This is a genomic window from Kitasatospora sp. NPDC054768, assembly GCF_053612025.1.
On sequence record NZ_JBSHBN010000071.1, the window covers coordinates 1 to 42,687 of the forward strand.

Genomic DNA, 42,687 nt, shown 5'->3' on the forward strand with positions numbered 1-42,687 from the left:
GAAGCTAAGCCTTACAGCGCCGATGGTACTGCAGGGGGGACCCTGTGGGAGAGTAGGACGCCGCCGAACAATTCTTCAGAAAAGCCCCTGATCCACTCGGATCAGGGGCTTTTCGCATTTCCGGTGACGTATCGTCTGGGCATGGACGATCAGACAGCGGTCATTGCGGACGATGTGCTCCGGCCCGAGCAGCGCGACGGTTCCCTGCGTGTTCTGGCGGCGGCCCAGGTGGTGGACGGCCGGGCCGCCGTGTCCGAGCAGGGCCGGCTTCGGTTGCGGAACGCGGAGATCCCGCGGCCGGGTGTGATCCACCTCGTCGAGACCGGGACCGGGACCGGGACCGACACCAAGACCGAATCCGGGACCGGGAGCGGCGCCGTCCTCGGCTACGGCCAGCTCGAGGTGCCGGAGAACCCGGCGGCCAACCCCGCCGCCGAGCTGGTGGTCGACCCGGCCGCCCGCGGCCGCGGCCTGGCCCGTCCGCTGGTGGACGCGGTCCTGGAGCAGGCCCACCGGGCGGGGCGCGACGCGGTGGACTTCTGGGTGCACGGCGGCCACCCGGCGGCCCGGCACCTGGCCGGGGTGTACGGCGCCGAGCTGGTCCGCGAGCTGCGGCAGATGCGCCGCACCGGCCGGCAGACCGAGGAGGTGGCCGTTCCCGAGGGCATCGAGCTCCGGACCTTCCGCCCGGGGGAGGACGACGCCGAGTGGCTGCGGCTGAATGCCCTGGCCTTCGCCCACCACCCCGAGCAGGGCGCCTGGACCGGGCAGGACCTGGCCGAGCGGATCGCCGAGCCGTGGTTCGACCCGGCCGGCTTCTTCCTCGCGACCCGCGACGGCAGGGTGGTCGGCTTCCACTGGACCAAGGTGCACCCGGCCACCGCCACCGAGCCCGAGCTCGGCGAGGTGTACGTGGTCGGGGTGGACCCGGCCGAGCAGGGCAGCGGTCTCGGCCGTGCGCTGACCGCGGCGGGCCTGCGCCACCTGACCGGCACCGGCACCGGGGAGCGCGGACTGGACACCGTGCTTCTCTACGTCGACGCCGACAATCCGGCCGCCGTGCGGGTATATGAACGATTGGGATTCGCCGTTCACGAGGTGGACCTCATGTACCGAGCCCAGTACCGGACGAACCGGTCGGCCTAGCCGGTCCGGGGCATCCGCGCACCGGACTCCCCGGTCCTCCGGCGGCGTCTAACGCGGCCGGGACGGCCCCGCGAGCGGTCGCGGGCGAGGGACGGGACGGCGACGCCCCTTGCTCCGACCGACTCAGCTTTCCTCCTGGCCATGCGGTGTTTACCGTGGATTCAATTGCTGCCGCGAAGATCACAGGATGAAGTCCGTAGTGTCTCGCTCGTGCAGAGTCGACCGCCACGCACCGGCCGGTCCTGTACGGACCGCACCGGGAGGGTGGGTGCTGTCCCCGGGTCCGGCCCGGGGCGAGGGCGACGGCCCGCAGAGCCATTCGCGTCCGGACGCCGTCCTGCTGCTGGAGGAGCTGGAGCCCATGAGCATCCCCCGCCCCGTCTCTGCCCCGCTGTCACCTACGGCCCGGATGTCCGGCGCGCTGGGTATTCCGCCGGAGCTGCCGGCCACGGACGAGGAGGAGTTCGAAGCACTGCCGCAGGGCCGCTTCCTGGACCGCGAGCGCAGTTGGCTGGCGTTCAACGAACGGGTCCTGGAACTGGCCGAAGACCCGGGCATCCCGTTGCTGGAGCGGGCGAAGTTCCTGGCGATCTTCGCGAGCAACCTGGACGAGTTCTTCATGGTCCGGGTGGCCGGGCTCAAGCGCCGGATCGCCACCGGAGTCGCCCAGCGCAGTGCGTCCGGCCTCCAGCCGCGCGAGGTGCTGGACCTGATCTGGACCCGCTCGCGCGAGCTGATGGCGCGCCACGCCGCCGCCTTCCAGCAGGAGGTGCTGCCGGACCTCGCCGGCGAGGGCATCGAGGTGGTCCGCTGGTCGGAGCTGGCGGAGAAGGAGCAGGCCCGGCTGCACACGCTGTTCCGGCAGAAGATCTTTCCCGTCCTGACCCCGCTGGCCGTCGACCCGGCGCACCCCTTCCCGTACATATCGGGACTCTCGCTCAACCTGGCCGTCGTGGTGCGCAACCCGGTCTCCGGCCACAAGCACTTCGCGCGCGTCAAGGTGCCGCAGTCGTTGGCCCGCTTCCTGGAGGCCTCGCCCCAGCGGTACGTCCCGCTGGAGGACGTCATGGGCGCCCACCTGGAGGAGCTCTTCCCGGGGATGGAGGTGCTGGCCCACCACGCCTTCCGCGTCACCCGCAACGAGGACCTGGAGGTGGAGGAGGACGACACCGAGAACATCCTCAAGGCCCTGGAGAAGGAGCTGATGCGGCGGCGCTTCGGCCCGCCGGTCCGGCTGGAGGTCGAGGAGTCGATCGACCCGTACATCCTGGACCTGCTGGTGCGGGAGCTGAACATCACCGAGGCGGAGGTCTTCCCGCTGCCCGGGCCGCTGGACCTGACCGGGCTGTTCGGGATCGCCGAGCTGGACCGCCCGGAGCTCAAGTACCCGAAGTTCGTGGCCGGCACGGCCCGGGGGCTGACCGACGTCGAGTCGGCCTCCCAGCCGGACATCTTCGCCGCGATGCGCGAGCGCGACGTCCTGCTGCACCACCCCTACGACAGCTTCTCCACCTCGGTGCAGGCCTTCCTGGAGCAGGCCGCCGGGGACCCGGACGTGCTGGCGATCAAGCAGACCCTGTACCGCACCTCCGGCGACTCGCCGATCGTCGACGCGCTGATCGACGCGGCCGAGTCCGGCAAGCAGGTGCTGGTGCTGGTGGAGATCAAGGCGCGCTTCGACGAGCAGGCCAACATCAAGTGGGCCCGCAAGCTGGAGGAGGCCGGCTGTCACGTGGTGTACGGCCTGGTCGGGCTGAAGACGCACTGCAAGCTCTCGCTGGTGGTCCGGCAGGAGGGCGACACCCTGCGCCGCTACTCGCACGTCGGCACCGGCAACTACCACCCGAAGACGGCCCGGCTGTACGAGGACCTCGGCCTGCTCACCTCCGACCCGCAGGTCGGCGCGGACCTCTCGGACCTGTTCAACCGGCTCTCCGGCTACTCGCGCCGCGAGTCCTACCGCCGCCTGCTGACCGCCCCGCGCGGGCTGCGCGACGGGCTGGTCTCACGGATCCACAACGAGATCGCCCACCACCGGGCGGGCCGCCCGGCCTACGTGAAGCTCAAGGTCAACTCGATCGTCGACGAGGCCGTGATCGACGCGCTGTACCGGGCCTCCCAGGCCGGTGTGCCGGTGGACGTCTGGGTGCGCGGGATCTGTGCGATCCGCCCGGGCGTGCCGGGGCTGAGCGAGGACATCCGGGTCCGCAGCATCCTGGGCCGCTTCCTGGAGCACTCCCGGGTCTTCGTGTTCGGCAACAACGGCGATCCGGAGGTCTGGATCGGCAGCGCCGACATGATGCACCGCAACCTGGACCGCCGGATCGAGGCGCTGATGCGGATCACCGATCCGGCACACCGCGCCGAGCTGTCCGGGCTGATCGACCTCGGGGTGTCGGACGAGACCGAGTCCTGGCACTTGGGGCCGGACGGCGCGTGGACCCGCCACTCGCAGGACGTCGAGGGCCGTCCGCTGCGACACGTCCAGGACCTGCTGATCGACTCGCGCCAGCGCCGCCGGGCCGCGACCTCGCGCTGACGCGTCCACTGATGCGAAGCCGCCGGGACGGCAAGGGGACCTGTCCCGGCGGTCGGCCACCAGCTCCGGGGGAGCACCTCGGAGGAACGGGGATCTACCACGCCATGACCGAAGCGCCGATGACGGCCCAGGCGGCCTCCACAGCGACCGCCGGGGACATCCTTTCCCACCACCTCACCGCCCAGGCCGGCGCCTTCCTGCGCGCGCTGCCGCTGGCGGTGGGCGAGGTCGGCGCCAGACCCGGGACGGCCTCGGTCGTCCCGTCGGCCGGCACCTCGGACCTGCTGCGGGCCGTCCGGCGGGTCGGCGGGCTGCTGCACACCTTCGGCTCGGTCTTCGAGCAGACCTGGGCGCAGGAGTCGCGCACCGAGCTGCGCTGGCTGCTCAACCTGCTGGCGCTGGAGCCCGGCTACGTCCGCCGCTCGGCCCGGCTGCTGGGCGCGCTGGACTCGCTGAGCGGCACCGACCCGGACGGGACGGGCATGCTGGCCGGCCACGTGGGCGCCCCCAAGGCGCGGGCGCTGCTGGACCGGCAGCTGACCCTGGCCCGGACCAGGGCGCACTCCACGGTGCTCCAGGAGCTCCGCTCCGCCCGGCTGCACGCGCTGGCGGACCGGATGACCCTGCTGGTCGGCGACGCCCCGCTGCTGGAGTCGGCGGGCGGCCGGGCCCCCGCGGTGCTGCTGCCGCAGGCCGCCGCCGCCTTCGCCGCGCTGACCGCGGGCGCCCAGCAGCTGCCGCTGCGGCGGGCCGCGACGCCGTACGGCGGGGACGGGCTGCGCCGGCTGGCCACGGTGCCGGCGTCCCGCGGGGCGACCGACGCGGACACCGCGCTGGCGGCCGACGACGCGCCCTGGGCCCGGATGCGGATCCTGGTGAAGCGGGCCCGGTACGCACTGGAGGTGTGCGGCCGCGCCTCCTCCGAGCTGGACGGGCTGGACCTGGTGCTGGCCCGGCAGCAGGAGGCGGCGGACGCCGCCGTCACCGCCGCCACCGCGGCGCGCACCCCGCGGATCACCCCGGCCACCGCGTACGTGCTGGGGGTGGTGCACGCCGACCAGCGGCTGGAGGTGGAGTCCGCGCGGTACGCCGTCGGCCTCCGCTGGCCCGACCTGCCGCCGGGCCCGGACGGCTGGCTGGAGCTCGTCCCGACCGACGCCTGGGGGCACTCCGCCGCGGCCGGGACGGTCTGAGGTGGGCGAGCGCCCGCCCGCCGGCCGGGCGGCGACGGGGGCCGTGACCGGGGCGGGGGCCGTGGCGGGGCACGCCCCGGTGGTGCTGGCGGCGGGCGCGGTGCTGTGGCTGCCGGGCCGGCCGAAGAAGAGCGGCCGGCTGGGGCGGCCGCGGATCGCGGTGATCCACCGGCCCAAGTACGACGACTGGAGCCTGCCGAAGGGCAAGCTCGAAGCCGGTGAGGGCGTGGTCGACGCGGCGCTGCGCGAGGTCCGGGAGGAGACCGGGTTCCGCTGCCTGCTGGGCCCGGAGCTGCCCACCCAGCACTACCGGGTGCAGGGCCGTCCCAAGGAGGTCCGCTACTGGGCGGCGGTGCCCTCCAGCGGGTCCTTCCGGCCCAACCGGGAGGTGGACCGGCTGGAGTGGCTGCCGGCCGGGAAGGCGCGGGCCCGGCTCACCCACGATCACGACCGGTCGCTGATCGACGCGCTGCTGGCGCTCCTGGGGGCGAAGCCGGTGCGGGCGGCCGGGGCGGCACCGGTGAAGGAACGGTGGAAGTGATCTTCCCGCGCCCTTGCCGTGACGCAACCGTTACTACCTGACGTAGTTTCCTGTCATCCGTTCGAGGTTCACTCCCCGTTCACTTGCGACCGGCTGTCGTGTCACTTACCCGGCCTAACTTCGGGACCACCGGAGGGCCGAACGGGCCCCGGACCACAGCAAAACCCGTGCTGGGCCGCCGTAGCCGTACGGCCCGCGCAAGGGCAATGCCACAGAAAGGGACACCCCTGTGAAGCTCCAGCGGAACGGCCGCTCCAAGGCCCTCGCGATCGGTGCCATGGCGCTCGTCAGCTCGCTGTCGCTCGCCGCCTGCGGGTCGGACAACAACAACAACACGACCGCGTCCGGCGGCTCCGGCGGTTCCGCCGCGCCCGCCGCCGCGATCAACTGTGGCAAGGCCGGTTCGCTGATCGCCGCCGGTTCGACCGCGCAGGGCGCGGCGATGGACGTCTGGAAGACCAGCTTCGCCGCCGCCTGCTCCGGCAGCACCATCAACTACCAGGGTGGCGGCTCCGGTGCCGGCATCCAGCAGTTCAACCAGGGCAAGATCCAGTTCGCCGGCTCCGACTCGGCCCTGAAGCCGGCCGAGGTCGACGCCTCCAAGGCGGTCTGCACCGGCGGCCAGGGCATCGACCTGCCGATGGTCGGCGGTCTGATCTCGCTGGTCTACAACGTCGACGGTGTCGACAACCTGGTCCTGGACGGCCCGACCTCCGCCAAGATCTTCGACTCGCAGATCACCAAGTGGAACGACCCGGCGATCGCGGCCCTGAACCCGGGCGCCAAGCTGCCGGACACCGAGATCCAGACCTTCCACCGCTCGGACGACGCCGGCACCACCGAGAACCTGACCAAGTACTTCGCCGCCGCCGGCGGCGGCGCCTGGTCCTACCCGGCCGGCAAGGCCTGGGCGGGCAAGGGCGGCCAGTCGGCCAACGGCAGCGCCGGTGTCTCGGCCCAGGTGAAGCAGGTCAAGAACTCGATCAGCTACGTCGAGCTGGCCTACGCCCAGACCAACAGCCTGAAGAGCGCCGCGATCAACACGGGCGCCGCCAAGCCGGTCGAGGCCACCGCCGAGAACGCCGCCTCCACGATCGCCAAGGCGCAGGCCGCCGGCACCGGCAGCGACCTCGCGCTGAAGCTCGACTACGCGACCAAGGAAGAGGGTTCCTACCCGCTGGTCCTGGTCACCTACGAGATCGTCTGCGACAAGGGCAACAAGGCCGAGACCCTCGACACCCTGAAGTCCTTCCTGACCTACACCGCCAGCGACGCGGGTCAGAAGGCCATCGGCGAGAAGGGCTACGTCCCGCTGCCGAAGGCCGTGACCGACAAGGTCAACGGCGTCATCGCCACCCTGGCCTGACCCGACAGGACCCCCGGTGGAGCGGCCCCGTGAGCGAGGGGGGCCGGGGCCGCCCCACCGGAACGGACCACACCCAGCACCACGTCCGGGGCACCGCCGCCATGGTGCCGTCCCCCTTCCGGGGCGGCACCACCAGACCGGAGTAGACCAATGACTTCATCCTCCCCTGCCGCCCCGCGAGGCAGGGAACGCCGGCCGCGCGACAGCCGGGTCGGCGACAAGATCTTCATGAACCTCGCCCGGGGCTCGGGCATCCTCCTGCTGGTCGTCATGGCCGCCATCGCCGCGTTCCTGACCTGGCGGTCGGTCCTGGCCCTGACCACCAACGAGGGCAACTTCCTCACCAGCTTCGAGTGGACGCCGGACGCCCCGAAGCCCGTCTTCGGCATCGCCGTCCTGGCCATCGGCACCATCGTCAGTGCCGTCATCGCGATGGCGATCGCCGTCCCGGTGGCCATCGGGATCGCGCTGTTCATCTCGCACTACGCGCCGCGCAGGATCGCCCAGCCGTTCGCCTACCTGGTCGACCTGCTCGCCGCCGTCCCCAGCATCGTCTACGGCCTCTGGGGCGCGCTCTTCCTGGTCCCGCACATGGACGGCCTGACCAGCTGGCTCAACGACTACCTGGGCTGGACGTACATCTTCGACCAGACCAGGACCGGCACCCCGCGCAACCTGTTCACCGTCGGCATCCTGCTGGCGATCATGGTCCTGCCGATCATCACCGCGGTCTCCCGCGAGGTGTTCCGCCAGGTGCCGCGGATGCACGAGGAGGCGGCGCTCGCGCTCGGCGCGACCCGCTGGGAGATGATCCGCACCGCGGTGCTGCCGTTCGGCCGCCCCGGCATCATCTCGGCCTCGATGCTCGGCCTCGGCCGCGCGCTCGGCGAGACCATCGCGGTCGCGGTGGTGCTCTCCGCCAGCAACGTCCTGTCGCTGCACATCCTCGACGCGGGCGGCGGCACCTTCGCGCAGAACATCGCGCTGAAGTTCGCCGAGGCCGGTGACAACGGCCGCAACGCGCTGATGGCCTCCGGCCTCGTCCTGTTCGTCATCACCCTGCTGGTGAACGGTGCCGCGCGACTGATCATCGCCCGCCGCAAGGAGTACTCGGGGGCCAACGCATGACCGTCACCGCCGTCATCGAGGACGCCCGGCCGGTCGGCCGTCCGCTGACCGCCAACCGACTGCCCAAGTGGGCCCCGGCCGCCGTGGCCGTCGGCTCGATCGCCCTCGGCTGCGGGATCGGCGTGGCCGGCGGGCTGGCCAGCCACCTCCAGTGGGGCCTGATCTCGGCCCTGCTCTTCGTCCTGATCAGCTACGTCCTCTCGGCCCGGGTCGAGGGCCGCCGGCAGGCCAAGGACCGCTTCGCCACCTCGGTGGTCTGGGTCGCCTTCATCCTGGCCGTCGTCCCCCTGGTCGCCCTGACCTTCTACACCGTCCAGCAGGGCATCGGAGTGGTCGACGGGAACTTCCTGAGCCACTCCATGAAGGGCGTGATCCAGTCCGGGCCCGGCGGTGGCATCTACCACGCGCTGATCGGCACCCTGGAGCAGGTCGCCCTGGCCACCGCGATCGCGGCCCCGATCGGGCTGCTGACCGCCGTCTACCTGGTCGAGTACGGCCGCGGCACGCTCGCCAAGGCGGTCACCTTCTTCGTCGACGTCATGACGGGCATCCCGTCGATCGTCGCCGGTCTGTTCATCCTCTCGCTCTGGAACCTCGCCCTGGGCTTCAGCTACTCCGGCTTCTCGGGCAGCCTCGCGCTGGCGATCCTGATGATGCCGGTCGTGGTCCGGTCCACCGAGGAGATGCTGAAGCTCGTCCCGAACGAGCTGCGCGAAGCCTCGTACGCGCTCGGCGTGCCGAAGTGGAAGACCATCCTGCGGATCGTCCTCCCCACCGCGATCGGCGGCATCACCACCGGTGTGATGCTCGCGGTCGCCCGCATCACGGGCGAGACCGCCCCGGTGATGATGCTGGTGTTCGGCGCCGACTACATCAACAACAACCCGTTCGACGGACCGCAGCAGTCCCTGCCGATGTACATCTGGACCCAGTACTCGCAGGTCAACAACGACTTCGGCTACGCCCGTGCCTGGGGCGCGGCGCTGGTGCTGATCGCCTTCGTGATGGGGCTCAACCTCGTCGCCCGGGGCATCGCACGCTGGCGCTCGCCCAAGGGCGGGCACTGAGCGACCGACTGACGTACGAGACAGACGAGAGAAGCAACGATCATGGCCAAGCGCATCGACGTCAGCGGACTGTCGGCCTACTACGGCACCACCAAGGCCATCGAGGACATCTCGATGAGCATCGAGCCCCGCTCGGTGACCGCCTTCATCGGCCCGTCCGGCTGCGGCAAGTCCACCTTCCTCCGGACCCTGAACCGGATGCACGAGGTGATCCCGGGCGCCCGGGTCGAGGGCAAGGTCCTCCTGGACGACGAGAACCTCTACGCCTCCAACGTCGACCCGGTCGCCGTGCGCCGCTCGGTCGGCATGGTCTTCCAGCGCCCGAACCCCTTCCCGACCATGTCGATCTACGACAACGTGATCGCGGGTCTGCGGCTCTCCGGCGTGAAGAAGAAGTCCGTGCTGGACGAGGTGGTGGAGCGTTCGCTGAAGGGCGCCAACCTCTGGAAGGAGGTCCACAACCGGCTGAACAAGCCGGGGGCCGGCCTCTCCGGCGGTCAGCAGCAGCGCCTCTGCATCGCCCGCGCCATCGCGGTCGAGCCCCAGGTCCTGCTGATGGACGAGCCCTGCTCCGCGCTCGACCCGATCTCCACCCTCGCCATCGAGGACCTGATCGGCGAGCTCAAGGAGCAGTTCACCATCGTCATCGTGACCCACAACATGCAGCAGGCGGCCCGCGTCAGCGACCGCACCGCCTTCTTCAACCTGGCCGGCGTCGGCCAGCCGGGCAAGCTGGTCGAGCTGGACGACACCCAGCGGATCTTCTCCAACCCGCAGGTCCAGGCCACCGAGGACTACATCTCCGGCCGCTTCGGCTAGACCGGAGCCCGTCACGGGCGGCGCCGAGGCGCCGGGACGCGTGACGGATCGCGAGCTGTCCCGCGGTGCTGCATGGCGGTGCCGCCGCGGGACATGGAAAAGGGCCCGCCCCCGAGATGTGGGGGCGGGCCCTGTCCGTCCGTGCGTCCTGCGGGGCCGTCAGCCCCAGAACAGGTGGACGAACCAGTACATCAGCGCTGCGACGACGGCGGCCGCCGGCATCGTGATGAACCAGCCGAGCACGATGTTCTTCGCGACGCCCCAGCGCACCGCGCGGATCCGCTTGGTGGCCCCCACGCCCATGATCGCCGCGGTGATCACGTGGGTGGTGGAGATCGGCGCCTTGAAGACGAACGACGAGATGTACATGACCGTCGCGGAGGTGGCCTCGGCGGCGAAGCCCTGCGGCGGGTCCAGCTCGATGATCTTTCGGCCGAGCGTCCGCATGATCCGCCAGCCGCCCGCGTAGGTGCCCAGCGAGAGCATCGTCGCGCAGGAGATCTTCACCCAGACCGGAATGCCGTTGCCGGACTGGTGGCCGGAGATGGTCAGTGCCATGACCACGATGCCCATGGTCTTCTGAGCGTCCTGGAGGCCGTGCGCCAGGGCCATCGCGGCGGCCGAGGCGGTCTGGGCGACCCGGAAGTTGCGCTTGGCCCGGTGCGGGTTGGCCCGGCGGAAGATCCACAGGATCGCCAGCATCACCAGGAAGCCGCCGACCAGGCCGACCACGGGCGAGACGAACATCGGGATGACGATCTTGTCGAGGACCCCGCTCCAGATCACCTCGGTGCCGCCGGCCAGGGCCGCGCCCACCATGCCGCCGAACAGCGCGTGCGAGGAGGAGGACGGAAGGCCGAAGTACCAGGTGACCAGGTTCCAGGCGATCGCCCCGACCAGGGCCGCGAACAGGATCGCCATCCCCTGGTTGCCGGTGGGGGTCTCGATGATCCCCTGGGAGACGGTGTGCGCCACGCCGCTGCCGAGGAACGCGCCCGCCAGGTTCATCACCGCGGCCATCGCCAGCGCCGCCCGGGGGGTGAGCGCCCGGGTGGAGACCGACGTGGCGATCGCGTTCGCCGAGTCGTGGAAGCCATTGGTGTACGTGAAGAAGAACGCAACGCCGATGACGGCGATGAGTGCTGCCATGTCCACGGGAGTCAGGACTCCTTGACGGCGATGGTCTCCACCGTGTTGGCGACGTGCTCGAACGCGTCCGCCGCCTCCTCAAGGACGTCCACGACCTGCTTGAGCTTGAGGACCTCGATGGCGTCGTACTGACCGGAGAACAGGTGGGCGAGCAGCTTGCGGTGGATCTGGTCGGCCTGGTTCTCCAGACGGTTGACCTCGATCCAGTACTCGGTGAGGTTGGACATGCTGCGCAGGTTCGGCATCGCCTCGGCGGTGAGCTCCGCGGCGCGCGCCAGTACCTCGATCTGCTGCTCGACGCCCTTCGGCAGGGTCTGGATGTCGTAGAGGACGACCAGGTCGACGGCTTCCTCCATGAAGTCCATGATGTCGTCCAGCGACGAGGCGAGGCTGTAGATGTCCTCGCGGTCGAAGGGCGTGATGAAGGACGAGTTCAGCTGGTGGAAGACGGCATGGGTGGTGTCGTCCCCGGCGTGCTCGGCGGCGCGCATGCGCTCGACGATCTCCGCACGGGCCGACACGTCTGATCCCAGCAGCTCCAAAAGGAGCTTCGATCCGACGACGAGGTTCTCCGCCGCGGCGGCGAACATGTCGTAGAAGCTCGTCTCCTTCGGGGTCAGGCTAAAACGCACGGAAATCTCCGATGTGCGGGGTAGGGACTGAACGATGCTAGGTGCAACCGAACGCAATCACGCAAACGGGGTGTCGGGGAAGGAGCCGGAACCTCCCCTTCCGTTCGGCCGCCGCACCGGCTGATCCGGGCGCACCACCACACGTGGGCGCGAGCCCCAGTCTGACGGAACCTCGCCCGGATTGTCCCCGTCGTGCGCACCGGAGAACGGGGCGCCGCTCAGACGGGTGAACCGCCGGGAGCCCCCTCCAGGGCCCCCGCGGCACATGCCGGGACGGCCGTCGGAACACCACGGAGGGCCCCGGTGTTGGACACTTGTGGCCGACGCAGCCACCAGGCATTGAGACGAAGGCGGGGCCGATGACCACGACGCAAGCGCGCAGCGAGCCGGAGCACGCGCAGGGGACCGAGCCGCCCGCCGGCCCGGCCCCGGCCGGGCACCACGGCCCGCACGGCTACAGCGCGCAGAAGGACGCCCACCTCAAGCGGCTGCGCCGGATCGAGGGCCAGATCCGCGGCCTCCAGCGCATGGTCGACGAGGACGTCTACTGCATCGACGTGCTCACCCAGGTCTCGGCCGGCACCAAGGCGCTGCAGTCCTTCGCGCTCTCCCTGCTGGAGGAGCACCTGCGGCACTGCGTCGCCGCGGCCGCCGAGGAGGGCGGCGCCGAACTGGACGCCAAGGTGGCGGAGGCCACCGCCGCGATCAGCCGCCTGCTGCGCAGCTGAGCCGCTGGGCCGACCGCTTCGCTCCGGGGGCGCGTCGCTCCCGGAGCGGACCTTGCCCGCGTCGCACCCGGGCCGCGTCGCGTCCGGAGCCCGCTAGCCGTCGGCCTCCCGGTCGCACTGCCCGGGTTCGGACCGGTCCAGCAGCACCTCGTCGATCCGCTCGGTCGGCAGCCGGTCGCCGGAGCTGGCCGTCGCGGCGATCATCAGCTCGCCGGCCAGATCGATCTCGTCGAGGGCCGCGTCGTCGTGGCCGCCGCTGCGGCCGCCCGTGGACGACACCACCTGCACCACCCCTTCAGTGCCTCGCCAGCCCGGGCGGCAGCCACCCGGAGTCCAGCCTAGGCACTTCGGGGCCCGTCCACATGGCACGGACGGGCCATCTCGGCGCCGCCGAAACGGGTGGCAGTCGCTCCCCGGACGGCCACCCGCCCCGGCGGCACCCCGTCTCGCCCCGGCGCCGGAGCGCTGCCCCGGCGGCCCGGGGCGTGTCGGACCAGCCCTACTTCGGGCTCTCCGTGGGCTTCATCCGGTAGATGTCCGAGGCCGAGGGCTCGGCCGCCTCCACCGGCTTGCCGAAGTCCGACAGCGAGGTCGTCGACGTCACCTTCACCTGGTCCCTGGGCTCCTTCGACCCGGCCACCCCGGCGAAGGTGAACACCTCGACCACCTTGCGCAGTCGGCCCTGGTCGTCCAGCCAGGCGTCGTACGGGACCTCCTTGACGGTGAAGGTCTGCGCGCCCGTCCGCAGGCCGTCCCCGCCCCTGCCGCCCGTCGCGTCGGCCGCCTTCACCAGGTCCAGGGTGCCCCGGAAGTGGTGCAGCGCCACCCCGTCGACGGTCTCGGTGCCCACCGCCTCCGCCTTCTGCGCCCCGCGCAGCGCCCCCGCCGCCGAGGCCGGGTCGGTGGCCCCGCTGCTGACCAGGTTGCCGTCCGGCAGCTGGCGCACGTCCAGCTTGACCCACTTGCCCGCGGGGACCTTGGCACCGCTGTTCTGGAGGTAGACGGTGCCCGGCAGGACCACCTCGACGATCTTCCCGGTGGTCGCCGCACCCGGCGGCACCTGGACCTCCAGCCGGCCGATCCGCTTGACGTAGTCGTAGCCGCCGGTGCCGCTGAACGAGGCCTTCTTCTCGGTCGACTCGGTGACCAGCTCGGTCGCGGCGTGCGCGGAGCCGGTACGGCCGGTGATGTCGGGGGCGTTGCGCACCGCCGTCAGCGCGTCCGCGGCGAGCTGGTCGGGGGCGCCCGACTGCTGGTCGGAGGAGCCGTTGACGGGGCCGCCGGAGCAGCCGGCGGCCCCCGCCGCCAGGACGGCGGCGAGCAGGGCGGCCCCGGCCGCCGAGCGCAGGTGCGGACCCGGACGGCGTGCCGACCGTCCGGTGCGCTGCTGGTCGGTCATCTTCATCCTCGCGACAACCCCCTCGGGCCCGACTGCCCCGCCGGCCACCACCGGGCGGGCAGAGCTCTTTCCGGGCAAACGAGTTGGGACGCCAAGAGTTACGGGGGCCGGTGCGGGCGCTACCGTGAACCACGTGCACAGTGAGCTGCCGACGGCACCCGGCACCGCCCGGATGCCCGAACACCGCCTCGCGGTCGGCGAGCGCGGATCCTTCGCCTTCGCGACCTGCAGCTGCGGCTGGTACTCCCCGGCCCGCCGCTCGCGCGAACTGGCCCGCCGCGAGGGGGCCGACCACCTCGCCGAGAACGGCGCCGGACCGGACTGATCCCACCGGGCCCAGGACACCTGCGCGGCGCCGGGCCCGGGAGACGGCGTCAGGCCGCGAGGTCGGACTCCGGCGGCTGCTCCCCGGCCCGCACCGCCCCGCGCCCGCGGCGACGGCCGCGCGGACCGGCCCCGACGCGGGCCGCACCGCCGCGCTCGGGCGCCCGGATCAGCGGGGCGACCGCCGTGCGGCTCAGCGCGTGGCAGAACGGCACCAGCACCGCCATCGCGATCGGCGCCAGCAGCAGCACCACGGCGACGGCGAGCGCGAAGCCGCCGATCACGTCGGTCGGGTAGTGGACGCCCATGAACATCCGGCAGAAGCCCTGGAGGAGGGCCAGCCCGCCGGCGATCCAGCCCAGCCTGCGGTTCACCAGGAACAGCGCCACCGCGACACCCATGGTCATGGTCGAGTGGTCGCTGACGAAGGAGTGGGTGCCGGCCTTGCCGTCCACCAGCACCAGCAGCCCGGGATGGTCGACGAAGGGACGCGGGCGGTTCACGATCGCGGCGATCGGCAGGTTGGCCAACTCGGCGACGGCCACCGAGAGCGGCACCCAGAGCAGCCCGGCCACCGCCACCGGCGCGTCCGGCCGGCGTCTGGCCTGGAGCCAGGCCACCAGGCCGAGCATCGCCAGGCCGATCAGGATGCCGTACTCGCCGATCCACGAGACCAGGTGGTCCAGCCACTGCGGGGAGCGCTTGGCCAGACCGTTGACGGCGTAGAGCAGGTCGAGGTCGGGGTTGGTCGTGTCGGCAAGCGGCGTCGACACGCCGCACCTCCTTCTGGTCCGCTGCACCTGTACGTTCCCGCCGGGGCCCGCCCGGCGCCGAAAGCTGACGAGGGACCACCGGACCCAACGTCATCACCGGGACACAGCGTTCCACGGAAACGCGCGGTTATGGAAACTTGACTCAGCGTCCACAGCGCGCACACAGCTCCCCGCCGCCCCGGCCCCACCGCACCTACCGACCCACCCCGGCGGGAGCCGGCCCGGCCGGTGCGGGCGGGGCGGCGACGGCCGACCGGGCGGGGGTCGCCGGGGCGCTTCCCGGCGCGCCGCCCTGGGGGAGGCCCTGGGTGCCGCCCTGGTTCCCCGCGGGGGCGGTGGGCTCCGTCCCGCCCGGGCGGGACGGAGCGTTGACCGCGCCGTCGTTGTTGCGGGTCGGCAGAGCCTGGGCCCCGTCCGAGGTGACCCGGGTCGCGCCGATGTACTCCCGGGTGTCGATCTTGTCGTAGCGGATCACCGCGCCGGTGTGCGGGGCGTTGATCATGTACCCGCCGCCCACGTAGATCCCGACGTGGTGGATGCTCCGCGGATCGCTCAGGTCCGTCGCCCAGAACACCAGGTCGCCCGGCCGCAGCTGATCGCGCGACGGGTGCGGCCCGGCGTACCACTGGTCGTTGGCCACCCGGGGCAGGGTGATGCCCACACTGGCGAACGCGGCCTGGGTCAGGCCCGAACAGTCGAACCGCCCGCTCTGCGAGGGCAGGCCCTCACCGCCCCACAGGTACGGGGTGCCGAGCTTGGTCTGCGCGAAGTAGATCGCGGCCGACGACTGCGGGGACACCTCCAGCGGCGCGGTCGGCGAGGCGGGCGCCGTGAAGCTGCGGGCCATCGCCTGGATGTTCCGCACGTAGCCCTGGGTCTCCCTGTACGGCGGCACCCCGTTGTACTTCTCCACCGCGCCCTCGCCGGCGTTGTAGGCCGCCAGCAGGTTGGCCTGGGGGTCGCCCGGGACCTTCGCGACCCGCTTGGCGATCGCGCAGTCGTAGGTCGCCGCCGAGGCGATCGCGTCCAGCGGGTCCCAGACGTCCGCCCTGCCGTCCCCGCTGCCGTCGGTGGCGTACTCGGACCAGGTGCCCGGCATGAACTGCGCCATGCCCTGCGCCCCGACCCCGGAGCGCGCCCTGGGGTCGAAACCGCTCTCCTGGTACAGCTGCGCCGCGAGCATCGGCGGGGAGATCTCCGCGCAGAGCGCGCCCCACTTCTGGATCGGATCCTGGTAGGCCGCGGGGACCGTTCCGGGGGAGAGGGCGGAACGATTCGCCGCCTGTTGCGGCGTCCCACTTGCCGCATAAGTCCCCATCGTCACCAGCCCGATGAACCCGAACGCAACAACTCCCGCAGCGGCGGCGGCCGTACCGGCCTTCCGGAGTACCATCAGCACCATCCCGACGAATCGTCAGTCGAAGTGTCCCGGAAGGCGTTGCTCACCGCAATCATCAGAGATACGAACAGTGAGCGCTATCCTTCGTACGGTGTACATCCTCGCGTACGTGTCCGATGCCTCACGACCGATTCGCGAGAAGTAGCCAAGTCGACATCAGATCTGGCCAAGAATAGGTACCGACCCTTCGCGCGGGCCGGGTCCGGGCCCTTGAATTTGCCTGATCGGGCGGTGAGATGGAAATGAACCTGAGCAGCGTGCACACCAATGCGGTCGGCCACCTGGCCGAGGACCCCCCCAAGAAGCCGAACATCGACACCATCATCGGCGGAATCGCCCCGGACTGGGGGCCGTTCGCGACCCTCGGGTCGGAGGCACGGGTGATGGTCGAGGTCATCATGGCCGTCGCCATCCTCCTCTGCCTCGGCATCGCGGTCTGGGGCGCGGCCAAGCAGCGGATCGGTGCGACCGCGATGCGCGACAGCTTCGGCGCCGAACAGGGCAAGGGACTGATCGTCGCCGGACTGACCGGCGTGTTCATCATCGGATCACTGGGCACCCTGTTCACCATTGTCTACGGCATGGCGATCTGACGATCGGACAGCAGTAGTCCGACCTGCCTGAGACCGGGTCCCCGCCCGGACCCCCTCCGACAGCCGACCCGCCAGGAATCCACCCCCGTTCCCACCCCCGTTCCCACCCCCCGTCCGCGCCCGCCCCCGGACGGAGGGCCCCCGGAGCCGCCCCGGCTCCCCGCACCAGGAGGGCCGCCGTGCCGTTGTCCGACGACCAGCCGCGCACCCGTACGCGCCTGCCGGTCGGCGAACAGTCCTCCCCCCCGTCGAACCACCGTCAGACCCGCCCGCTGCGCGCCCTGCTGGCCGTCCTGGCCGTCGTCACCCTGCTCGTGGTGGCCATCGCCGTCGCCAACCGCGTCGCACCCGGCACCAGTACCGGCAGCGACGGCTCCTCCGCCGACCGCGCCGGATCCGGCACCGGCGCCGGCCCCGCCCCCAGCGGCGACCAGCCCGTCGGCACCACCGTCAACGGCATCCCGACCGGCTACCCGCACACCGAACCGGGCGCCCAGTCGGCCGCCACCAACTACGCGGTGGCGATCGGCTCCGCGGACATGTTCCGCACTGACAGCCGGCACGGCATCGTCGCCACCATCGCCGACCCGGGCGCCCTGGCCGGGCTCCAGAGCCGGCTGGACCAGGGCTTCTCGCCAGAGACCGCAGCCAGGTTCGGGGTCGATACTCAAGGGCGTCCGCCGAAGGGTCTGACCTTCGTCAGCCGGACGATCCCGGTGGGGGCCAAGAGCAGTGGCTATACCGCTGACAGTGTCAAGGTCGACGTCTGGTGCACGGGCCTGTTCGGACTGGCTGGTGAGCGCTCCACGAAACCGGTCTCCGAGGAGTGGTTCACGCTCACTCTCAGTCTGAGGTGGACCGGGTCGGACTGGAAGCTCAGCGACTACAGCCGTGTGGCTGGACCGGCCCCGATCCCGCCGGACCAGCAAGCCGCGACCGCCGAGGAGATCACTGGTGCCGTCGAGCAGTTCGGAGGCTTCCACTATGCCCGTTGATGGTAGCCCGGGTGTCGTCCGGCGGACCATGGGCCGGGTGACGGGGGTCGCGCTGTTCGGCGTACTCTCGGTTGTGGCAACTGCCCATCGTGCGTTGGCGGACCCTTCGCCCACACCGAGCTCCGGTGCGACCAATACGAGTTGCCCCGGTGTCCCGCTTCCCGGCAATGACGTCTACTGTGCTCCGCCCGGCAATGGCTCCCTCCCCGGGAGCGGCACCGTCGGGGCCGTGACCGACCCCCTCGGGTCGTTGGCCAAGAGCTGTGCGCAGGCCGCGGCGTGGGTGGTGCGGAAGTTGTCGGGGGCGATCGACGGGACGACGCAGGTGGACTTCACCAATGTGTCGTTCCTGCAGCAGTACGCCGTGGTGTTCGCCGTGTCGACGGTGATCACGCTGGTGCTGTGGCTGCTGGCGGTGGCGAAGCGGGCGGTGCGGGGGGCGCCGTTGACGACGGCGTTCTCGGAGGCGATCGGCTTCCTGTGGCTGACGGTGGTGGCGTCCGCGTTCACGCCGTTGATCCTGTTCACCGTGGTGAGCGTGACGGACGGGCTGACCAAGGCGATAGCGGTCGGGACGAAGACGGACACCGGGTCGTACCTGGGTGGGTTCGCCGACACGCTGGAGAAGGGTGACGTGGGCGGCGGTCCGCTGATCCTGGTGATCGTGTCGCTGGTCGCGGTGCTGGCGGCGGCGGTGCTCTGGATCGAGCTGCTGATCCGGGCGGCGATGCTGTACGTCGGCGCGCTGCTGGGGACGGCGGTGTACGCGGGGCTGGTGGACCGGCAGCTGTGGAAGCACGTGCGGCGCTGGGCGGGCGTGATGCTGGCGGTGGATCTGGCGAAGCCGATCATCGTGGTCATCCTGGGCCTGGCGGGGGCGGTGGCGACGGGGTCCGGGGCCGACGACGATTTCGCCCGGGTGCTGTCCGGGTTGGCGATCCTGTTCCTGTCGATCTTCGCGAGTGCCGCGGTGTACCGCTTCGTGCCGGGTTTCGGCGACGAGCTGCTGAACATGCGCGGGGCCCGGGCCAACGCCGTGCAGGCCGGTTCGGCGATGATCAACGGCACCGCGAACCTGATGAAGCAGGGCATCACCACCCACGGCGACCGCGGTCCGCAGGGGGCCGGCACGGGTGGCGGGGGTGCGGGCGGCGGTTCGGTCGCGCCGGGCATCGCCGCCCACGCGGGCCGGACACCGTCCCCGCCGCCGCAGGGCGGGCCGCCGCAGGCCCCGGTTCCGATCCGCGACAGCAATCCAGCGAAGGGAGGGTGACGGGTAAGTGAGCAGTGAACCGCTCGGCCAGTACGGTGCCCAGTACGCCCAGCCGTACGTGCACCAGCGCCGCACCTACCTGATCGGCAAGGCCCGCCCGAACGCGCCGATCGGCCGGAACCGGGAGTCCGGCGAGATCGTGCTGATCATCTTCGGGGCCTTCCTCGGCATGCTCTGGGGCCTGCTGATGCCGGTCCTGCCGCTGCGGATCGGTGGTCTGGTCGGTCTGCCGGCGCTCGCCATCGCGGCGGTGTACGTGCCGTACCGCAAGCGGACGTTCTACAAGTGGGTGGAGATCAACCGCACCTACCGTCGGACGGTCCGCAGCGGTCGGGCGGTGTGGCGTTCGGACGTGATGGACGCCGGCACCCGGCTGGACGGCCGGGAGGTGGAGGTGGGCCCGCCGCCCGGGGTGGGGCGGCTGCGCTGGCTGGCGGCGCCGTTCGGGCCGGACGAGGTCGGGGTGCTGATGCACCTGGAGCGGCGTACGGTGACGGCCGCGATCGAGATCGAGGGTCCGGGCGTCGGTCTGCGCGACTCGGAGGACCAGGAGGCCCTGGTCGACCGGTTCGGGACGCTGCTGAAGCACGTCGCCAACGGGGATGGTTTCGTGACCCGGTTGCAGATCCTGGCCCGTACCCTGCCGGCGGACCCGGACGCGCACGCCAAGGACGTCGAGCGGCGCGGTGACTCGTCCTCGCCGCGCTGGCTGCAGGACTCGTACGACCAGCTCCAGTCGATGGTGTCGACCTCTTCGGAGCAGCACCGGGCGTACCTGGTGGCCTGCATGCACTACACCCGTGACCTGGCGGCCGAGGCGCACGCGATGGGCCGGACGGCCACCGGGCGGCGGGCGCGGGACGACGAGGGGCTGGCGGCCGTGATGGCGCGCGAGCTGACGGACATCTGCGCCCGGCTGGCCGAGGCGGACATCCGGGTGCGCCAGCCGCTGGGCCAGGCCCGGCTGTCCTCGCTGCTGCACTCGATGTACGACCCGGACCACCCGATCGACCACATCCAGGCGATGTCCCGGCGCAACGCCTGGCCGGCCGAGCTGGACGCGACCCAGCCGCAGTACCTGCAGGCGAAGACCCGGGAGTCGGCGACCCGGGAGCCGTGGTGCCACGCCACCGCGTGGATCAAGGAGTGGCCGCTCACCCCGGTGGGCGTCAACTTCCTGGCGCCGCTGCTGGTGCACACCCCGGACGTGATCCGGACGGTGGCGGTGACGATGGACCTGGAGCCCACCGATGTCGCGATCGAGCGGATGCTGACCGAGAAGACCAACGACGAGGCCGAGGCCAGCCGTGCGGCCAAGATGAACCGCACGGTGGACCCGCGCGACCTGGCCCACACCGGCCGGGTGGACCAGCGCGGTGACGACCTGGCCTCCGGCGCGGCCGGGGTGAACCTGGTCGGCTACATCACGGTCTCCTCGCGCAACCCCGACGCGCTGGCCCGCGACAAGCGGACCATCCGGGCCTCGGCCGGCAAGAGCTACCTCAAGCTGGAGTGGTGCGACCGCGAGCACCACCGGGCCTTCGTCAACACCCTTCCGTTCGCCACCGGCATCCGCCGCTGAGCGCCCCGGCCGACCCGCGCACCCGCGCACCCGCGCACCCGCGCACCCGCGCACCCGCACGTCCGTCCACCGCTGACCCGTCAGGAGACCGCCCATGGCGCTCGGCAACCTCACCGATGCGTTCACCAGCCTGATGTTCGGCAAGGTGGAGACCACCCGCCTGCCGGTGCGCACCTCCACCGGCCAGGCGCAGGCCGTCTACCTGCCCACCGCCGCCCCGGGGCTGGGGGACTCGGGTGTGATCATCGGCCGCGAGGTGTACAGCGGCAAGGGGTACGTGTACGACCCCTTCCAGCTGTACGGGCAGCAGCTTCCCGCCCCGCACTGGCTGGTGCTCGGGGAGTCCGGCAACGGCAAGTCGGCGCTGGAGAAGACGTACGTGCTGCGGCAGCTGAGGTTCCGTGACCGCCAGGTCGTGGTGCTGGACGCGCAGGGCGAGGACGGCGTGGGCGAGTGGAACCTGATCGCCAACGCGCTGGGCATAAAGCCGGTCCGGCTGGACCCGATGGCGGCCCGGGACGGCGGGGTGAAGCTCAACCCGCTGGACCCGGCGATCACCCAGACCGGCCAGCTGTCGCTGCTGCGCACCATCGTCGAGGTGGCGATGGGGCGCGGGCTGGAGGAGCGGGCCGGCTTCGCGCTGAAGGCCGCGCACGCCCATGTGGTGGCCTCGGTGCAGGACCGCCAGCCGGTGCTGAACGACATCATCGACACCCTGCGCAGCCCCGAGCTGTCCTCGGTGGAGTCGCTGGGCGTGGCGGTGGACGAGGTGCAGTCCTGGGGCCTGGACGTGGCGCTGGTGCTGGACCGGCTGGTCGACGGTGACCTGCGCGGCATGTTCGACGGGTCGACCACCGACGGCATCGACCTGGATGCGCCGCTGATCGTCTTCGACCTCTCGCACATCGACCGCAACTCGATCGCGATGCCGATCCTGATGGCGATCGTCGGGGTGTGGCTGGAGCACACCTGGATCCGGCCGGACCGGAAGAAGCGCATCTTCCTGGTCGAGGAGGCCTGGCACATCATCAACAGCCCGTTCGTGGCCCAGCTGTTCCAGCGGCTGCTGAAGTTCGGCCGCCGGCTCGGCCTGTCCTTCGTGGCGGTGGTGCACCACCTGTCCGACGTGGTGGACGGCGCGGCCGCGAAGGAGGCCTCGGCGATCCTGAAGATGGCCTCCACCCGGACGATCTACATGCAGAAGGCCGAGGAGGCGCGGGCCACCGGCCGGGTGCTGGGCCTGCCGCGCTGGGCGGTGGAGATCATCCCCACCCTGTCGCCGGGCATCGCGGTCTGGGACGTCAACGGCAACGTCCAGGTGGTCAAGCACATCATCACCGAGGCCGAGCGCCCGCTGGTCTACACCGACCGCGCGATGACCGAGGACGCGGTGGCCGAACGGGTGCGTGCGGAAAGGCAGTTGGCTTCCGAACCGGGCGTCTGAACGGGGTCGTCGGGGCTCTTCCGCACGCTCTCCGCATCCGGCGGACGGCGACGGTTCGTCAGTAGGTAATCCTCTCGTTACGTTCGACGTCCTGACAGCTACGCGCGTTGACCCTAGGCTTCGCAGTCGCAACACATGTTCGAACGCCGATGCTGTCCACAGCCGGTGCTCCTTCCAAGGTGCAGGGGAACCCTTCATGCTCACCGTCAGATCCCGACGGACGGCGCTCGCCGTCGTCGCCGCCGCAGGTCTGTTCGGCACGGTGGTCGTGCCGACGGCCGCCCAGGCCGCCGACGCCAACGCCAAGCGCCACAAGACCGTCAACCTCCAGCTGCTGGCGATCAACGACTTCCACGGCAACCTGGAGCCCCCGGCCGGTTCGTCCGGCACGATCAAGGAGATCGACCCGGCCACCGGCAAGGAGGTCGCCACCCCGGCCGGCGGCATCGAGTACCTGGCCACCGAGCTGCGCAAGGCGCGCATCCCGGCCGACGACTCGATCACCGTCGCGGCCGGCGACATCATCGGCGCCAGCCCGCTCACCTCGGCGCTCTTCCACGACGAGCCGACCATCGAGGCGATGGACAAGCTCGGCCTGGACGTCACCTCCGTGGGCAACCACGAGTTCGACGAGGGCGCGCAGGAGCTGCGCCGCATGCAGGACGGCGGCTGCCACCCGACCGACGGCTGCTACGAGCCCGGCCGCACCTTCAAGGGCGCCAACTTCAACTACCTGTCGGCCAACGTCACCGACGAGAAGACCGGCAAGCCGCTGCTGGCCCCGTACTGGATCACCAAGTCCCAGGGCGTGAAGGTCGGCTTCATCGGCGTCACCCTGGAGGGCACGCCGAACATCGTGACCGCCGAGGGCGTCAAGGGCCTGAAGTTCGCCAACGAGGTCACCACGATCAACAAGTACGCCGCCGAGCTCAAGGCCAAGGGCGTCAACTCGATCGTCGCGCTGATCCACGAGGGCGGGTACCCGGCCAGCAGCGTCTACAACTACGACTGCGGCGCGGCCGGCCAGGGCATCTCCGGCCCGATCGTCGACATCGCCAAGAAGATCGACCCGGCGGTCGGCGCCATCGTCACCGGCCACACCCACAACGCGTACGCCTGCAGCATCCCCGACCCCAACGGCGTCCCGCGTTCGGTGACCAGTGCCGCCTCCTTCGGCCGGCTCTTCACCGAGATCGACATGAAGCTGGACAAGACCACCGGCGAGATCGTGCGCCCCTCGGTCAAGGCCGAGAACCACGTGGTGCGCCGTACGGTCGAGAAGGCGCCCGACATGACGGCGCTGGTCGACCGCTACTCCAAGCTGGCCGCCCCGATCGCCAACCGTCCGATCGGCTACATCGCCTCGGACATCAACGGCCGCGGCAACAGCGACCTGGAGAAGCCGCTCGGTGACGTGATCGCCGACGCGCAGCTCGCCGGGCTCGCCCCGGCCGACAAGGGCGGCGCGCAGGTCGCCTTCATGAACCCCGGCGGCATCCGCTCCGACCTGGTCCACAAGGCCTCCGGCGGCGAGGGCGACGGCGTGGTGACCTACGGCGAGGCGTTCACCGTCCAGCCGTTCACCAACATGATGCAGGTCAAGACGCTGACCGGCGCCCAGCTGATCCAGCTGCTCCAGCAGCAGGTGAGCGGCTCCAACGCCGCCGCGCCGAAGGTCCTCCAGGTGTCCTCGAACCTGCACTACACCCTGGACATGCGCAAGACCGGCGCGGACCGGGTGGTCCTGGACTCGGTCCGGCTGAACGGCGCCCCGGTCGACCCGGCCGCCACCTACCGGGTCGCGGCCAACGAGTTCCTGGCCGGCGGCGGCGACGGCTTCCCGGCCTTCGCGGCCGGCACCGACAAGCTGGTCGGCGCCTCGGACCTGGACGTCTTCGCGACCTACCTGAGCGCCCACAGCTCGGCGGCCTCGCCGCTCCAGGCCCCGGCGCAGGACCGGATCAAGATCATCGGCCCGGGCAGCGACATCGACTGACCGTGAGCCGGCCCGGGAGGGGCGGGTCCGCCGGGCAGCCGGACGGTGGCCAGCGCGCCCGGGCCGCCGTCGGCCGCCGGACCGAGGCTGACCTCGCCGCCCGCCTCCCGGACGCTCTGCGCGACGATCGACAGCCCGAGGCCGGAGCCGGGCAGCTGGCGCGAGGAGGGCGAGCGCCAGAACCGGTCGAAGACGTACTGGAGCTCGTCCGGAGGGATCCCGGGGCCGTGGTCGCGGACGGTCAGCACGCCCTGGTGCAGCCGGACCTCGATGGTGCCGCCGGGCGGGCTGTACTTGACCGCGTTGTCCAGCAGGTTGATCACCGCGCGTTCCAGCCCGGCCGCGTCGCCGTGCACGTACCAGGGCTCGGTGTCGGTCTCGAACACCAGCCCCGGGCCGCGCAGCTCGGCCCGCTCGACGGCCCGTCCGGCGATCTCGTGCAGGGCGACCACGGTGAGGGCCGGGCCGCTCTTCGGGGTGTCCGGGCGGGAGAGCTGGAGCAGGTCGCCGATCAGCAGGGTGAGCTCCTGCATCTGCGACTTCATGTTGCCGAGCAGCTTGGTCTTGGTCGCGGCGGGCAGCGGGCGGCCGGTGTCGTTGCTGCGGATCAGCAGGTCGACGTTGGTGCGCAGGGAGGTCAGCGGGGTGCGGAGCTCGTGCCCGGCGTCGGCTATCAGCCGGGTCTGCCGCTCGCGGGAGTTGGCGAGGGCGGTGCTCATCGAGTTGAAGGAGGTGGAGAGCCGGGCGATCTCGTCGTCCCCGTGGACCGGGATGGTGGTGCCGACCTCCTCGGTCCGGGCGATGTGCTCGACGGCGTCGGTGAGCTGGTCGACGGGCTTCAGGGCGGAGCGGGCGACCAGGCGGCCGGCGACCGCGGCGAGCAGGATGCCGCCGACGGAGACCGAGGCGAGGAGGATGGCGAGGCCCTGGAGGGAGTCCTCGACGGGTTGGGTGGAGGTGGCCACCATCAGCAGGACCGGCCCCGCTGTCGCGGAGCGGGTCAGCGAGATCCGGACGACTGCCGGAGTCCCGTCGGTGAAACGGCCGTCTCGGATGATCGACTGGCCGTTCTTGAGCCTGTACCCGGCTGCGTCACCGGGCTGGACCACGATCGCCTTGGTCGCGTTCGGTGGCAGGCAGACGGCCGTCAGGTTGGCCGTCACGAACTGGGTGTCCCGGGCCACCGCGCTGCCGTTCTCCGAGGTGAGGCCCGTCGGCTGGTTCGCCAGGGCCTGTTCCGGGGTCGGGTAGCAGATCAGGGGCACTCGGGGCCCCGGCGGCAGCGTCGCGCTCGCCAGGTCGGCCCGCACCTGCCCGTACAGCTGCTTCTCCACGATGAACCAGCACGCCAGTGCCGACAGCGCGATCGCCACCGCCACCGCCGCCGCGCTCAGGAAGATGAGGCGGCTGCGCAGGGAGCGGGAGCGGAACCAGTGGAGGAGGCGCTGTCGGCGGTCGGGCGTGCGGGGCCGGGCCTGCGGAGGGGTCAGCGGAGGGGGCGGAACGTTGTTCACGCGCTCGTGCCGGCGGCCTGGCGCAGGGCGTAGCCGACGCCGCGTACGGTCTGGATCAGGCGGGGCATGCCGCCCTGCTCGGTCTTGCGGCGCAGGTACATCACGTACACGTCCAGGGAGTTGGAGGAGGGCTCGAAGTCGAAGCCCCAGACCGCCTTGAGGATCTGTTCGCGGGTGAGGACCTGGCGGGGGTGGGCGAGGAACATCTCCAGCAGCATGAACTCGGTGCGGGTGAGCTCGATCGGCTTGCCGGCCCGGGTGACCTCGCGGGTGGCGGTGTTCATCCGCAGGTCGGCGAAGGAGAGCACCTCGCTCTCGTCCTCGACGGCGGCGCGGGCGGCGGCCTCGGCGGCGAGGGCGTTGCGGCGCAGCAGGGCGCGGACGCGGGCGAGCAGTTCGTCGAGTTCGAAGGGCTTGGCGAGGTAGTCGTCGGCGCCGACGTCGAGGCCGGTGACACGGTCGCCGACGGCGTCGCGGGCGGTCAGCATCAGGACCGGGACGGTGTCGCCGCGCGAACGCATCCGGCGGACGGCGGTGAGGCCGTCCATCCGGGGCATCATGATGTCCAGCAGGACGAGGTCGGGCCGGTCGCGTTCGACGGATTCCAGGGCCTCGTAGCCGTCGGTGGCGGTGGCGACCTCGTACCCCTCGAAGGCGAGGCTGCTCTCCAGGGCGTCCCGGAGGGCGGGTTCGTCGTCGACCACGAGGAGCCGGGCGGAGGGGTGGCCGGCCTCGGCGGTGGTGCGGTCGTCGGCGGACGGGGTCATGGGCGGGTGCCCTTTCTCGTCGGGTGGAGGGCCTGCTGGGAGCAATTGTCCGTCTCAGCGAGTGTGGCTCACAGGTTCTGGCCGGCTTCGAGTTTCGGCAGGACCTGCTTGATGTCGTTGATCGGGATGGCGAAGCCGAGGCCGACGCTGCCGGCCGAGCCGCCGCCGGAGGAGCCGGAGCCGCCGGGCGCGTACATCGCCGAGTTGACGGCGATGACCTGGCCGCTGGCGTTGATCAGCGGGCCGCCGGAGTTTCCGGGGTTGAGCGCGGCGTCGGTCTGGAAGGCCTTGTAGGTGGTGCTGCTGCCGCCGGTGGGCTGCGGGGTGGTGCCGCGCAGGCCGGGGACGCCGGGGAGGAAGGGGAGGCCGAAGCCGCCGTTGTTGCTGGTGCTGCCCTCGTCGAGCTGGACGGTGACGTCGCGGTTCTCGGCGCTGATGATGCCGGAGGTGACGGTGCCGGTGAGTCCGTCGGGGTTGCCGATGGCGACGACCGGGTCGCCGACGGCCACGGCGGAGGAGTCGCCGAGGACGGCGGGGGTGAGGTTCTTGGCGCCGGTCGCGGTGATCACGGCGACGTCGAGGGCCTTGTCGGTGCCGGTGACGCTGGCCTGGGCGGTGGAGCCGTCCTTGAAGGTGACGGTGATCCGGCCGCCGGCGGTCGCGGTGTCGATCACGTGGTAGTTGGTGAGGATCCGGCCGTCGGTGTTGAGGACGACGCCGGTGCCGGTGGCGGTGCCGTTGCCGTTCTTGACGGTGATCTGGACGGTGCTGGGCGAGACGGCGGCGGCGATGGCGGCCACGTCGGCGCTGCCGTCGGAGCGGGCGGAGACCGGGCTGGCGATGGTGCCGACGCGGTTGTCGGCGCCCTGCCGGTCGGCGGCGACCAGGCCGCCGGTGACCCCGCCGAGGACGGCGGCGATCGCGGCGACGGCGGTGACCAGGGCGAGCCGCCCGCGCAGCAGTCCGCGCCGGGCCCGGTTGCCGTGGTCGCCGGGGCCCTCGGGGGAGCCCGGCCCGAGGATCGTGGGCGGCTCGGGCGGGGTCGGCGGGGGCGGCGGCGGGCCGTCGAAGACGCCGCCGGAGTGGTCCTCGCGGTAGCCGTACCCGGCCGGGCCGGTGGTGCCGTGGGCGTCGGCGGTCCGGCCGGCGCCGAGCACGGTGCCCTCGATCACCCGGGGCTCCGGGGCCCGGTCCGGGCCCTGCTGCTCGTACTGGCCGTACGGGCCGTACTGCTCGTACTGGTCGTACTGCTCGTGCTGCGGGTGGGACGCGTGGGGCTCGTACGGGCCGTACTGCTCGCCGGGGTACCGCTGCTGTTCGCTCATGCCGACCAAGCTCGTCCCGCTGCATGAGGAGTGCATGAGAACCGGCTCAGAACGGGGAGAGAAGCCCGTTGGGTTCTCATAAAGCCTGGTCAGGCGGCCTGCCGAGCGGAACCGGCTACTCCGGTACGGATCGGTCCGGGGCGGAGTCGCCGCAGCCGCAGGAGCGGCGGATGACCAGCCGGGACGGGAAGGTGCGGACCCGCTCGGTGTCCGAGCCGGGCACCATCAGCGAGTCGTCCAGCACCAGGTCCACGGCGGCCCGGGCCATCGCGTCGCGGTCGGAGGCGACGGTGGTCAGCGGCGGGTCGGCGAGCGCGGCCTCCGGCACGTCGTCGAAGCCGGCCACCGCGAGGTCCTCCGGGACCCGCAGGCCGACCTCGCGGGCGGCCCGCAGCACGCCGATCGCCTGGTCGTCGGTGGAGCAGAAGATCGCTCGCGGCCGGTCCGGCGAGCGGAGCAGGCCGAGCGCGACGTCGTAGGCGCCGTAGCGGTGGAAGGGCGCGTCGATCAGGTGGGGCTCGGTGGGGATGCCGTGCGCGTCCATGGCGCGCTGCCAGCCCTCGACGTGGTCGATGACCGGGTCGCCGGGGGCGGGGGACTCGACCGGGCCGCCGAAGCAGGCCACGTACGGGTGCCCGTGCACCTCCAGCAGGTGGCGCACCACGGCCTCGGCGCCCGCCACGTCGTCGGTGACCACCGCGACGTCGTCGATCGCCTCGGGCCGGCGGTGCAGCAGCACCACCTTGGCGCCCTCCATCGCGGCGAACTCCTCGGCGGCGCGCTGCGAGGGGCCCTGGCTGACCAGGATCAGGCCGGAGACGCGCATCCCGAGGAACGCGCGGACGTAGTGCACCTCGCGGTCGTCCACGTAGTCGGAGTTGCCGATCAGCACGAGCTTGCCGCGGTCGGAGGCGGCCCGTTCCACGGCGTGCGCCATCTCGGCGAAGAAGGGCTGGCGGGCGTCCGGGACGACCATGCCGATCAGGTTGGTGCGGCGGGAGGCCATCGCCTGGGCGACGCTGTTCGGCCGGTAGCCGAGCTGCTCGATCGCCGCGAGGACCTTCTCCCGGGTCGCGGGCGCGACCGGGCGCGGCCCGTTGTTGATGACGTAGCTGACGACCGCGGTCGAGGTACCAGCCAGCCGGGCTACATCGTCGCGCGTCACTTTGGCCACGGGGGGAGTCTACGCGTGTGGCCTCCGGGGCGGCAGTGGGGTCCGGGGCCTTGTTCGGCAGGCCGACGGGCCCCTCCGGGAGGAACCGGGCAAGCCGGGCGGGGCGCGGCCCGCCCGGCTCCGGAGCGGTGTCCGGGCGGGCCCCGGCTCAGGCGTCCAGGGGGGTGGCGGGGCGCTGGGCGAGCTCAGGCCGCTCGCCCTTCTCGGGTTTCTCCGGGACGACGAAGCGGTAGCCGACGTTGCGCACGGTGCCGATCAGCTGCTCGTGCTCCACGCCGAGCTTGGCGCGCAGCCGCCGGACGTGCACGTCCACGGTCCGGGTGCCGCCGAAGTAGTCGTAGCCCCAGACCTCCTGGAGCAGCTGCGCCCGGGTGAAGACCCGGCCGGGGTGCTGCGCGAGGTACTTGATCAGCTCGAACTCCTTGAAGGTGAGGTCGAGCGCCCGGCCCTTGAGCTTGGCGGAGTAGGTGGCCTCGTCGACCGAGAGGTCGCCGTTGCGGATCTCCATCGGGCTGTCGTCGGTGACGACCTGGAGGCGGCCGAGGGCGAGCCGCAGCCGGGCCTCGACCTCGGCCGGGCCGGCGGTGTCCAGCAGGACGTCGTCGATGCCCCACTCGGCGGTGACGGCGGCCAGGCCGCCCTCGGTCACCACCAGGATCAGCGGGCAGCCGATGCCGGTGGAGCGCAGCAGCTGGCAGAGGCTGCGGATCTGCGGGAGGTCACGCCGGCCGTCGACCAGGATGACGTCCGCGCTGGGGGTGTCCACCAGGGCCGCGCCCTCGGCGGGCGCCACCCGGACGTTGTGGAGCAGCAGGCCGAGGGCGGGCAGCACCTCGGCGGAGGGTTGCAGCGCATTGGTGAGGAGGAGGAGAGAACTCATGCCCGGTGGTCCCCTTTCCGGGTCGTCGCGGTCGCGTTACGGCTGCCGCCACAGCCGGATGGCGCACGTGCTGAGGGGGAGGGCAGGACGACGGTCGGCCGCGGCGAACCGGGGGAGCGGACGGCGAGCAGGGCGCGACGGCGGGTCGGCCGGGGGTCCCGCAATCCCTGGCGCACCGTTTCTGCCCTGTTCATCACCGCGAACCCTCCGGTCTGGTCCGGTGCCGGGTGGCGGCCCGGTGCCGGTGGCGGTGCCCCGGCCGGCCGGGGCACGTCGTTGTGCCGCGTCAGGCGGGGCGGTTCCTGCTGCGCGCCGGGGGTGGGCCGACGAATCGCAAGAACGTCCGTACTGGCGTCCTGAAAGCACAAAAGGACCCGGGGGCGACTCTGCCCGGATCCCTCTTGGTGGTCGAGGATAGCCGACCGCCCCCTCCACCGGGAGTGCGGGAATCCGGCGGTTCGCCCAATTCGGGCGTGCGCCGGGTGAGGCTGGACACAGCTTCGAGCGCCGGTCCGGTGCGCCTCGGTGGCGCTCCGGTGCGTTTCTCCGTGTCGGCCCGGCCAGGGCGATTGCCGCTCGTGGCGGCGGACACGCCATCATGGGACGCACATCGAAGGCGCTGTTCGGGTCCATCGTTCGGGTGGTCGGGCGGTCGTTGAGGTGTCGAGCCGGACCGGGACACCGGCACCGGGCGAGGACGACGAGAAGGGGTGGCCCGATGGGCGTGACCACCGAGCCCGCGAGCGGCGCCCGGGTGCGCGGGACGATCCGCTACTGGGCGGCGGCGAAGTCCGAGGCCGGGCTGGCCGAGGAGCCGTACGAGGCGGTGACCCTGGCGGAGGCGCTGGCGGCGGCCAGGGAACGGCACGCCGACCGGCCGAAGCTCGTCCGGCTGCTCGGGCACTGCTCGTACCTGGTCGACGGGGCCCAGGTGGGCGGCCGCGACCACGCGACCGTCGCCCTGACCGAGGGCGGGACGGTGGAGGTCCTCCCCCCGTTCGCGGGAGGCTGAGCGGCGTGACGGACATGAACAACCCGAACGACCCGAACCGCGGCGGCTACGGCGGATGGCCGCAGCAGCCCCACCGGCCGCAGCAGCCGTACCCGCCCCGGGCGCAGCAGCAGCACCCACAGCAGCACCCGCACCCGCAGCAGTCGCACGTCCCGCCGCAGCAGCCGGGCCACCCGTCGCCGTACGGTTTCCCGGTGGACGACGCGGCGGCGACCACGGTGATGCCGCCGGTGCCCGCGTTCGACGACGCGGCCGCGACCACCCTGATGCCGCCGGTGCCGGCCGTGGACGACGCCGAGGTGACGGCGCTGCTTCCGCCGGTGGTGGTGTCCGGTTCGCTGCCGGTCGCGCCGCCCCGGTCGCACCAGCCCCACCAGCCGCAGTTCCAGCCGCAGCCCCGGCCCCACCAGCCGCAGCCTTACCAGCAGCCGCAGCCCCACCAGTTCCAGCAGCCGCAGCCGCAGCCCCACCAGCCCCACCAGTTCCAGCAGCCGCAGCCCCACCAGCCCCACCAGTTCCAGCAGCCGCAGCCGCAGCCGCAGTCGAGGCAGCAGCGGCGTCGGCAGTCGGAGCAGCCGGAGCAGCCGGTGCAGCCCCAGCCGGACCCGACGATCCAGCTCCAGCTCCAGCAGCCGTCGAGGCCGCGGGCCCGGCACGCGGCCCCTGCGGCGCAGCCGGCTCCCGCGCCGCAGGCGGCGGAGGCCTTCGATCCGCCGACCATGACGCTCAAGCGCCCGACCGCCCCCGGCGTCCCGGGTCCGGCCGGAGCCCCCGGCCCGCTGGGCGTCCCCGCCGCGGCGCCGTTCCCGGCCGTTCCGCCGCCGTCCGCGCCGTCCGCGGGCCCGCGCGGCCGGACCGGCTCGCCGATCATCGACCCGGGCCTGCAGCCAGCCCTGATCACCGCCGGTGCGGCCGCGCTGCTGGCCGGCGGTGCGGCGCTCGGGCAGGTCGCGCTGGCCCTGGTGGTCGCGCTGCTCCAGCTGCTGACGGCGGCCGGCTGGTTCCGGCTGAACGGCATGTGGCCGGCCCGGCAGGGCATCCTGCTCGCCGCGCTGGCCGGTTTGACGGCGGACGTGGCGGTGCTCCTGGCGGACTCCGACGGCGGCGTGGCGGCGGTGGTGGGCACCCTGGGCGGGTTCTTCCTGCTCGTCCTGGTGCTGCAGACGTTCCGTCCGTCGGACCCGAAGGAGCGGTTCTACGCGCTGACCGTGCTCGGTTCGGCCACCGTGGTGACCGCGCTGTGCACCATGCTGCTGCTGGCCGACTGGGTGCCGGCCGCGGTGGGTGCGGTGGCGCTGGCCACCCTGCTGGCCGCGGCGCCGTTGCCCGGACCGAAGCAGCTGGGCCCGGTGCTGGGTCTGGCCGCGGCGGTGGTGCTGGGCCTGCTGGTCGGGGCGCCGGTGGCGCTGGGTGCGCTGGCCGGGCTGGGTGCGCTGGTCGGCCGCCGGGTCGCGGCGTACGACTTCCCGTCCCGCTTCGTGCACATGACGGCGGGGGTGGCGCTGCCGTTGGCGGTGGCCGCGCCGCTGATCTGGATCGCCACCGAGCTGCTGGCCTGATCCTCCCGTCCGCTGCGCGCTGGGTCGGATTCCGGCTCCGGAACCATGTTCCGGAGCCGGACGTCGTACGGTCGTGCGAGGGCGGACGTGTCCCGCGTCCGCCGCGGAACGACGAACGACCCACTGCGAACGACCCACTGCGAACGATTTCAGCGACGAACGACCACAGCGAGCGGCGACGACGGGGGACACGATGCGCGGATGGCTGAAGGCCACGATCGGCCTGGCGGTGCTCTCCGGCCTGCTGCTGGGGGCCGACCGGATCGCGGTGGGCGTGGCCGAGGACGAGGCCGCCGACCGGATCGTGAAGAGCGGCCGGATGAGCCAGCGCCCGGACGTCTCGATCGAGGGCTTCCCGTTCCTCACCCAGGTGGTGTCGATGAAGCTGGACGACGTCCGGATCTCCTCCGACGGCCTGACCGTCGGGGACGGCAGTCACCAGGTGGCGCTGCACTCGTTCAAGGCGCAGCTCTCCGGCGTCAAGGTCAGCGACAGGATGAGCAGTGCCACGGTGGACAGCGGCACCGGCAGCGGGGTGATCTCGTACCCGGACCTCGCGCAGCTGCTGCCGCCGGCTTCCCAGCTGCTGCACGGGGCCAAGCTGCCGGTGGGCGGCAACTCGCGGCTGACGCTGTCCTACGCCGGTCCGGGCAAGGTCAAGGCCTCGCTGGGGCCGATCGCGATCGGCGAGGGCACCGTGCACAACAAGGGGAACACCGTCACGGTGGACGGCTTCCGGCTGAGCTCGCTGGCGGGGTTGGTGGCCGGTGCCACCAATCAGCAGCTGGAGCCGATGAGCTTCACCCTGGACTCGCTGCCGGCCGGGCTGAAGCTGGCCGACAAGGACGGTGGCAGCGGGGTGACGCCGTTGCCGGAGGGCCTCCAGCTGACCTTCGACGGCAAGGGCGTCAAGCTGCTGGGCTGATCCCCGGCCCGGTCCTGGTTCAGTCCCGTTCCCGTTCCCGGTCTCGTTCCCGGGCCGCCGAATCGTTCCGCTCCGCGAGACGCGCTGTCCAGCGCGGACCGTGGAGCGGTGCCGTTTCCGCCCCGCGCATGCGTTCGGACGGCTTCGGTACGGGCTCCCGCGGGCCGGTCGTGGGCAAAATCCCATCATGCGGTCGTTTTGATCCCACCATTCGATACGCTGGTGACAGCGGGCCTCCGGTGTCCCTAGCATCGTCGGCATGAAGCGACAGACGGACCTCACGAAGCGGCGGGCGGTAGACCTGTGCCGCGTGTCCGCCTGTCTGTGTCGAATGCGCTGATTCGGCGCTCCGGCTGGGCAGTTGAAGCCCGCCGCCGATCTTTCCGGTGACCGCGTCCGGCTCTGTGAGCGGGCGGTCGCCGAGGTACTCCGCAGTTCACTGCCCGGCCGCGCCGGTCCGCCCCCTCGTCCCGGTATTCGGACAGGAATTCGGACCGCGCCCACTCGGGCACCCTGCAGCACCCTCCTGAGCAGCACCTTCCGTACAACCGCCCTCGGATGGAGAACCCCACCATGAGCCGCAGCGACGTCCTGGTCGACGCCGACTGGGTCCAGGCCCGCCTGGACGACCCGAAGGTCGTGATCGTCGAGGTCGACGAGGACACCTCCGCGTACGACAAGAACCACATCCGCAACGCCGTCCGGATCGACTGGAAGCAGGACCTCCAGGACCCGGTCCGCCGCGACTTCATCGACCAGGCCGGCTTCGAGGCGCTGCTCAGCGCCAAGGGCATCGCCAACGACGACACCGTCGTCCTGTACGGCGGCAACAACAACTGGTTCGCCTCGTACGCCTACTGGTACTTCAAGCTGTACGGCCACGGCGACGTCCGCCTGCTGGACGGCGGCCGCAAGAAGTGGGAGCTGGACTCCCGCGACCTGGTCGCCGAGGTGCCGGCCCGCCCCGCCACCGAGTACACGGCGCAGGCCGTCGACTCCTCGATCCGCGCCTTCCGCGACGACGTGCTCGCCGCCATCGGCACCCTGAACCTGGTCGACGTCCGCTCGCCCGACGAGTTCTCCGGCAAGCTGCTGGCCCCGGCCCACCTCCCGCAGGAGCAGTCGCAGCGCCCTGGCCACGTGCCGAGCGCCCGCAACATCCCGTGGGCCAAGAACGCCAACGACGACGGCACCTTCAAGAGCGACGACGAGCTCAAGGCGCTGTACGAGGCCGAGGGCATCGACCTGGCCAAGGACACCATCGCCTACTGCCGCATCGGCGAGCGCTCCGCGCTCACCTGGTTCGTGCTGCACGAGCTGCTCGGCCAGGAGAACGTCAAGAACTACGACGGCTCGTGGACCGAGTACGGCAGCCTGGTCGGCGTGCCGATCGAGCTCGGCAACTGAGCCCAGGCCCGACCCGTAAGTCAGAAGGCCAGTAAGTCAGAAGGTAGGCAGACATGTGCGGTGCGAAGGCCGGCGGCCCGGACCTGGCAGGAGTTGACGTGGCGAACGAGACGATCATCCAGGGTTCGGTGACCCGCGACGGTGAGCCGGTCAACGGCTACGTCCGGCTGCTGGACGAGGGCGGTGAGTTCACGGCCGAGGTGCCCACCTCGGCGACCGGCCAGTTCCGGTTCTTCGCCCGCCCGGGCAAGTGGACCCTGCGCGCGCTGGTGCCGGGCCAGACCGTGGACCGCCAGGTGGTGGCCTCCCAGGGCACCGCCGTCGAGGTCGCGATCGCGGTCTGACCGGAGCCGCGACGTTCCCGGATCACCCCGAGGGCCCCTGCCGTGCAGGGGCCCTCGGTCGTACCGTGGAGGGGTGCAGGCAAGGCGGCGGCGTCGCTACTACTTCGCCATGATGGGCGTGTGCCTGGGTTTGTTCGTCATGGCCTGGGGCGTGGTGCGGTTCTTCTCGGTCGGCGCGGCGATCGGCATGTGCGTGGTCGCGATGGTCATCCCGCCCGCCGCCGCGGTGTTCGCCAACAAGCGGGACCCGGACGACGACTGGTGGGACGACCCGCGCTGGGACGACCCGAAGTGGGACGAGCCCGGCCACGACCGGGACCGCCCCGACCACGAGGAGCACCCGTAGGGCCCGGGGAGGCGTCAGTACACGAGCGCCTGGACGCCGTCCGCCATGATCTCGCTGACGAAGACCTGGGCGCCCGCGATGCGGACACCCTCGACGGTGTCCTTCTGCTCGATCCCGCGCCGGGCCGCGCACTGGGTGCACAGCGTCACCGAGCCGGCCGCCAGGATCGACTCCAGCAGGTCCGGCAGCGGTGCCGCGTGCGGCAGTTCGAACTCCGCCGCCCGGTCCGGCAGCGCGAACCAGGAGGACTCCCCGGTCAGCCAGAGCGAGACGTCGATCCCGCTGGCGACGGCCACCGCCGCGACCGTGAACGCCTGCGAGCACCGCTCCGGCGCGTCCGCCCCTGCGGTGACCTTGATGACCAGTTTCTTCGACATGGCGCCACCATAGAGGTCGGGCCGCCCCCGCCGTCCGGCATCCCGGAACCCTTGGGCAAAGCTTGGGCAGCCGCGGGAAGGCGGCGCGAACCGCGACGTGGTGGGGCTCACCGCGACCGGCCGGAACCCGGCGGATAGAGTGAGCCGAGCACAATCCACCACACTGTCGCCGCCTGGGAGCCACCCGTGTCCGGTCTGGAAATCTTCTTCGACGGTCTGCTGGCCCTCATGGCCGTGCTGATCACCTGGTTCGCCATCTTCTCGGTGATGAAGCTGTACCAGGGCCAGCGCTGAGCCTGCCGTACGGTTGAGGCAGGCCCACACCGACGAGAACAGCGACCAGGAACATGATCGAGATCCCTTCCGACCTCCACAAGGACGTCGTCCCGCTCGCCTTCCTCCTCGGCACCTGGGAGGGCGCGGGCGTCTATGCCCCTCTGCCGGGTGACGGGGGCCCGGGCGCGGAGAAGTGCAACTTCGGCCAGGAGATCGTGATCCGCCACGACGGCCGCCCCTTCCTGGAGTTCCGCTCCCGCACCTGGGTGCTGAACGAGGAGGGCGAGAAGGTCCGTCCGCTGGAGAACGAGCACGCGTTCTGGCGCATCACCAGCAACCACGACGGCACCAGCGGCGCCCGGGGGATCGAGATCTCCTCCGTGCGCGACGACGGCACGGTCGAGATCTGGTACGGCGAGCTGGCCGACGGCAAGCCGCAGGTCGACGTCTCCACCGACGCGGTCGCCCGGATCGAGGGCTCCCCGGAGTACTCGGGCGGCAAGCGGCTGTACGGCTTCGTCAACGGCGAGCTGCTCTGGGTCGGCGAGAAGGCCGCCCCGAACGTGCCGCTGCGCCCGTACATGTCCGCGCAGCTGAAGAAGGTGCTCAGCCCGGCCCAGCTGATCAAGGACATCAACGACCTGCCGGACGACGGCATCGCGTTCTTCAAGTAGGCCGATGGCGCAGGCCGGTCGCACGACCGGCACTTCCGTGCACGAGGTAGGGACCGGCCCGCGGCCGGTCCCTACACTTGCCCCAGGACCCCCGACCATTGGCAGGGACGAGTACCGTGGCGGACACCGGCACCACCGACTGGCAGCTCTCCGGCGACTGGAAGGCCGACCTGCGCGAACGCGGGTACCGGCTCACCCCGCAGCGCCAGCTCGTGCTGGAGGCCGTCGACGAACTCGACCACGCCACCCCCGACGACATCCTCTGCCACGTCCGCCGGACCGCCAGCGGCGTCAACATCTCCACCGTCTACCGGACCCTGGAGCTGCTGGAGGAGCTGGGGCTGGTGTCGCACGCCCACCTCGGCCACGGCGCCCCGACCTACCACCTGGCCGGCCGCCACCACCACCTGCACCTGGTCTGCCGGGACTGCGAGCAGGTCACCGAGACCAGTACCGAGATCGCCCAGCCGCTGATCGACAGCCTGCGCGAGCGGCACGGCTTCGACACCGACCTCAAGCACTTCGCCATCTTCGGCCGCTGCGCCGACTGCACCGCCAAGGTCGCCGGGGAGCAGCCGTAAGCTGGCCGGTATGACCGGTGTGAAGAGCCCGCTGCTTTCCCTGCCCGGAGCCGTCCCCGCCGAGGGGGCCGACGAGGGTGTCGCCGCCCACTACGGCGACATCTTCCGCGAGCAACGCAACCTGTCGCAGGGCGCCGGCTTCGTCGACCTCTCGCACCGCGGCGTGGTCACCGTGACCGGCCCGGACCGGCTCTCCTGGCTGCACCTGCTGCTCACCCAGCACGTCAGCGAGCTGCCGCCGCAGCAGGCCGCCGAGGCGCTGGTGCTCTCCCCGAACGGGCACGTCGAGCACGCGCTCTACCTGGTGGACGACGGCACCACCACCTGGGCGCACGTCGAGCCGGGCACCCAGGAGGCGCTGGTCGCCTACCTGGACGGCATGCGGTTCTTCTACCGGGTGGAGGTCGCCGACGCGACCGCCGAGTACGCCGTGGTCCACCTGCCGGCGGGCTCCACCGCCTCCATGGAGGGCGCCGCCGCCGTCCGCGAACTCCCGTACGGGCGTGACCTGTTCGTGCCGCGCGGCGAGCTGGGGCGGCTCACCGCCGGGTACGGCCCGGCGGCCGGGGTCTGGGCGTACGAGGCGCTGCGGATCGAGGGCCACCGGCCCCGGCTGGGCTTCGAGACCGACCACCGGACCATCCCGCACGAGGTGGACTGGCTGCGCACCGCCGTCCACCTGCAGAAGGGCTGCTACCGCGGCCAGGAGACCGTCGCCCGGGTGCACAACCTGGGCCGGCCGCCGCGCCGGCTGGTCTTCCTGCACCTGGACGGCACCGAGGAGTCGCTGCCCCCGCACGGCACCGAGGTGCGGCTGGCCACCGACCCGGACGGGCGGGCGCTGGGCTTCGTGACCTCCTCGGCCCGGCACCACGAGCTGGGGCCGATCGCGCTGGCGATCGTCAAGCGGAACGTCCCGGTGGACGCCGTGCTGCTGGCCGGGACGGTGCCCGGCACCCAGGACGTGATCGTCCCGCAGTAGGGGCCGCTCAGACCTCGACGAGGACGGTGAACGGGCCGTCGTTCACCAGCGCCACCTGCATGTCGGCGCCGAACCGGCCCGTCTCCACCTTGGCGCCCAGCGCCCGCAGCTGCGCCACCACCTCGTCCACCAGCGGTTCGGCGACCGGGCCGGGGGCGGCGGCGTTCCAGGTGGGGCGGCGGCCCTTGCGGGCGTCGCCGTAGAGCGTGAACTGGCTGATCACCAGCAGCGGGGCGCCGAGGTCCGAGCAGCTCTGCTCGACGCCCTCGTCGTTCGCGGGCAGCAGTCGCAGCGTCCAGAGCTTGCGGGCCAGCTGGGCGGCTTTCGCGGGGGTGTCGTCGTGGGTGACGCCGACCAGGACGCAGAGCCCCGGTCCCTCGATCGCGCCGACGGTCTCACCGGCCACGGTCACCCGGGCCTCGGTCACTCGCTGCACCACTGCTCGCATGCCGCCATTGTGCCGGAGCGCCGTACGGCCCCCGGGGGCCCCGGCAGCCGTGGGGGCCTCCCCGCGCATCGGCCCGTGCGCCCGTTGCCGCCGCGTCGGACGCCGTGCGTCCACCGCCCCACCGCCCCACCGCCCCCGTCGTGCCTCCGGGCCCGCGCCGCACCCTTCCCGTGCGCCCCGGCTGCCTCCCCAGGGCGCACACCAGGGGCGCGTGAAGCAGCTCTGCGCGCCCCTGGGTGCGCGCCTGCGCCGAATCGGGCGCTGCTCTTCCTGCGGAAAGGACCGGTCATATCAGCCACCCCTGTTCGCCAGGGGGCCGTTCGGGTGCACGGGCGGTGCGCGTGCGCCGGGCGGGGTGGCACGCTGGTGGACCGTACGAAGGGTCCGGGGCGCCAGGAGGTCCGCCGCGCCGGGCCGGGTTCGGCCTGGCGGTCGAGCCGGTAGGTCAGGCGTCTGGCGGTGCCGCCCCGGTGGGCGGTCGCGGCCGGGGACCGGAGCCTCCGGGGGTTCCCGGGCGTGCCGGTGGACGGGACGTGCGGCCCGTCGGGGGACGGGCCGGACCGGCGGCAGGGACGGGGTGCCGCGAGCGGGCGGGATCGGACGACGTCAGGTGGTTGGGTGATGGACGCGAGCAGCGCGGCGCGGGACCGGTCCGGGCCGGTGGTGCGGCCCCCCGGGGGCCCGTACGGCCCGGCGGCGGGCGCGGGGGACGAACCCGATCTGGAGCGACTGGGCCTGGAGCAGCTGCGGGTGCTGCGCCGGGAGACCCTGGAGCAGGAGGCCGACCTGTCGTACCTGCGGCGGCTGCTGCACGGGCGGATGGACATCCTGCGCGCCGAGCTCGACCGGCGGCCCGGCGCGGGCCCGGTCCGTACCGCCGGCCCGTCCGGCCCCGAGCCGGCCCCCGGCGACCTGCTGGACCGGCTGCCGGCCATCCTGACCGACGCGCCCTCCACCGTGCGGCGCTCGGCCCGGCACGTCACCCTCGGCCCGCCGCGCACCCGGGAGTCCGGGCTGGAGGCGGACGCCCTGATGGGCGACGTCCAGCTCGCCGACCTGGCCGCGCACCCGGCCGAGGAACTGCTGGCCGCGCTGGAGCGGCTGCGGGCGCACGAGCGGGAGGTGTCCGGACGGCGCCAGCGGCTGCTGCGCACGGCCGACGGTTGCAATGCCGAGATCACCCGCAGGTACCGTGATGGGGAAGCACGGGTCGACGACCTGCTCGCAGGGGGGCCGCTCTGACCGGGTGAGTCGCCGCGGGCGGTGGGCCCGGCTCCCGCCCGGCCCACCCTCGCCCCGGAAGGCTCACCCGCCATGTCCCTGCCCGCCACCACGCCCGTTCTCGCCGAGGTCGTGCGCTCCGGTTTCGTCGAGGGCCGCCACCGCGGCTCCCTGGTGCTGCTCGCGGCCGACGGCTCGGTCGAGTTCGCGCTCGGCGACCCGGACGCCCCGGTCTTCCCGCGGTCGACCGCCAAGCCGTTCCAGGCGGTGGCCACGCTGCGGGCCGGGCTGGCGATCGAGGGCGAGCTGCTGGCGCTGGCGGCCTCCAGCCACTCCGCAGAATCGTTTCACCTCGATGGTGTGCGGAGTATCCTCGGCTCCGCCGGGCTCGACGAGTCGGCCCTGCGTACCCCGGCCGACCTGCCGCTGGACGAGACCGAGGCGGAGCTGCTGCTCGCCGCCGGCGGCGGACGCGCCCCGATCCTGATGGACTGCTCCGGCAAGCACGCCGGCTGGCTGGCCGCCTGCACGGCCAACGGCTGGGACACCGCGAGCTACCTCGACCCGGCCCACCCGATCCAGCGGCTGGCCCGTGAGGCCCTGGAGGAGGCCACCGGCGAGACCGCCGCGCACGCCGGGGTGGACGGCTGCGGCGCGCCGCTGCTGGCCGTGTCGCTGACCGGGCTGGCCCGCGGCTACCGCGGCCTGGTGCTGGCCGCCGAGGGCACCGAGCCGCGTCGCGTCGCCGACGCGATGCGCGCCCACCCCGAGTACGTGGCCGGCACCCGCCGGGCCGACACCCGGCTGATGCGGGCGGTGCCGGGAGCGCTGTCCAAGATGGGCGCCGAGGCCGTCCAGGTGGTCGCGCTGCCGGACGGGCGGGCGCTGGCCTTCAAGATCGAGGACGGCGGCGAGCGGGCCCGCGGCCCGGTGCTGGCGGCGGCGCTGCGCCGGCTCGGGGTGACGGGGGCGGACGGGACCGTCGAGCGGATCGGCGCCGCCCCGCTGCTCGGCGGCGGCGTGCCGGTCGGCGAGGTGCGGGCGGCGTTCTAGGACGTTTCCGGGCGGTCGGCGGTCGGCGGTCGGCGGTCGGCGGCCGGTGGTCGGTGGTCGGTGGTCGGTGGCCGCTCGTCCGGGTGCGGGCGGGCCCGGGCCGGTGCACGGTGGACCGGGGGCCGTCGCACAGCTGAGGAGTCCGCCATGACCGACCATGTGTACCGGGTGACCGAGATCGTCGGGTCCTCGACCGAGAGCGTCGACGCCGCGATCCGCAACGGGGTGGAGCGCGCCTCCCGGACGCTGCGCAACCTCGACTGGTTCGAGGTCTCGCAGGTCCGGGGCCACCTGGAGGAGGGCCGGATCAAGCACTACCAGGTGTGCATCAAGGTCGGCTTCCGGCTGGAGGACTGACCGGGCCCGGAAGCCCGACCAGGCCCGGCCCGGTAGGACCGGCCCGGTTCAGCCGCGTTCCGGCAGCACCGGCGGCACCCCGGTGCGCGGGTGCGCCAGCACCTCCACGGGGTGCCCGTACACCTCGCTGCCCTGCGAAGGCGGTGGGCTCGGTGGCGGCCATCGCCTCGGCCACGGCCGCCGCGTCCTCGGCTGCCGCCGCAGTGCCCGCCCACGGCGCGCGGCCTGTCCGGACCACCTCGTCGGCCTCCAGGGTTCGGGTCGGCCGTTCGGGTCGGCCGTTCGGAGTCGGACCGAATATTTTGGTTAGCCTAACCTAACTTCACATCATGCCGACAGGGTGTCGGCAAACCGTCCCGTCCCCGGGAACGACAGAGGCCGGGGCCCGCGGAAGAAATCCGCGAACCCCGGCCCCGGGCTGTCCCGACCTGCCTCGAACCGCTCTCGATCGAATGAGATCGGAACGACGGCTCAGTGGCCGCCCTGCTCCGCCAGACGCTTGATCGAAGCGGTGACCTCGGCCTCGGCCTCGGCGCGGCCGACCCAGTCGGCGCCCTCGACGGACTTGCCGGGCTCCAGGTCCTTGTAGACCTCGAAGAAGTGCTGGATCTCCAGGCGGTCGAACTCCGACACGTGGTGGATGTCGCGCAGGTGCTCCCAGCGCGGGTCGGTCGCCGGGACGCAGAGCAGCTTGTCGTCGCCGCCGGCCTCGTCGGTCATGTGGAACATGCCGATGGCGCGGCACTTGATCAGGCAGCCCGGGAAGGTCGGCTCGTCCAGGATGACCAGGGCGTCCAGCGGGTCGCCGTCCTCGCCGAGCGTGCCCTCGACGTAGCCGTAGTCGGCCGGGTAGCGGGTCGAGGTGAAGAGCATCCGGTCGAGCCGCAGACGGCCGGTCTCGTGGTCGACCTCGTACTTGTTACGAGAGCCCTTCGGGATTTCGATAAGGACGTCGAACTCCAACGGTTCCTCCAAGGTAGGGACTGACAGAATCCAAGTGTCTCCTACGGGAGCGAGTGCTCAGGAAAGGGGCCGGTCGGTGGGAGCAGGGGGAGGGGCGGCGCGCCGTCGCGGGGGGACGGCCGCGGGGCTGGTCGGAGCGGCGCTGCTGGTCGTCGGTACGGTCCTGACCTCGGGTGGTGCGTACGCGCAGCCGTCCCCGCCGCCGGGTGGGCACAGTGCCGGGCATGGCGAGGACGAGGACCACGACGGGAAGGGCGGCCGCGACGGGAGGAAGGGCGACCACGGGAAGGGCGGCGCCGGACCCCGGTCGAACGACGGTCCGGGTGCCGAGCCCACCCGTCGGGCCGCGCCGCCCGTCGCCTCCGGGCCCGCCGCCCCCACCGCCGCCGGCGGCAGCGACGCGCCCGGCGCACGCC

43 protein-coding genes, 1 rRNA gene and 2 pseudogenes are annotated in these 42,687 nt (G+C 72.2%); 31 read left to right on the forward strand and 15 right to left on the reverse strand.

The window, feature by feature from the left end:
- The 9 genes from rrf to pstB all read left to right on the forward strand — a co-directional run.
- Positions 1-69: ribosomal RNA gene (gene rrf, locus ACWGKU_RS21520) — 5S ribosomal RNA — on the forward strand; the annotation flags it as partial.
- A 72-nt stretch (positions 70-141) separates the two neighbouring features.
- A complete protein-coding gene (gene mshD / locus ACWGKU_RS21525) occupies positions 142-1,146 on the forward strand; it encodes a mycothiol synthase (RefSeq protein ID WP_452178491.1) in 1,005 nt (334 codons plus the stop codon).
- 268 nt (positions 1,147-1,414) lie between these two features.
- The gene (locus ACWGKU_RS21530; protein WP_452178490.1) at positions 1,415-3,685 is read left to right on the forward strand and encodes an RNA degradosome polyphosphate kinase; all 2,271 of its coding nucleotides are present in this window, start codon (positions 1,415-1,417) and stop codon (positions 3,683-3,685) included.
- Between the two features lie 104 nt (positions 3,686-3,789).
- Positions 3,790-4,878 (forward strand): CHAD domain-containing protein, encoded by a 1,089-nt coding sequence (locus ACWGKU_RS21535; RefSeq protein ID WP_452178489.1) that lies wholly within the window; start codon positions 3,790-3,792, stop codon positions 4,876-4,878.
- A 43-nt stretch (positions 4,879-4,921) separates the two neighbouring features.
- Complete coding sequence (locus ACWGKU_RS21540) at positions 4,922-5,419, forward strand: NUDIX hydrolase (RefSeq protein WP_452178492.1); 498 nt, start codon at positions 4,922-4,924, stop codon at positions 5,417-5,419.
- Positions 5,420-5,648: 229 nt separating this feature from the next.
- Positions 5,649-6,785, forward strand: coding sequence for a phosphate ABC transporter substrate-binding protein PstS (gene pstS, locus ACWGKU_RS21545; protein WP_359914160.1), 1,137 nt, complete (start codon positions 5,649-5,651; stop codon positions 6,783-6,785).
- A 150-nt stretch (positions 6,786-6,935) separates the two neighbouring features.
- Entirely contained in the window at positions 6,936-7,913 is a 978-nt protein-coding gene (gene pstC / locus ACWGKU_RS21550) for a phosphate ABC transporter permease subunit PstC (RefSeq protein WP_452178488.1), read from the forward strand.
- Positions 7,910-8,980: a phosphate ABC transporter permease PstA gene (gene pstA, locus ACWGKU_RS21555; protein WP_401047802.1), complete on the forward strand. Its 1,071-nt coding sequence runs from the start codon at positions 7,910-7,912 to the stop codon at positions 8,978-8,980. Before pstC ends, pstA begins: the two co-directional genes overlap by 4 nt.
- 42 nt (positions 8,981-9,022) lie before the next feature.
- Entirely contained in the window at positions 9,023-9,799 is a 777-nt protein-coding gene (pstB, locus tag ACWGKU_RS21560; RefSeq protein ID WP_359914169.1) for a phosphate ABC transporter ATP-binding protein PstB, read from the forward strand.
- A 159-nt stretch (positions 9,800-9,958) separates the two neighbouring features.
- Here the strand turns inward: pstB and ACWGKU_RS21565 are convergent, their stop codons facing one another.
- Entirely contained in the window at positions 9,959-10,954 is a 996-nt protein-coding gene (locus ACWGKU_RS21565) for an inorganic phosphate transporter (protein ID WP_401047805.1), read from the reverse strand.
- A 5-nt stretch (positions 10,955-10,959) separates the two neighbouring features.
- Positions 10,960-11,580 (reverse strand): DUF47 domain-containing protein, encoded by a 621-nt coding sequence (locus ACWGKU_RS21570; protein ID WP_359914173.1) that lies wholly within the window; start codon positions 11,578-11,580, stop codon positions 10,960-10,962.
- A gap of 359 nt (positions 11,581-11,939) precedes the next feature.
- On the opposite strand from ACWGKU_RS21570, the gene ACWGKU_RS21575 reads away from it, so the two are divergent.
- On the forward strand, positions 11,940-12,308 hold the full coding sequence (locus ACWGKU_RS21575) for a metal-sensitive transcriptional regulator (protein WP_401047808.1): 369 nt from the start codon (positions 11,940-11,942) through the stop codon (positions 12,306-12,308).
- A gap of 93 nt (positions 12,309-12,401) precedes the next feature.
- On the opposite strand, the gene ACWGKU_RS21580 is transcribed toward ACWGKU_RS21575, so the two are convergent.
- Both ACWGKU_RS21580 and ACWGKU_RS21585 read right to left on the reverse strand, forming a co-directional pair.
- Positions 12,402-12,590 carry a hypothetical protein gene (locus tag ACWGKU_RS21580; RefSeq protein WP_359914178.1) on the reverse strand — a complete coding sequence of 63 codons (189 nt, stop codon included), beginning with the start codon at positions 12,588-12,590 and terminating at the stop codon, positions 12,402-12,404.
- Between the two features lie 217 nt (positions 12,591-12,807).
- Positions 12,808-13,707: a hypothetical protein gene (locus tag ACWGKU_RS21585; RefSeq protein ID WP_452178487.1), complete on the reverse strand. Its 900-nt coding sequence runs from the start codon at positions 13,705-13,707 to the stop codon at positions 12,808-12,810.
- Positions 13,708-13,840: 133 nt separating this feature from the next.
- Between ACWGKU_RS21585 and ACWGKU_RS21590 the strand changes: the two genes are divergently transcribed.
- Positions 13,841-14,032 carry a hypothetical protein gene (locus ACWGKU_RS21590; RefSeq protein ID WP_380546947.1) on the forward strand — a complete coding sequence of 64 codons (192 nt, stop codon included), beginning with the start codon at positions 13,841-13,843 and terminating at the stop codon, positions 14,030-14,032.
- 49 nt (positions 14,033-14,081) lie between these two features.
- Here ACWGKU_RS21590 and ACWGKU_RS21595 read toward each other — a convergent pair whose 3' ends face one another.
- Both ACWGKU_RS21595 and ACWGKU_RS21600 read right to left on the reverse strand, forming a co-directional pair.
- Complete coding sequence (locus ACWGKU_RS21595; protein WP_359914186.1) at positions 14,082-14,804, reverse strand: phosphatase PAP2 family protein; 723 nt, start codon at positions 14,802-14,804, stop codon at positions 14,082-14,084.
- Positions 14,805-14,997: 193 nt separating this feature from the next.
- Positions 14,998-16,206, reverse strand: a complete 1,209-nt coding sequence (locus ACWGKU_RS21600) for a C40 family peptidase (RefSeq protein ID WP_452178486.1) — start codon at positions 16,204-16,206, stop codon at positions 14,998-15,000.
- Between the two features lie 239 nt (positions 16,207-16,445).
- On the opposite strand from ACWGKU_RS21600, the gene ACWGKU_RS21605 reads away from it, so the two are divergent.
- The 6 genes from ACWGKU_RS21605 to ACWGKU_RS21630 all read left to right on the forward strand — a co-directional run bounded on the left by ACWGKU_RS21605 (position 16,446) and on the right by ACWGKU_RS21630 (position 24,086).
- A complete protein-coding gene (locus tag ACWGKU_RS21605) occupies positions 16,446-16,796 on the forward strand; it encodes a hypothetical protein (RefSeq protein WP_359914191.1) in 351 nt (116 codons plus the stop codon).
- Positions 16,797-16,975: 179 nt separating this feature from the next.
- Positions 16,976-17,791 (forward strand): hypothetical protein, encoded by an 816-nt coding sequence (locus ACWGKU_RS21610; protein ID WP_452178485.1) that lies wholly within the window; start codon positions 16,976-16,978, stop codon positions 17,789-17,791.
- Between the two features lie 229 nt (positions 17,792-18,020).
- Positions 18,021-19,064 carry a hypothetical protein gene (locus ACWGKU_RS21615; RefSeq protein ID WP_452191526.1) on the forward strand — a complete coding sequence of 348 codons (1,044 nt, stop codon included), beginning with the start codon at positions 18,021-18,023 and terminating at the stop codon, positions 19,062-19,064.
- A 7-nt stretch (positions 19,065-19,071) separates the two neighbouring features.
- Entirely contained in the window at positions 19,072-20,646 is a 1,575-nt protein-coding gene (locus ACWGKU_RS21620) for an SCO6880 family protein (protein ID WP_401049720.1), read from the forward strand.
- A gap of 94 nt (positions 20,647-20,740) precedes the next feature.
- Positions 20,741-22,090 (forward strand): ATP-binding protein, encoded by a 1,350-nt coding sequence (locus tag ACWGKU_RS21625; protein ID WP_359915075.1) that lies wholly within the window; start codon positions 20,741-20,743, stop codon positions 22,088-22,090.
- Between the two features lie 196 nt (positions 22,091-22,286).
- The gene (locus tag ACWGKU_RS21630) at positions 22,287-24,086 is read left to right on the forward strand and encodes a bifunctional metallophosphatase/5'-nucleotidase (RefSeq protein ID WP_401049722.1); all 1,800 of its coding nucleotides are present in this window, start codon (positions 22,287-22,289) and stop codon (positions 24,084-24,086) included.
- On the opposite strand, the gene ACWGKU_RS21635 is transcribed toward ACWGKU_RS21630, so the two are convergent.
- The 5 genes from ACWGKU_RS21635 to ACWGKU_RS21655 all read right to left on the reverse strand — a co-directional run bounded on the left by ACWGKU_RS21635 (position 23,993) and on the right by ACWGKU_RS21655 (position 29,746).
- Positions 23,993-25,600 (reverse strand): HAMP domain-containing sensor histidine kinase, encoded by a 1,608-nt coding sequence (locus ACWGKU_RS21635; protein ID WP_452178483.1) that lies wholly within the window; start codon positions 25,598-25,600, stop codon positions 23,993-23,995. The two genes, ACWGKU_RS21630 and ACWGKU_RS21635, sit on opposite strands and share 94 nt — an antisense overlap.
- Positions 25,597-26,367, reverse strand: a complete 771-nt coding sequence (locus tag ACWGKU_RS21640) for a response regulator transcription factor (protein WP_359915066.1) — start codon at positions 26,365-26,367, stop codon at positions 25,597-25,599. Before ACWGKU_RS21640 ends, ACWGKU_RS21635 begins: the two co-directional genes overlap by 4 nt.
- A 68-nt stretch (positions 26,368-26,435) precedes the next feature.
- Entirely contained in the window at positions 26,436-27,692 is a 1,257-nt protein-coding gene (locus ACWGKU_RS21645; RefSeq protein WP_452178482.1) for a S1C family serine protease, read from the reverse strand.
- A 115-nt stretch (positions 27,693-27,807) separates the two neighbouring features.
- Positions 27,808-28,866, reverse strand: a complete 1,059-nt coding sequence (locus tag ACWGKU_RS21650) for a LacI family DNA-binding transcriptional regulator (RefSeq protein ID WP_401056268.1) — start codon at positions 28,864-28,866, stop codon at positions 27,808-27,810.
- Positions 28,867-29,014: 148 nt separating this feature from the next.
- Positions 29,015-29,746, reverse strand: coding sequence for a response regulator transcription factor (locus tag ACWGKU_RS21655; RefSeq protein WP_380546926.1), 732 nt, complete (start codon positions 29,744-29,746; stop codon positions 29,015-29,017).
- Between the two features lie 718 nt (positions 29,747-30,464).
- On the opposite strand from ACWGKU_RS21655, the gene ACWGKU_RS21660 reads away from it, so the two are divergent.
- The 7 genes from ACWGKU_RS21660 to ACWGKU_RS21690 all read left to right on the forward strand — a co-directional run bounded on the left by ACWGKU_RS21660 (position 30,465) and on the right by ACWGKU_RS21690 (position 35,339).
- Positions 30,465-30,758 carry a MoaD/ThiS family protein gene (locus ACWGKU_RS21660; protein ID WP_452178481.1) on the forward strand — a complete coding sequence of 98 codons (294 nt, stop codon included), beginning with the start codon at positions 30,465-30,467 and terminating at the stop codon, positions 30,756-30,758.
- A 5-nt stretch (positions 30,759-30,763) separates the two neighbouring features.
- Entirely contained in the window at positions 30,764-32,317 is a 1,554-nt protein-coding gene (locus ACWGKU_RS21665) for a hypothetical protein (protein WP_452178480.1), read from the forward strand.
- Between the two features lie 193 nt (positions 32,318-32,510).
- Positions 32,511-33,242, forward strand: a complete 732-nt coding sequence (locus ACWGKU_RS21670) for an LmeA family phospholipid-binding protein (protein ID WP_452178479.1) — start codon at positions 32,511-32,513, stop codon at positions 33,240-33,242.
- Positions 33,243-33,501: 259 nt separating this feature from the next.
- A complete protein-coding gene (locus ACWGKU_RS21675; protein ID WP_353652343.1) occupies positions 33,502-33,582 on the forward strand; it encodes an Ms5788A family Cys-rich leader peptide in 81 nt (26 codons plus the stop codon).
- Between the two features lie 233 nt (positions 33,583-33,815).
- A complete protein-coding gene (locus ACWGKU_RS21680) occupies positions 33,816-34,649 on the forward strand; it encodes a sulfurtransferase (protein WP_380354414.1) in 834 nt (277 codons plus the stop codon).
- 53 nt (positions 34,650-34,702) lie between these two features.
- Positions 34,703-34,993, forward strand: coding sequence for a DUF1416 domain-containing protein (locus ACWGKU_RS21685; RefSeq protein WP_030059605.1), 291 nt, complete (start codon positions 34,703-34,705; stop codon positions 34,991-34,993).
- Positions 34,994-35,066: 73 nt separating this feature from the next.
- On the forward strand, positions 35,067-35,339 hold the full coding sequence (locus tag ACWGKU_RS21690; RefSeq protein WP_359909413.1) for a DUF3099 domain-containing protein: 273 nt from the start codon (positions 35,067-35,069) through the stop codon (positions 35,337-35,339).
- Positions 35,340-35,353: 14 nt separating this feature from the next.
- Here the strand turns inward: ACWGKU_RS21690 and ACWGKU_RS21695 are convergent, their stop codons facing one another.
- Entirely contained in the window at positions 35,354-35,716 is a 363-nt protein-coding gene (locus ACWGKU_RS21695; RefSeq protein ID WP_359909410.1) for a DsrE family protein, read from the reverse strand.
- A 347-nt stretch (positions 35,717-36,063) separates the two neighbouring features.
- Between ACWGKU_RS21695 and ACWGKU_RS21700 the strand changes: the two genes are divergently transcribed.
- From ACWGKU_RS21700 to ygfZ, 3 genes are all read left to right on the forward strand, one after another.
- Positions 36,064-36,666 carry an FABP family protein gene (locus ACWGKU_RS21700; RefSeq protein WP_359909407.1) on the forward strand — a complete coding sequence of 201 codons (603 nt, stop codon included), beginning with the start codon at positions 36,064-36,066 and terminating at the stop codon, positions 36,664-36,666.
- 116 nt (positions 36,667-36,782) lie between these two features.
- On the forward strand, positions 36,783-37,247 hold the full coding sequence (locus tag ACWGKU_RS21705; protein WP_359909404.1) for a Fur family transcriptional regulator: 465 nt from the start codon (positions 36,783-36,785) through the stop codon (positions 37,245-37,247).
- Between the two features lie 19 nt (positions 37,248-37,266).
- Complete coding sequence (gene ygfZ, locus ACWGKU_RS21710; RefSeq protein ID WP_401054253.1) at positions 37,267-38,229, forward strand: CAF17-like 4Fe-4S cluster assembly/insertion protein YgfZ; 963 nt, start codon at positions 37,267-37,269, stop codon at positions 38,227-38,229.
- Between the two features lie 7 nt (positions 38,230-38,236).
- Here ygfZ and dtd read toward each other — a convergent pair whose 3' ends face one another.
- Positions 38,237-38,677: a D-aminoacyl-tRNA deacylase gene (gene dtd, locus ACWGKU_RS21715; RefSeq protein WP_224283110.1), complete on the reverse strand. Its 441-nt coding sequence runs from the start codon at positions 38,675-38,677 to the stop codon at positions 38,237-38,239.
- A gap of 621 nt (positions 38,678-39,298) precedes the next feature.
- Here dtd and ACWGKU_RS21720 point away from each other — a divergent pair.
- The 3 genes from ACWGKU_RS21720 to ACWGKU_RS21730 all read left to right on the forward strand — a co-directional run bounded on the left by ACWGKU_RS21720 (position 39,299) and on the right by ACWGKU_RS21730 (position 41,308).
- Positions 39,299-39,919 carry an RsiG family protein gene (locus tag ACWGKU_RS21720; protein ID WP_380546920.1) on the forward strand — a complete coding sequence of 207 codons (621 nt, stop codon included), beginning with the start codon at positions 39,299-39,301 and terminating at the stop codon, positions 39,917-39,919.
- A gap of 72 nt (positions 39,920-39,991) precedes the next feature.
- Positions 39,992-40,951 (forward strand): asparaginase, encoded by a 960-nt coding sequence (locus ACWGKU_RS21725; protein WP_401054190.1) that lies wholly within the window; start codon positions 39,992-39,994, stop codon positions 40,949-40,951.
- A gap of 147 nt (positions 40,952-41,098) precedes the next feature.
- Entirely contained in the window at positions 41,099-41,308 is a 210-nt protein-coding gene (locus ACWGKU_RS21730) for a dodecin (protein ID WP_359909395.1), read from the forward strand.
- 91 nt (positions 41,309-41,399) lie between these two features.
- Here the strand turns inward: ACWGKU_RS21730 and ACWGKU_RS21735 are convergent.
- Both ACWGKU_RS21735 and ACWGKU_RS21740 read right to left on the reverse strand, forming a co-directional pair.
- Positions 41,400-41,552 (reverse strand): annotated as a pseudogene (locus tag ACWGKU_RS21735) (hemin ABC transporter ATP-binding protein); the annotation flags it as partial.
- A 227-nt stretch (positions 41,553-41,779) separates the two neighbouring features.
- Positions 41,780-42,271 carry an inorganic diphosphatase gene (locus ACWGKU_RS21740; protein ID WP_188300447.1) on the reverse strand — a complete coding sequence of 164 codons (492 nt, stop codon included), beginning with the start codon at positions 42,269-42,271 and terminating at the stop codon, positions 41,780-41,782.
- A 76-nt stretch (positions 42,272-42,347) separates the two neighbouring features.
- Here ACWGKU_RS21740 and ACWGKU_RS21745 point away from each other — a divergent pair.
- Positions 42,348-42,687: pseudogene (locus ACWGKU_RS21745) on the forward strand (hypothetical protein); the annotation flags it as partial.

Coding starts and splice junctions, on each gene's coding strand:
- ACWGKU_RS21725 (WP_401054190.1), top strand. CDS start 39,992: ATGTCCCTGCCCGCCACCACGCCCGTTCTCGCCGAGGTCGTGCGCTCC.
- ACWGKU_RS21700 (WP_359909407.1), top strand. CDS start 36,064: ATGATCGAGATCCCTTCCGACCTCCACAAGGACGTCGTCCCGCTCGCC.
- ACWGKU_RS21605 (WP_359914191.1), top strand. CDS start 16,446: ATGAACCTGAGCAGCGTGCACACCAATGCGGTCGGCCACCTGGCCGAG.
- ACWGKU_RS21675 (WP_353652343.1), top strand. CDS start 33,502: ATGAAGCGACAGACGGACCTCACGAAGCGGCGGGCGGTAGACCTGTGC.
- mshD (WP_452178491.1), top strand. CDS start 142: ATGGACGATCAGACAGCGGTCATTGCGGACGATGTGCTCCGGCCCGAG.
- ACWGKU_RS21730 (WP_359909395.1), top strand. CDS start 41,099: ATGACCGACCATGTGTACCGGGTGACCGAGATCGTCGGGTCCTCGACC.
- ACWGKU_RS21600 (WP_452178486.1), bottom strand. CDS start 16,206: ATGGTGCTGATGGTACTCCGGAAGGCCGGTACGGCCGCCGCCGCTGCG.
- ACWGKU_RS21630 (WP_401049722.1), top strand. CDS start 22,287: ATGCTCACCGTCAGATCCCGACGGACGGCGCTCGCCGTCGTCGCCGCC.
- pstC (WP_452178488.1), top strand. CDS start 6,936: ATGACTTCATCCTCCCCTGCCGCCCCGCGAGGCAGGGAACGCCGGCCG.
- ACWGKU_RS21535 (WP_452178489.1), top strand. CDS start 3,790: ATGACCGAAGCGCCGATGACGGCCCAGGCGGCCTCCACAGCGACCGCC.
- pstB (WP_359914169.1), top strand. CDS start 9,023: ATGGCCAAGCGCATCGACGTCAGCGGACTGTCGGCCTACTACGGCACC.
- dtd (WP_224283110.1), bottom strand. CDS start 38,677: ATGCGAGCAGTGGTGCAGCGAGTGACCGAGGCCCGGGTGACCGTGGCC.
- ACWGKU_RS21625 (WP_359915075.1), top strand. CDS start 20,741: ATGGCGCTCGGCAACCTCACCGATGCGTTCACCAGCCTGATGTTCGGC.
- ACWGKU_RS21645 (WP_452178482.1), bottom strand. CDS start 27,692: ATGAGCGAACAGCAGCGGTACCCCGGCGAGCAGTACGGCCCGTACGAG.
- ACWGKU_RS21585 (WP_452178487.1), bottom strand. CDS start 13,707: ATGACCGACCAGCAGCGCACCGGACGGTCGGCACGCCGTCCGGGTCCG.
- ACWGKU_RS21695 (WP_359909410.1), bottom strand. CDS start 35,716: ATGTCGAAGAAACTGGTCATCAAGGTCACCGCAGGGGCGGACGCGCCG.
- ACWGKU_RS21655 (WP_380546926.1), bottom strand. CDS start 29,746: ATGAGTTCTCTCCTCCTCCTCACCAATGCGCTGCAACCCTCCGCCGAG.
- pstA (WP_401047802.1), top strand. CDS start 7,910: ATGACCGTCACCGCCGTCATCGAGGACGCCCGGCCGGTCGGCCGTCCG.
- ACWGKU_RS21680 (WP_380354414.1), top strand. CDS start 33,816: ATGAGCCGCAGCGACGTCCTGGTCGACGCCGACTGGGTCCAGGCCCGC.
- ACWGKU_RS21575 (WP_401047808.1), top strand. CDS start 11,940: ATGACCACGACGCAAGCGCGCAGCGAGCCGGAGCACGCGCAGGGGACC.
- ACWGKU_RS21660 (WP_452178481.1), top strand. CDS start 30,465: ATGGGCGTGACCACCGAGCCCGCGAGCGGCGCCCGGGTGCGCGGGACG.
- ACWGKU_RS21640 (WP_359915066.1), bottom strand. CDS start 26,367: ATGACCCCGTCCGCCGACGACCGCACCACCGCCGAGGCCGGCCACCCC.
- ACWGKU_RS21720 (WP_380546920.1), top strand. CDS start 39,299: ATGGACGCGAGCAGCGCGGCGCGGGACCGGTCCGGGCCGGTGGTGCGG.
- ACWGKU_RS21670 (WP_452178479.1), top strand. CDS start 32,511: ATGCGCGGATGGCTGAAGGCCACGATCGGCCTGGCGGTGCTCTCCGGC.
- ACWGKU_RS21685 (WP_030059605.1), top strand. CDS start 34,703: ATGTGCGGTGCGAAGGCCGGCGGCCCGGACCTGGCAGGAGTTGACGTG.